The sequence below is a fragment of the Streptococcus sp. HMSC057G03 genome, assembly GCF_001808745.1.
In the GTDB taxonomy this organism is placed as follows: domain Bacteria; phylum Bacillota; class Bacilli; order Lactobacillales; family Streptococcaceae; genus Streptococcus; species Streptococcus parasanguinis_Z.
In genome coordinates this window covers 152,623-210,293 of the sequence record NZ_KV794434.1, presented here as the reverse complement: position 1 = coordinate 210,293, position 57,671 = coordinate 152,623, and the positions used below count along the sequence as shown (strand labels likewise).

48 protein-coding genes (1 of these 48 running past the window's edge) are annotated in these 57,671 nt (G+C 41.5%); 8 read left to right on the top strand and 40 right to left on the bottom strand.

The window, feature by feature from the left end; genetic code table 11:
* The 5 genes from glgD to HMPREF2686_RS09380 form a co-directional block, all read right to left on the bottom strand.
* Positions 1–518: the start of a glucose-1-phosphate adenylyltransferase subunit GlgD gene (glgD, locus tag HMPREF2686_RS09400; RefSeq protein WP_070450484.1), read on the bottom strand. It extends 619 nt beyond the left edge of the window; 518 of the gene's 1,137 nt are visible here — the first part of the coding sequence; its start codon is at positions 516–518; its stop codon lies beyond the left edge, outside the window.
* Positions 508–1,650, bottom strand: a complete 1,143-nt coding sequence (locus HMPREF2686_RS09395; protein WP_070450480.1) for a glucose-1-phosphate adenylyltransferase — start codon at positions 1,648–1,650, stop codon at positions 508–510. The genes glgD and HMPREF2686_RS09395 overlap by 11 nt, the downstream gene beginning before the upstream one ends.
* 50 nt (positions 1,651–1,700) lie before the next feature.
* A complete protein-coding gene (glgB, locus tag HMPREF2686_RS09390) occupies positions 1,701–3,608 on the bottom strand; it encodes a 1,4-alpha-glucan branching protein GlgB (RefSeq protein WP_070450477.1) in 1,908 nt (635 codons plus the stop codon).
* Positions 3,609–3,935: 327 nt separating this feature from the next.
* Positions 3,936–5,669 carry a phosphoenolpyruvate--protein phosphotransferase gene (gene ptsP, locus HMPREF2686_RS09385; RefSeq protein WP_049474827.1) on the bottom strand — a complete coding sequence of 578 codons (1,734 nt, stop codon included), beginning with the start codon at positions 5,667–5,669 and terminating at the stop codon, positions 3,936–3,938.
* A 4-nt stretch (positions 5,670–5,673) separates the two neighbouring features.
* Entirely contained in the window at positions 5,674–5,937 is a 264-nt protein-coding gene (locus HMPREF2686_RS09380) for a phosphocarrier protein HPr (RefSeq protein WP_003006411.1), read from the bottom strand.
* Positions 5,938–6,413: 476 nt separating this feature from the next.
* Here HMPREF2686_RS09380 and nrdH point away from each other — a divergent pair, with 476 nt between their 5' ends.
* From nrdH to nrdF, 3 genes are all read left to right on the top strand, one after another.
* Entirely contained in the window at positions 6,414–6,632 is a 219-nt protein-coding gene (nrdH, locus tag HMPREF2686_RS09375; protein WP_003006408.1) for a glutaredoxin-like protein NrdH, read from the top strand.
* A 114-nt stretch (positions 6,633–6,746) separates the two neighbouring features.
* Positions 6,747–8,906: a class 1b ribonucleoside-diphosphate reductase subunit alpha gene (gene nrdE / locus HMPREF2686_RS09370; RefSeq protein WP_070450474.1), complete on the top strand. Its 2,160-nt coding sequence runs from the start codon at positions 6,747–6,749 to the stop codon at positions 8,904–8,906.
* A gap of 113 nt (positions 8,907–9,019) precedes the next feature.
* On the top strand, positions 9,020–9,979 hold the full coding sequence (nrdF, locus tag HMPREF2686_RS09365) for a class 1b ribonucleoside-diphosphate reductase subunit beta (protein ID WP_031573445.1): 960 nt from the start codon (positions 9,020–9,022) through the stop codon (positions 9,977–9,979).
* 372 nt (positions 9,980–10,351) lie between these two features.
* Here the strand turns inward: nrdF and alaS are convergent, their stop codons facing one another.
* From alaS to HMPREF2686_RS09315, 10 genes are all read right to left on the bottom strand, one after another.
* Positions 10,352–12,970, bottom strand: coding sequence for an alanine--tRNA ligase (gene alaS, locus HMPREF2686_RS09360; protein WP_049474308.1), 2,619 nt, complete (start codon positions 12,968–12,970; stop codon positions 10,352–10,354).
* A gap of 24 nt (positions 12,971–12,994) precedes the next feature.
* Positions 12,995–13,480 (bottom strand): LURP-one-related/scramblase family protein, encoded by a 486-nt coding sequence (locus tag HMPREF2686_RS09355; RefSeq protein WP_049506131.1) that lies wholly within the window; start codon positions 13,478–13,480, stop codon positions 12,995–12,997.
* Positions 13,481–13,733: 253 nt separating this feature from the next.
* On the bottom strand, positions 13,734–14,678 hold the full coding sequence (gene prsA / locus HMPREF2686_RS09350; protein WP_049490523.1) for a peptidylprolyl isomerase PrsA: 945 nt from the start codon (positions 14,676–14,678) through the stop codon (positions 13,734–13,736).
* Between the two features lie 72 nt (positions 14,679–14,750).
* Positions 14,751–15,470, bottom strand: a complete 720-nt coding sequence (locus tag HMPREF2686_RS09345; RefSeq protein ID WP_045759248.1) for an O-methyltransferase — start codon at positions 15,468–15,470, stop codon at positions 14,751–14,753.
* 1 nt (position 15,471) lies between these two features.
* On the bottom strand, positions 15,472–17,274 hold the full coding sequence (gene pepF, locus HMPREF2686_RS09340; protein WP_031573459.1) for an oligoendopeptidase F: 1,803 nt from the start codon (positions 17,272–17,274) through the stop codon (positions 15,472–15,474).
* A 72-nt stretch (positions 17,275–17,346) separates the two neighbouring features.
* Positions 17,347–18,297, bottom strand: a complete 951-nt coding sequence (locus tag HMPREF2686_RS09335; protein WP_049506133.1) for a competence protein CoiA — start codon at positions 18,295–18,297, stop codon at positions 17,347–17,349.
* A 73-nt stretch (positions 18,298–18,370) separates the two neighbouring features.
* Positions 18,371–18,952 carry an LptM family lipoprotein gene (locus HMPREF2686_RS09330; RefSeq protein ID WP_049474304.1) on the bottom strand — a complete coding sequence of 194 codons (582 nt, stop codon included), beginning with the start codon at positions 18,950–18,952 and terminating at the stop codon, positions 18,371–18,373.
* A gap of 167 nt (positions 18,953–19,119) precedes the next feature.
* Positions 19,120–20,292 (bottom strand): MFS transporter, encoded by a 1,173-nt coding sequence (locus tag HMPREF2686_RS09325; RefSeq protein ID WP_049506135.1) that lies wholly within the window; start codon positions 20,290–20,292, stop codon positions 19,120–19,122.
* A gap of 70 nt (positions 20,293–20,362) precedes the next feature.
* The gene (locus tag HMPREF2686_RS09320; protein WP_049506137.1) at positions 20,363–21,709 is read right to left on the bottom strand and encodes a DUF1958 domain-containing protein; all 1,347 of its coding nucleotides are present in this window, start codon (positions 21,707–21,709) and stop codon (positions 20,363–20,365) included.
* 188 nt (positions 21,710–21,897) lie between these two features.
* Positions 21,898–22,605, bottom strand: a complete 708-nt coding sequence (locus HMPREF2686_RS09315) for a glucosamine-6-phosphate deaminase (RefSeq protein WP_049506139.1) — start codon at positions 22,603–22,605, stop codon at positions 21,898–21,900.
* Between the two features lie 307 nt (positions 22,606–22,912).
* On the opposite strand from HMPREF2686_RS09315, the gene queA reads away from it, so the two are divergent.
* Both queA and HMPREF2686_RS09300 read left to right on the top strand, forming a co-directional pair.
* Positions 22,913–23,941 (top strand): tRNA preQ1(34) S-adenosylmethionine ribosyltransferase-isomerase QueA, encoded by a 1,029-nt coding sequence (gene queA / locus HMPREF2686_RS09305; protein ID WP_024055484.1) that lies wholly within the window; start codon positions 22,913–22,915, stop codon positions 23,939–23,941.
* Between the two features lie 11 nt (positions 23,942–23,952).
* On the top strand, positions 23,953–24,423 hold the full coding sequence (locus tag HMPREF2686_RS09300) for an arginine repressor (RefSeq protein ID WP_003006364.1): 471 nt from the start codon (positions 23,953–23,955) through the stop codon (positions 24,421–24,423).
* 29 nt (positions 24,424–24,452) lie between these two features.
* Here HMPREF2686_RS09300 and HMPREF2686_RS09295 read toward each other — a convergent pair whose 3' ends face one another.
* The 14 genes from HMPREF2686_RS09295 to HMPREF2686_RS09230 all read right to left on the bottom strand — a co-directional run bounded on the left by HMPREF2686_RS09295 (position 24,453) and on the right by HMPREF2686_RS09230 (position 40,874).
* A complete protein-coding gene (locus HMPREF2686_RS09295; protein ID WP_070450471.1) occupies positions 24,453–25,787 on the bottom strand; it encodes a dipeptidase in 1,335 nt (444 codons plus the stop codon).
* Positions 25,788–25,804: 17 nt separating this feature from the next.
* Positions 25,805–27,316, bottom strand: a complete 1,512-nt coding sequence (locus HMPREF2686_RS09290) for a YfcC family protein (RefSeq protein WP_024055215.1) — start codon at positions 27,314–27,316, stop codon at positions 25,805–25,807.
* Between the two features lie 124 nt (positions 27,317–27,440).
* The gene (gene arcC, locus HMPREF2686_RS09285; protein WP_024055214.1) at positions 27,441–28,385 is read right to left on the bottom strand and encodes a carbamate kinase; all 945 of its coding nucleotides are present in this window, start codon (positions 28,383–28,385) and stop codon (positions 27,441–27,443) included.
* A gap of 85 nt (positions 28,386–28,470) precedes the next feature.
* Complete coding sequence (gene argF, locus HMPREF2686_RS09280) at positions 28,471–29,487, bottom strand: ornithine carbamoyltransferase (RefSeq protein WP_003006350.1); 1,017 nt, start codon at positions 29,485–29,487, stop codon at positions 28,471–28,473.
* 84 nt (positions 29,488–29,571) lie between these two features.
* Positions 29,572–30,801, bottom strand: a complete 1,230-nt coding sequence (gene arcA, locus HMPREF2686_RS09275; protein ID WP_049483674.1) for an arginine deiminase — start codon at positions 30,799–30,801, stop codon at positions 29,572–29,574.
* A gap of 236 nt (positions 30,802–31,037) precedes the next feature.
* Entirely contained in the window at positions 31,038–31,727 is a 690-nt protein-coding gene (locus HMPREF2686_RS09270) for a Crp/Fnr family transcriptional regulator (protein WP_024056304.1), read from the bottom strand.
* Between the two features lie 159 nt (positions 31,728–31,886).
* Positions 31,887–32,954, bottom strand: coding sequence for a serine hydrolase (locus tag HMPREF2686_RS09265; RefSeq protein WP_042760211.1), 1,068 nt, complete (start codon positions 32,952–32,954; stop codon positions 31,887–31,889).
* Between the two features lie 98 nt (positions 32,955–33,052).
* Positions 33,053–34,525, bottom strand: coding sequence for a helicase HerA-like domain-containing protein (locus HMPREF2686_RS09260; protein WP_049506143.1), 1,473 nt, complete (start codon positions 34,523–34,525; stop codon positions 33,053–33,055).
* 210 nt (positions 34,526–34,735) lie between these two features.
* Positions 34,736–35,341 (bottom strand): superoxide dismutase SodA, encoded by a 606-nt coding sequence (sodA, locus tag HMPREF2686_RS09255; protein ID WP_003006336.1) that lies wholly within the window; start codon positions 35,339–35,341, stop codon positions 34,736–34,738.
* A gap of 88 nt (positions 35,342–35,429) precedes the next feature.
* Positions 35,430–36,464: a DNA polymerase III subunit delta gene (gene holA / locus HMPREF2686_RS09250; RefSeq protein WP_049474295.1), complete on the bottom strand. Its 1,035-nt coding sequence runs from the start codon at positions 36,462–36,464 to the stop codon at positions 35,430–35,432.
* 23 nt (positions 36,465–36,487) lie between these two features.
* Entirely contained in the window at positions 36,488–37,090 is a 603-nt protein-coding gene (locus HMPREF2686_RS09245; protein ID WP_003006331.1) for a DUF805 domain-containing protein, read from the bottom strand.
* A 75-nt stretch (positions 37,091–37,165) separates the two neighbouring features.
* Positions 37,166–39,412: a DNA internalization-related competence protein ComEC/Rec2 gene (locus tag HMPREF2686_RS09240; protein ID WP_049506145.1), complete on the bottom strand. Its 2,247-nt coding sequence runs from the start codon at positions 39,410–39,412 to the stop codon at positions 37,166–37,168.
* Entirely contained in the window at positions 39,393–40,061 is a 669-nt protein-coding gene (locus HMPREF2686_RS09235; protein ID WP_031573507.1) for a helix-hairpin-helix domain-containing protein, read from the bottom strand. The genes HMPREF2686_RS09240 and HMPREF2686_RS09235 overlap by 20 nt, the downstream gene beginning before the upstream one ends.
* 66 nt (positions 40,062–40,127) lie before the next feature.
* Positions 40,128–40,874: a lysophospholipid acyltransferase family protein gene (locus HMPREF2686_RS09230; protein WP_003006324.1), complete on the bottom strand. Its 747-nt coding sequence runs from the start codon at positions 40,872–40,874 to the stop codon at positions 40,128–40,130.
* A 175-nt stretch (positions 40,875–41,049) separates the two neighbouring features.
* Between HMPREF2686_RS09230 and HMPREF2686_RS09225 the strand changes: the two genes are divergently transcribed.
* Positions 41,050–43,389 carry a cation-translocating P-type ATPase gene (locus HMPREF2686_RS09225; RefSeq protein WP_070450468.1) on the top strand — a complete coding sequence of 780 codons (2,340 nt, stop codon included), beginning with the start codon at positions 41,050–41,052 and terminating at the stop codon, positions 43,387–43,389.
* 184 nt (positions 43,390–43,573) lie between these two features.
* Here HMPREF2686_RS09225 and HMPREF2686_RS09220 read toward each other — a convergent pair whose 3' ends face one another.
* A complete protein-coding gene (locus tag HMPREF2686_RS09220; protein ID WP_049506640.1) occupies positions 43,574–44,104 on the bottom strand; it encodes a DUF4352 domain-containing protein in 531 nt (176 codons plus the stop codon).
* 137 nt (positions 44,105–44,241) lie between these two features.
* Between HMPREF2686_RS09220 and HMPREF2686_RS09215 the strand changes: the two genes are divergently transcribed.
* Positions 44,242–44,988, top strand: coding sequence for a tRNA1(Val) (adenine(37)-N6)-methyltransferase (locus HMPREF2686_RS09215; RefSeq protein WP_049506639.1), 747 nt, complete (start codon positions 44,242–44,244; stop codon positions 44,986–44,988).
* Complete coding sequence (locus tag HMPREF2686_RS09210; protein ID WP_049472126.1) at positions 44,978–45,241, top strand: GIY-YIG nuclease family protein; 264 nt, start codon at positions 44,978–44,980, stop codon at positions 45,239–45,241. Before HMPREF2686_RS09215 ends, HMPREF2686_RS09210 begins: the two co-directional genes overlap by 11 nt.
* A gap of 16 nt (positions 45,242–45,257) precedes the next feature.
* Here the strand turns inward: HMPREF2686_RS09210 and HMPREF2686_RS09205 are convergent, their stop codons facing one another.
* The 10 genes from HMPREF2686_RS09205 to murF all read right to left on the bottom strand — a co-directional run bounded on the left by HMPREF2686_RS09205 (position 45,258) and on the right by murF (position 57,515).
* A complete protein-coding gene (locus HMPREF2686_RS09205) occupies positions 45,258–46,151 on the bottom strand; it encodes an aldose 1-epimerase family protein (protein WP_049506638.1) in 894 nt (297 codons plus the stop codon).
* 349 nt (positions 46,152–46,500) lie between these two features.
* Positions 46,501–48,072, bottom strand: coding sequence for a degradosome RNA helicase CshA (locus HMPREF2686_RS09200; RefSeq protein WP_070450465.1), 1,572 nt, complete (start codon positions 48,070–48,072; stop codon positions 46,501–46,503).
* A gap of 788 nt (positions 48,073–48,860) precedes the next feature.
* On the bottom strand, positions 48,861–49,769 hold the full coding sequence (locus HMPREF2686_RS09195) for a magnesium transporter CorA family protein (protein WP_003006305.1): 909 nt from the start codon (positions 49,767–49,769) through the stop codon (positions 48,861–48,863).
* Between the two features lie 41 nt (positions 49,770–49,810).
* Positions 49,811–50,191: a PH domain-containing protein gene (locus HMPREF2686_RS09190; protein ID WP_004219989.1), complete on the bottom strand. Its 381-nt coding sequence runs from the start codon at positions 50,189–50,191 to the stop codon at positions 49,811–49,813.
* Positions 50,192–50,268: 77 nt separating this feature from the next.
* On the bottom strand, positions 50,269–51,816 hold the full coding sequence (locus HMPREF2686_RS09185; protein ID WP_070450462.1) for a peptide chain release factor 3: 1,548 nt from the start codon (positions 51,814–51,816) through the stop codon (positions 50,269–50,271).
* A 185-nt stretch (positions 51,817–52,001) separates the two neighbouring features.
* Complete coding sequence (locus tag HMPREF2686_RS09180) at positions 52,002–53,927, bottom strand: DUF2207 domain-containing protein (protein WP_070450460.1); 1,926 nt, start codon at positions 53,925–53,927, stop codon at positions 52,002–52,004.
* A gap of 58 nt (positions 53,928–53,985) precedes the next feature.
* Positions 53,986–54,666: a YwaF family protein gene (locus HMPREF2686_RS09175; protein ID WP_070450457.1), complete on the bottom strand. Its 681-nt coding sequence runs from the start codon at positions 54,664–54,666 to the stop codon at positions 53,986–53,988.
* Between the two features lie 14 nt (positions 54,667–54,680).
* Positions 54,681–55,367, bottom strand: a complete 687-nt coding sequence (locus HMPREF2686_RS09170) for a YwaF family protein (RefSeq protein ID WP_045759224.1) — start codon at positions 55,365–55,367, stop codon at positions 54,681–54,683.
* Between the two features lie 28 nt (positions 55,368–55,395).
* Entirely contained in the window at positions 55,396–56,091 is a 696-nt protein-coding gene (locus HMPREF2686_RS09165) for a YwaF family protein (RefSeq protein ID WP_045759223.1), read from the bottom strand.
* A 56-nt stretch (positions 56,092–56,147) separates the two neighbouring features.
* On the bottom strand, positions 56,148–57,515 hold the full coding sequence (gene murF, locus HMPREF2686_RS09160) for a UDP-N-acetylmuramoyl-tripeptide--D-alanyl-D-alanine ligase (RefSeq protein WP_045759222.1): 1,368 nt from the start codon (positions 57,513–57,515) through the stop codon (positions 56,148–56,150).
* Positions 57,516–57,671: the final 156 nt, after the last annotated feature.

The following is a 57,671-nucleotide window of genomic DNA, read 5'->3' as shown; positions in this document are numbered from 1 at the left end:
TGGTCTGATTCATCAATTTCCAAGACAGCATTGACTTCAGAGATATTTTGAAGATGCAACTTTTTGTAAACAACTGTAATCGGACGGTCAACGCTATTATGCAAGTGGAAAACTTGATTGAGGTCAATATTCATCAAAACATCACAGTTTAAAGCAACTGTTTGGTTGGAACCAGACCGTTTCAAATAGGTCAATAATTGTTGGTAGTATTCTGGCCCTACCGTTGTATTTTCAACTGGAGTATTATAGATTCCGAGGTAATAGTGGCTCAATAAAGTAGACAAGCCCCACTCACGACCTGAACGAATATGGTCAAAGACCGAACTAATATTTTCTTGTTGGAAAATCCCAAAAACACTACGAATACCAGCATTCGCAAGACTAGACAACGGGAAGTCAATCAAGCGGTATTTCCCATCAAACGGTAGGGAGGCTACCGGACGATGGCTGGTCAAAGTGGACATATCATGATACCCAACTGTATTTCCTAAAATGGCTGAATATTTATCAATCTTCATCTGTTGCTACCCCCACTTTTTCATTGTAACCGACAACTTGTACTTCCTCTGTTCCATCAATCACGACACCGTCTGCAATGACTGCACCTTCTCCGATAATCGCGCGTTTCACGACAGCTCCTTTACCGATAACGGCATTGCTCATCACGACAGCATCTTCAACAACTGCTCCTTCACGAACTTGAGCTTCTGTTGATAAGATGGAGTGTTTGACTGTACCGTCTACCGAACAACCATCGACGACAAGAGAATCTTCGATGTGGCCATGTTCCCCAAAGAAGTTCGGTGGAGAAATGAGGTTGCGTGAATAGATTTTCCAGTGACGATCGCGACTATCCAAGGCATTATTTGGATCGATATATTCCATATTGGCTTCCCAAAGAGACTCAATTGTACCAACGTCTTTCCAATAGCCGTTGAATTCATAAGCATAAACACTTTCGCCTGATTCTAGATAAGTTGGAATGACATTTTTACCGAAGTCTGACATATCGATATCACTCTTTTCAGCAGCAACCAACATATTGCGCAGACGAGCCCAGTCAAAGATGTAAATCCCCATTGAAGCCTTAGTTGATTTTGGTTCAGCTGGTTTTTCTTCAAATTCGACAATCCGATTATTGGCATCTGTATTCATGATTCCAAAACGGCTTGCTTCCTTCAAAGGTACATCTAGGACTGCAACAGTCAAGCTTGCGTTATTATCCTTGTGTGCTTGAAGCATGTCATCGTAATCCATCTTGTAGATATGATCCCCAGATAGAATCAAGACATATTCCGGATTGATGCTGTCGATATAGTCGATGTTTTGGAGAATCGCATGACTAGTTCCTTCGAACCACCGATTTCCTTCACTAGCTGAATAAGGTTGGAGAATAGACACACCCGTATTGATTCCATCCAAGCCCCAGCTGGAACCATTCCCAATATGGCTGTTAAGGGCAAGTGGTTGATACTGTGTAATCACACCAACATTGTGAATTCCTGAGTTGGCACAGTTTGAGAGAGCAAAATCGATAATCCGATAGCGCCCACCAAATTGAACCGCAGGTTTCGCGATGTTTTTGGTTAATTTTCCAAGACGTGTTCCTTGCCCTCCGGCAAGAATTAAAGCGAGCATTTCATTCTTCATTGACTACTTCCTCTTTTTAAAGCTTGGACTCCCTTAGAGTCAACCGATCATCATTTTTTATCTGATGTTTTAGATTTCGTTTTGCGAACCTTCCGTTTCACCTTCCAAATGCTAGCTCCTAAAGCCGGCAAAGTAAAGGTCAAAGTTTGTTCATAATCCTTCCACAGTCCATCTTGAGACTGAACTGTCGGATTGTGCTCTTTCCAGACACCTCCCCATTCTTCTAATTCTGTATTCCAAATTTCTTCATAGACCGCTGATATAGGCACACCAATCGTAAAGTCCTTGCGTTCTACTGGTGCCATATTAAAGACGCACACCAAAAGATCGCCTTTACGATTTTTCCGGATCATAGACAAGACGCCCTGATCCCGGTTATCTGCATCAATAATCTCTAAGCCATCAAAGCTATCATCAATCTCCCACAATTCCTTGTGTTCTTTGTAGAAATGATTGAGCTGAGAAGTGAAACGACGCATCTTCGCATTCATTTCATCCTCTAGATTGCCCCATTCCAGTTGCTCTTCTGACTTCCATTCCAAAAATTGACCAAATTCTGAACCCATAAAGAGTAATTTCTTACCTGGATGGCAAATCTGATAGGTCAAGAGGTTACGGAGTCCAGCAAATTGATTGTAACGATCTCCCCACATCTTATGCATCAAACTCTTCTTACCATGCACCACTTCATCATGTGAAAATGGTAGTAAGAAGTTTTCAGAAAATGCATACATGAAACTAAAGGTTACCAGGTTAAAGTCAAATTTCCGGTAGATGGGATCTTCTTCGTAGAATCGAAGGATATCATTCATCCACCCCATATTCCATTTATAGTCAAAGCCTAGACCACCTTCTTCTTCAGGACCCGTGATCTTTTGACCAGCAGAACTTTCTTCTGCAATCATCATGACATCTGGGTGTTCGTTCTTGATAATCGCATTCAAACGTCTAAGGAAATGAACGCCTTCGTAGTTGAGGTTTCCACCATCAATATTTGGTGTCCATGGACCACTATCGTAGTCAAGATAGAGCATATTGCTCACAGCATCGACCCGAATCCCATCTAAATGATAGGTATCAATCCAAAACTTCAAACTAGAAATCAAGAATGACTGGACTTGATTCTTCCCTAAATCGAAGTTCAAGGCTCCCCATCCGTAGTTATGCGCACGATGTTCATCCTGGTATTCAAAGGTTGGTGTTCCATCATAATAAGCCAAGGCATCATCATTGATAATGAAATGTCCGGGTACCCAATCTACGATCACTCCGATATTGTTGAGGTGGCATTCTTCCACGAAGTCTTGAAACTCTTCTGGGCTACCATAAGTCTGCTCGAGTGCAAAATATCCCATGAGCTGATAGCCCCAACTCAAGCCCAATGGATGAGCCATCACTGGCATAAATTCCACGTGGGTGTAGTTCATCTCCACCAAATATGGAATCAATTCTTCCTTTAGTTGTTTGAAGGTATAGGAACTGTGATCCTCATTACGTTTCCACGATCCTGCGTGAACCTCATAAATATTAACAGGTCGTTCCTTAAAACCAAGTTTTTTGCGGCGTGCTCTCCAGAGACCATCTTTCCAGTTTTTCTCTGGAATGGTCTTAATAATAGATCCTGTATTGGGTCTCTTTTCCATCCATAACGCTAGAGGATCGATTTTTTGCACCTGATGACCATTTTGTCGAGTCACCAAATACTTGTATATATCTCCCTCTTTTGCATCGGAACAGAAGACTTCCCAGACGCCTCCTTCATTACGAACCATTGGAATTTTACGGTCTTCCCAATCAGTGAAATCACCAATCAGATCCACCGCCTGAGCATTGGGAGCCCAAACACGGAAGGTAAAGCCTTCTTGTTCCCCCCTTGTTTCCTTGTGAGCTCCTAAGTACTCTTGAAGATGGAAATTATCCCCTCTTCCAAATGTCCATAAGTCTGTGCTTCTATCCATATACTCACCTCTTTGCTTTTGAAAGCGTTTTCTATTTGTTTTTATTTTACTATAAAATCACTTAATTTTCAAGTTGATTCCTGTAAAATCATGTAAAATTATCAGGAAAAGTTTTTCCATTTTCTTTCCCGAACCTTTTCTATCCTTCCTTGGTCATCCTCCTTATCTTACTTACGATTATACTATATATACGAGGAAAATCAAACAAAAACCGAACATTTAAATCACTATTTTTATTACTAACTAGTTTATTACGAATAAAATGAACATTTTTATGAACAATGTAAAAAAAGACTAAGACAGATTTGTCTTAGTCTTGTTGAATTCTTAGTCTACGTTCACGTATTCTTTTGAAAGTTCAAGAACTTCTTCCATTGTTGAACATTCAGTAAGAGCACGGTTAGCGTATTCTTGCATTTTAGCTGTGTCGAGTTTCTTCATCAAGCTACGTGTACGAAGGACAGATGTCGCTGACATAGAGAACTCATCCAAGCCCATTCCGACAAGAAGTGGAACGGCAGTTTGGTCACCGGCCATTTCACCACACATACCAGCCCATTTGCCTTCAGCGTGAGCCGCTTTGATCACGTTGTTGATCAAACGAAGGATAGATGGGTTATATGGCTGGTAAAGGTATGAAACTTGTTCGTTCATACGGTCAGCAGCCATTGTGTATTGGATCAAGTCGTTTGTACCGATTGAGAAGAAATCAACTTCTTTAGCAAATTGGTCCGCAAGCATCGCAGCAGCTGGGATTTCAATCATGATACCTACTTGGATATCATCTGCCACAGCAACACCTTCAGCAAGCAATTTCGCTTTTTCTTCTTCAAGAATACCTTTAGCTGTACGGAACTCAGTCAACAAAGCAACCATTGGGAACATGATCCGCAATTTACCGTGGACAGATGCCCGAAGCAAGGCACGCAATTGTGTACGGAACATTTGATTACCAGTTTCAGAGATAGAAATACGCAAAGCACGGTAACCCAAGAATGGGTTCATTTCTTTAGGAAGATCGAAGTAAGGAAGTTCTTTATCCCCACCAATATCCATTGTACGAACGACAACAGGTTTACCGTTCATACCTTCAAGAACAGCTTTGTAGGCTTCGTATTGGTCATCTTCTGTTGGGAAGTCTTGAGAATCCATGTACAAGAATTCTGTACGATAGAGACCAACTGCCTCTGCACCATTATCGTTTACACCTTCAACGTCTTTAGGGGTACCGATGTTGGCAGCCAACTCGAAGTGTTTTCCATCAGCAGTCACTGTTTGAGCATCTTTAAGGAGAGCCCATTCAGCTTTTTGTTTGGCATAAGCTTCACCAGCTGCTTTGAAGGCTGCGATTTGTTCTTCAGTAGGGTTGATCACCACTTCACCAGTGATCCCTGAAACAGCCAAAACATCACCATCTTTGACAAGTTCTGTAATGTTATTTGTACCCAAAACAGCTGCGATTTCAAGTGTACGCGCCATGATAGCTGAGTGACTGGTACGTCCACCGATGTTAGTAACAAAGGCTTTTACGTACTTTTTGTTCAACTGAGCTGTATCAGATGGTGTCAAGTCATGCGCTACCACGATTGCTTCTTCATTGATAGAAGCAGGGTTTGGCAATTTCTTACCAAGCAAGTTGGCAAGGACACGTTTGGTAACGTCGCGAATGTCTGCTGCACGTTCTTGCATGTAAGGATTGTCTTCCATTCCTTCAAAGATTGCAATGAACATGTCAGTGACTTCTTTCAAGCCAGCCTCTGCATTGATTTTTTTCGTACGAATCGTTTCTTTGATCTGACCAATCATTTCAGGGTCAGCGAGAACCATCATATGCGCATCAAAAACTTGCGCTGCTTCTTCACCAAGGCTTGCTACTGCATTCTCCCGAATAAGAGAAAGCTCGTTTTGTGAAGCTTCAAGAGCTGCATCCAAACGAGCTTCTTCTGCACTTGTATCTTCGACTGAAACAGTCTCAAATGATAAGTCTGGTTGAATGAGCAAATATGCCTTAGCAACGGCAACACCGTCAGATGCTGCAATTCCTTTTAGCATTTTTGTCATATTTTTAAGCCAATCCTTCTTTAGTCATTGTTTCTGAAATAGCTGCGATTGCATCATCAGCGTCAGCACCTTCAGCAGAAATTACAACGTCAGCACCTTGACCAACACCAAGGCTCATAACACCCATGATTGATTTCAAGTTAACTGATTTACCTTTGTATTCAAGAGTGATGTCTGATGCAAATTTGCTAGCAGTTTGAACCAACAAAGTTGCTGGACGTGCGTGGATACCTGTTTCTGCCACGATGTGGAAATCTTTAGAAGCCATAATTGGACTCTCCTTTTAAAAAATAGTTTTTGAGTTACCTTTTGATAACCCTTACAATTTGGTATTATATCATCTTTTGAAATTTTTTTCAAGATTTTTATCACTGACTTACAGAAAAAGACTGCGAAAAATCCCAATTTAGATACATTCTAAGAAGTACCTGAAGAATGGAGAACAAATCTTTTCAATTTTCTACTATATTATAAGTAACATTTTCCTCCGCTTTCAAATAAAAAGAAGCAAGTGTACCACAGGATATTGATTCACAAAAAAATTATAACTAATTAAAGATGCTTTAAAGCCTATTCCTATCCCATTTCTTGGAATTTCTCAATTTCCGTTCACCACAATATATTGTGTTTTAAAAACCCCATTTCATATCTTTGCACAATATTTAGTTTTATTTTGTTGACAAGTTGCTGGATTTTGTTTATACTGTTTACAGATTTATATTTCGATAGGAGAACGAAAAAGAAATGGTAACCATTTATTCAAAAAATAATTGTGTTCAATGCAAAATGACCAAGCGATTCCTCGATAGCAATCATGTGGAATACCGCGAAATTAACTTAGATGAACAGCCAGAATTTGTAGAGCATGTTAAGAACCTTGGCTTCAATGCTGCTCCAGTTATTCAAACACCGGATGAAGTATTTTCTGGTTTTCAACCAGCTAAGTTGAAGAAACTTTCTTAATAAACACAGTATTTTGCTTAAATAGGGTCTAGCGTTAGCAACCTAACACTAGACTTTTTACTTGGAAAGAGAGGACTTCTCCTCTTCATTTTTTTGAACTAGAAAAGGATTATTATGGGATTAAAATCTCTTGAAGATGTGACGTATTTTCGTCTTAACAATGAAATCAACCGTCCAGTAAACGGCCAAATCATGCTTCATAAAGATAAAGAAGCTTTGGATGCGTTCTTTAAAGAAAATGTTGTACCAAATACTAAAACCTTTGACTCGATTACAGACAAGATTCAGTACCTTCTCGAGCACAATTACATTGAGAGAGCTTTTATCGAGAAATACCGTCCTGAATTTTTAGAGGAATTGGCCCAATTTATCAAAGATCAAAACTTCCAATTCAAGTCCTTCATGGCGGCCTACAAATTCTATAACCAATACGCTTTGAAAACAAATGATGGAGAATACTATCTTGAAAGCATGGAAGACCGTGTCTTTTTCAATGCTCTCTATTTTGCTGATGGAAATGAAGCTATCGCGCGAGACATCGCAAACGAAATTATCCACCAACGCTACCAACCAGCTACTCCTTCTTTCTTAAACGCTGGACGTGCCCGCCGTGGGGAATTGGTATCATGTTTCTTGATCCAAGTAACCGATGATATGAATGCGATCGGACGTTCCATCAACTCTGCCCTTCAACTGTCTCGTATCGGTGGTGGGGTTGGGATTTCTCTCAGCAACCTTCGTGAAGCTGGAGCACCAATCAAAGGGTATGAAGGAGCCGCTTCTGGAGTGGTTCCAGTTATGAAACTCTTCGAAGATAGCTTCTCTTACTCTAACCAATTGGGACAACGCCAAGGGGCTGGGGTGGTTTACCTCAACGTCTTCCACCCAGACATCATCGCCTTCCTTTCAACTAAGAAAGAAAATGCTGATGAAAAAGTTCGGGTGAAGACTCTCTCACTTGGGGTCGTCGTGCCAGACAAGTTCTACGAGTTGGCGCGTAAGAATGAAGAAATGTACCTCTTCAGCCCATACTCTGTGGAACGTGAATACGGAGTACCATTTAACTACATCGACATCACTGAAAAATACGATGAGTTGGTTGCTAATCCAAATATCCGCAAGACTAAAATTAAGGCACGTGATTTGGAAACTGAAATTTCTAAATTGCAACAAGAATCTGGCTATCCATATGTAGTCAACATTGATACTGCTAACCGGGCAAACCCTGTTGATGGAAAAATCATCATGAGTAACTTGTGTTCAGAGATCCTTCAAGTTCAAGAACCAAGCTTGATCAACGATGCCCAAGAATTTGTTCAAATGGGAACAGACGTCTCCTGTAACCTTGGTTCAACCAACGTAGTTAACATGATGACTTCACCTGATTTTGGTCGTTCGATTCGTGCCATGGTTCGTGCTTTGACCTTCGTTACAGATAGCTCTCATATCGTAGCCGTTCCAACTATTGACCACGGAAATAAACTGGCGCATACCTTTGGTCTTGGAGCCATGGGACTTCATAGCTACCTTGCCCAACAATTGATCGAATACGGATCACCGGAGTCTATTGAGTTTACGAGCATCTACTTCATGCTCATGAACTACTGGACTCTCGTAGAATCAAACAACATTGCGTGCGAACGTGGTGTTACCTTCCACAACTTCGAAAAATCTGATTATGCCAATGGTACTTACTTTGATAAGTACACGACTGGAGAATTTGTACCAAAATCTGATCGCGTCAAAGAACTCTTTAAAGATATCTTTATCCCAAGTGCTGAGGATTGGGCAGAACTGCGTGCTAAAGTTCAAGCAGATGGTCTTTACCACCAAAACCGCCTAGCTGTCGCACCAAATGGATCTATCAGCTACATCAATGACGTATCTGCTTCTATCCACCCAATTACACAACGGATTGAAGAACGCCAAGAGAAGAAAATCGGTAAGATCTACTACCCTGCAGCAGGATTGTCAACGGAAACGATTCCTTACTACACTTCTGCCTACGACATGGATATGCGAAAAGTCATCGATGTCTATGCTGCTGCAACTGAGCATGTAGACCAAGGTCTTTCACTGACTCTCTTTATGCGCAGCGATATTCCAAAGGGTCTTTACGAATGGAAAACTGAAAACAAACAAACCACTCGTGACTTGTCTATCCTTCGGAACTACGCCTTTAACAAGGGTATCAAGTCTATCTACTACGTCCGTACCTTTACAGATGATGGTGGAGAAGTTGGCGCCAACCAATGTGAAAGCTGTGTCATCTAATCCGCTATCCTAGATAGCTATCAAAAGTCGGTTCGCCGACTTTTTGTGCGGTATTCTATCAATTTATGGTAGAATAGTAACGATTGAATGAATAGAAAAAGAAAGTGATGCAAATGGAAACATACTACAAAGCCATTAACTGGAATGCGATCGAAGATGTCATCGATAAATCGACCTGGGAAAAACTGACAGAGCAATTCTGGTTGGATACACGTATCCCTTTGTCAAACGACTTGGATGACTGGAGAAAGTTATCTAATAAAGAAAAAGACCTAGTTGGTAAAGTCTTTGGGGGATTAACTCTTCTAGATACCATGCAATCTGAAACAGGTGTTCAAGCCCTTCGTGCGGATATTCGTACTCCCCATGAAGAAGCTGTCTTTAACAACATCCAATTTATGGAATCTGTCCATGCTAAGTCATACTCTTCTATCTTTTCTACTTTGAATACCAAGTCAGAAATCGAAGAGATTTTCGAATGGACCAACACCAATCCTTTCCTTCAAAGGAAGGCAGAAATCATCAACGAAATCTATCTCAATGGGACTCCCCTTGAAAAGAAAGTCGCCAGCGTTTTCCTTGAGACCTTCCTCTTCTACTCTGGTTTCTTCACACCTCTCTACTATCTTGGAAACAACAAATTGGCCAACGTAGCTGAAATCATTAAGTTGATCATTCGGGACGAATCTGTTCACGGAACCTATATCGGCTACAAGTTCCAACTTGGTTTTAACGAATTACCAGAAGAAGAACAAGAAAAACTCAAAGAGTGGATGTATGATCTTCTCTACACCCTCTATGAGAATGAAGAAGGCTACACAGAGAGCCTCTATGATGGTGTTGGCTGGACTGAGGAAGTCAAGACCTTTCTTCGCTACAACGCTAATAAAGCCCTCATGAACTTGGGACAAGATCCGCTCTTCCCAGACTCAGCAGATGACGTTAACCCAATCGTCATGAACGGAATCTCAACCGGTACTTCTAATCACGACTTCTTCTCTCAAGTCGGAAATGGTTACCTTCTCGGTGAAGTAGAAGCCATGCAGGATGACGATTACAACTACGGCCTATAAGACAAAAACCTTTCCAGATGGAAAGGTTTTTAAATATAGACAACCTATTGTTTTACATAAAACAGATAGATGATTTTCAAAAAGTGACTTTTATTTTTTGAAGATTAAAAATTTTCCGCCGTGAGAAAAGTGCTAGAAACAATCATGTTTCTAGCACTCGGGAGTTTTGGAACCTTAGGTCCAAAACTAAGTCATGGAACTTCTTTGAAGTTCGCTGACGTCCGTACTCACCTAAGGAAAGTTTTTTAGAAGACTTTATCTTCAATCTGAAACCTTTCCAGACGGAAAGGTTTTTTTGTTGCAATCTTTTTCTAATTGGATCTGCTTTTTTTTGAAAAAAGAGGTTGGACAAACATCCAACCTCTCCGATTATTACAATTTACCTGATACGGCATCCAACAATTCTTGGATTTTCGCTTGGTTGCTTCCTCCTGCCATGGCCATGTCTGGTTTACCACCACCACGTCCATCGACGATTGGAGCTAATTCTTTGATCACATTACCTGCATGGACCTCTTTTGTCTTGCTGGCTACAAGGACGTTTACCTTGTCACCAATGGCTGCGACAAGAACAAGCACATCAGAGTAGTCTTTTTGTTTCCAGTTATCTACAAAGGTACGAAGAGCACCTGCGTCTGAAACAGAAACTTGGCTGGCAATGTAACGATGGCCGTTTGCTTCTTGAACATTCTTGAAGACATCGCCTGCTGCAGCTGCTGCCGCTTTTTCCTTCAATTCTGCATTTTCTTTTTGCAATTGACGGAGTTGCTCTTGAAGACCTTCCACCTTGTGAGGGACTTCCTTAAGTTGAGGTGCTTTCAAGGTTGCTGCGACTGCTTTCAGAGCATCTTCTTGTTCACGATAAGCTTCAAAGGCTTCCTTACCAGTTACTGCCAAGATACGACGAGTTCCTGATCCGATCCCTTCTTCTTTGACAATCTTGAAGAGACCAATTTCAGAAGTATTGCCTACGTGGGTACCACCACAGAGCTCAACAGAGTAATCACCGATCGTTACAACACGGACTTCTTTACCGTATTTTTCACCAAAGAGGGCCATGGCTCCCATTTCTTTAGCAGTATCGATATCTGTTTCAATCGTTTCGACTGCGATCGCTTCCCAAATCTTTTCATTGACTTGTTGCTCAATAGCACGCAATTCTTCTGGAGTCACAGCTTGGAAGTGGGTAAAGTCAAAGCGAAGGAATTCTACTTCATTGAGAGATCCTGCTTGGGTTGCGTGGTTACCAAGGATATTGTGAAGAGCCGCATGGAGCAAGTGAGTTGCAGTGTGGTTCTTCATGACACGATGACGACGATTGGTATCGATCGCCAAGGTGTATTCTTGGTTCAAAGCAAGAGGAGCAAGAACTTCAACCGTATGGAGTGGTTGTCCATTTGGTGCTTTTTGAACGTCTGTCACAGTCGCTACAACATTTCCTGCAGCATCCAAGATTTGACCATGGTCCGCAACTTGTCCACCCATTTCAGCGTAGAATGGAGTTTCTGCAAAGATCAGTGATGCAGTTCCTTCTGAAACAGCTTCTACTTCTACATTATCCGCTACGATAGCCACCAACTTAGAAGGCAATTGACTAGCATTATAGTTAAATCTACTTTCAACTGTAATGTTTTGAAGGGTTTCATTTTGCATCCCCATAGATCCACCTTTGACAGCAGATGCACGCGCACGTTCTTGTTGTTCCTTCATAGCTGCTTCAAAACCGTCACGATCGACTGTCATTCCAGCTTCTTCAGCGATTTCTTCTGTCAATTCTACTGGGAATCCGTATGTATCATAAAGTTTAAAGACATCTTGTCCAGCAATCACTGTTTGACCTTTGGCTTTCAAGTCTTCAACGATGGTTTGGGCAAAGTGTTGACCAGAGTTCAAGGTACGAGCAAATGACTCTTCTTCACTCTTGATGATTTTTTCAATAAAGTCTTGTTTTTCAAGTACTTCTGGGTAGTAACTTTCCATGATCTTCCCAACGGTTGGAACCAATTTATACAAGAAGGTTCCTTCAATCCCCAATTTTTGACCATGCATGGAAGCACGACGGAGGAGACGACGAAGAACGTAACCGCGTCCTTCATTACCTGGAAGAGCCCCATCTCCAATCGCAAATGAAAGCGAACGGATGTGGTCAGCAATCACCTTGAAGCTCATGTTATCGCCATCTGGATCATAGGTTTTACCAGACATCTTTTCCACTTCACGGATGATTGGCATGAAGAGGTCAGTTTCAAAGTTTGTTTTCGCCCCTTGGATAACGGCTACCAAACGTTCCAAACCTGCACCCGTATCAATGTTCTTGTGTGGCAATTCCTTGTACTCACTACGAGGAACAGCAGGGTCAGCGTTAAATTGTGACAAAACAATGTTCCAGATTTCGATGTAACGGTCGTTTTCGATATCTTCTGCAAGCAGACGAAGACCGATATTTTCAGGGTCAAAGGCTTCTCCACGGTCAAAGAAGATTTCTGTATCTGGTCCAGAAGGCCCCGCACCGATTTCCCAGAAGTTGTCTTCGATTGGAATCAAGTGACTTGGATCCACACCAACAGCGATCCAACGGTTGTATGAATCCTTGTCGTCAGGATAATAGGTCATGTAAAGTTTGTCTTTGGGGAAGTCAAACCATTCCGGACTTGTCAAAAGTTCATAAGCCCAGGTAATGGCTTCATCACGGAAGTAATCTCCGATAGAGAAGTTCCCCAACATTTCAAACATGGTATGGTGACGAGCAGTCTTCCCTACGTTTTCGATATCGTTGGTACGGATGGCTTTTTGAGCATTAGTAATCCGTGGATTTTCAGGTTTGATGGTTCCATCAAAGTATTTCTTAAGAGTGGCAACCCCTGAATTGATCCACAAAAGGGTTGGGTCATTTACAGGAACCAAGCTAACAGATGGTTCTACAGAGTGGCCTTTGCTTGCCCAGAAATCAAGCCACATTTGACGGACTTGTGCACTAGATAATTGTTTCATATTTGTCTCCTAATTTTTTTAAGATTAATTTGCGCTAGCTTCTAACATTTCGACATAATCGATGGCGACACAAAGTGAGATGACTAAATCAGCGTATTCATCCTCATAGACCGATACTTGGTAGGTAGAGGTTAGATGAAAGAGTTCCTTGCTAATCTCAGCGACGATTTGATCCCGATCATCGAACAATTTGAATTCCAGGTCCCAGATATTTCCTTGTACCCGAAGTCCCAAATCTTCGATATCGTATTTATCCCTTAAGAGCGTCAGCTTTTTATGGATAAAAAAGCGGTCCCCATCCTTCAACTCAACCACAAACTTGGGAAGAAAGCTGATTGTTTTTTTAGTAATGTGGCTCACTTCTTGTTCATTCTTATCATAGATGGTAAAAGTCTTTGGAATCTTAAGAAAAGATCCCTCAACCTGGTATTCAACATTTCCCAGCTCATCTTTGATATCGAACCGCTCGCCCCCCAATCGAAATTTTTGTTTCACTTGATAGGTTCGCATCTTTTGATCTCCTTTAAAAAGCTCCAGACAACTGCCCATAAACAAAAGACAAGCCACTAAACGAAGGGCGAAAAACCGCGGTACCACCTTCATTCAATGAGCTTGTCATTCTTCATTTTGTATGCAATTGTCTCAGCCGAGTAGCAAAATCATCTCTCTTCCATGGCTCGCACCCCCGCCACTTCTCTGATTCCGAGTAACAATGATTTATTCTCAACTATTTCATTATACAAGTTCCAAATGGAACCGTCAACTATTTTTTAGATGATGAGCTGCTATCACTTGTTTGAACACCGATATTTTGCAAATATTGGTTAAATGTTGATTTGAAAGCATCATCTTTGACCTTGATATTGGCATTGGTCATCGCTTTTGCAATAATGCTACGGATGTAGTTGGTATCTTGCTTACGACCATCAACAATGATCTCTTTCAAACGTTTTTCGTATTTCTTCCAGTCAGAGCCTTTTTCTGTCTTCTTATTCAATTTGACAATATAGTAGCTAGCAGAATAGTTTTGACCTGCTGAAACTGTGATCACATCTGAAATACCGTTTTCATCCAACTTAAAGGCTGCTTCTTTGACTTGAGATGGAATATCTGCTGTTCCTGAATCGAACTTGACTTCGCCACCTTTGTCTTTTGTAGCAGTATCTGTTGAATTGTCTTTGGCGATTTGGGCAAAGTCTGCACCTTCTGCTTTAGCTGCTTCCAACACTTCTTTTGCTTTATCTTCTGAATCCAACTTGATAATTTGTGCTGTTACTTCTGGTGTGTAAGATTCAAAAGCCGCCTTGTAGTCAGACTCTTTGATATCTTTCTTAGCCGCTTGGTTGACTGCATATTCCAACAACATATTGCTACGGATTTGTTTCTTCGCTGTTTCTTCCGTCAAGCCTTGTTGCGCCAAGTATGCATCGAATTGGTTACCTAATTGTTTCTTTTGTTTAGCCAATTCTTTATCGACTTCTTTATCAGAAACTTTTGATCCATATTCTTTTTCAAAGACTTTATTGATGGTCATTTGGAAAAGAACTTGTTGAGCACCTTGGTTAGTTTTGATTTCATTATAGAAATCAGAAACTGTGATCGTGTCCCCTTTCATGGTCACGATATCTTTGTTTGTACCATTGGCACACGCTGCTAGTGTTACGACTGATAGCAAGGTCACAGCACCCGCTACAAGTTTTTTCTTCATGAAAATTATTCTCCGTTCCTTTTTAAACTTCTTCTATTTTACCACAAATTAGAGAGAATACCTTAAATTTACCTAAAAAGAGCTAGGATCTGGCAAGGTTACCGTCTCTGCATTTTTCCGAATCATCAAAATACCATCTCCAAGTGGCACCAAACTAGCGGTCAAATCTGGATGATTGAGAGTCGCATGAAAGAGGTTCTGAAGCCCCCGGTAAATGGTTCGTTGCCCACGACGCACTTCCATGATATCTTTGGCAACATCTCCTCCTTGGAAAATATCATCCAGTACCACGATTCCCCCAACCTCTAAGAGTTCGAGAATTCGTGGCAGAAAGACGATGTACTTAGACTTAGCAGAGTCCATAAAGACAAAGTCATAGGTCTCTGTTAAATCCTGCAAGACATCTACTGCATCTCCTTCAAGCAAGGTGATTTGTTTTCTCTGATCGTATTTAGCCAGATTTTCCTTAGCAAAGCCAATCATCTCTTCATTCCGATCAATAGTGGTAATTTGTGCATCGGGAGCATTTTCAGCCATTAAGAGCGCTGAAAATCCAATTGCTGTCCCAATTTCAAGGATTTTCTTTGGTTGTAGGGCTTGCAGGAGTAGTCTAAAGTAAGCTACCGTTTCATGCGGAATAATCGGAATATTTTCCTTGCGGGCGAATGCTTCTAACTCCTTCAAGGCACCTGCTACCGGTTTTTGACGCGTTCGCATAAAGTCAACGATCTCGTCTTTAACCACTGGCCGGCGCATATTGTGGTTGGCATTTTTACTATAAGACTCTACCATCTTATGCGAGTCCTAATTTTTCTACTAGGGCTTCAAATTCATTCAACCGACGTTCAAAGACCGCAAAGGCTGCGTCCAAGTAGTCTTCTTTTTCCATATCCACACCTGCTTTACGGATGACGTTGAGTGGATAGTCAGAATTTCCAGCCTTCAAATAGTCGATATATTTATCACGATCTTCTTGTGTTCCATGAACAATTTTTTCAGCTAAGGCTGAAGCTGCTGCAAAACCTGTTGAATATTGGAAGACGTAGTAGTTATAGTAGAAGTGAGGAATCCGAGCCCATTCATATTGGATCTCAGGGTTGTCTTCTTTTGAAAGACCATAGTATTTTTCATTGAGCTCTGCATAGAGGTTGTTCAAGAACTCACTAGTCAATACCGTACCTTCTTGGTCAGCTTTATGGATGGCATGCTCAAATTCAGCAAACTGCGTTTGACGGAAGACGGTTCCACGGAAGCCATCCAAGAAGTGATTCAAAATCGCAAAGCGAGTTGCATCGTCTTCTACTTCTTCTAACAGACGTTCGGTCAGGATATTTTCATTGGTTGTAGAGGCGATTTCAGCAAGGAAGATGGAATAGTCTCCATAGACATAAGGCTGGGTTTCACGGGTATAGCTAGAATGCATACTGTGACCAGTTTCATGCACCAAGGTGAAGAGATTATCCAATGTATCTTGCCAGTTCAACAACATGAAGGCATTGGTATCATAAGAACCACCTGAATAAGCACCTGAGCGTTTCCCTTGGTTAACATGCACATCAATCCACCGTTCGCTGAAGGCACGTTTTACACGAGAAAGGTAGTCCTCACCCAAAACAGCCAAGACTTCTTCTGCTTTGGCCAATGATTCTTCATAAGTAAACTTGTAGTCTGTATCAGATAATGGGGTATACATATCGTACATCTTCAAGTCTGAGATTCCAAGAATTTTTGAGCGCAATTGCACATAACGTTGCAAGAGTGGCAAATGTTTGTTCACCGCTGCTACCAAGCTATCATAAACACTTTCTGGTACAAAGTTTTCAGAAAGGGCCGCTTCACGAGCAGATGAGAATTTGCGAACTTTGGCATTAAAGTTATGAACTTTCACATTGGTTTGCAAGGTTTTAGCATAGGTATGTTGGTACTGTTCATAGACCTTGTAGAGACCTTCGTAAGCTTCTTTACGAACGGCACGATCTTTAGATTCTACCAAAGAAATATAGTTCCCATGGGTTAATTGAACTTCTTCGCCCTTGTCATCATGTACAGTTGGGAAAACAATATCTGCATTGTCCAAGATTTCAAAAGTTTCACCACCTGCCGCAAAGATCTCACCAGCTCCTGCAAGTAATTCCTCTTCTTTTTGAGACAAGACATGTTCTTTTTTCTCTAGCAAACGATCAAAATAATGACCATATTGTTCCAAGGCTGGAACCTCACTCACAAAGGCTTTGTACTGCTCATCGGTAATGGCCATGAATTCAGGCTCATAGAAGGCAAAGGTTTCGCCTAACAAGCTATAAAGAGACATCCCTTTTGATTGGTACTCTTGGTATTTAGCCACTCGTGTGTCTTGGTCATTTTTCATATGAGCATAGACGTAGACCTTTTCCAACCGACGGCTCAATTCCAAATATGCATTGGTTGTATCCAAAAGTGTTTGCGCTGAATCCAACAAATGACCAGCATAGTGGCTTGCTGCTTTAATATCTGCAGCTAAGCTAGCTGCTTCTTCTTCCCAAGCTTGATCTGTCGCAAAAATAGTCGACAAATCCCATTGGTATTTTTCATCAATTTCATTACGTTGTTTTACCATTTCGATTAATCCTCCAATGGTTCTATTTTAGCATAAAAATGAACATTTCGGGAGGATTTCTATCTTAGAAAGTTAGCTTTTCTGCTGAGCATAAAAACGTGGGGGATAGAGGATCTGAACAGGTTGGATCCCTTGCGACTGATAATAGGTCATAAATTGCTGGTAGTAACCTTCTACATCCTCTTTAATTTGGAGCAAGTTCTGTGAAAGGATCGGACGACAAAGAGGATAAAAGAAATCCAGCCCCAGTTCCATCAGATGGTTTCCCTGCAAATAGAGTTCTTCCTGAAGCTTCAGCCACTTTGGGTGACGATAAAAGAGTTGCTGCTGTATATACGTTAAAAATGTACGATCGAGCTCGACTGCCATTTGCTGCATGGGTTGCGAAAGATAAGGGGTCCGTAAGACTTCCAGTAAAGACCTTTGACCAAAAGGGAAAACTTCTGTTTGATAATGCAATCGCCCTCGTAAATCCTCATGGATGAGGTATTGCAGACGTAGCTCTTTCTTTGTCAGATCCAATTCCCAAAGATGGAACCCGCGATTCTGACTAAAATAAAGAAAGCCAGCCTGCAGCTTTGTTAGTCTTTTCTTGAGCCACAACTTTTTACCAAGTAACCAATAGACCTGGTAACCGTGGGATCGATAATCATCGCTTCTCTCCTTCAAGCGTTCTAAAGATAAGGAGCTGCACTGCACTTCCAAAGCTAAGTTCTTGTCTACTACCAAAAGATCGGCAATTTGTTGAAAATCTGCTAAATAACTTTCTACTTCCGTATTAGACTCCTTAGAGGCCCAGTCATAAAGACTGGCTTTCAATTCCAGATGTTCAAAACTCTCCGCTTCGTGATGATAGGGACAATGCTGTAATTCTACATGAGCAAAATGAGCCCTTAGAACCGAGCCATTTTTTAGACGCACTGGACTATGACAAGCCAAGCAATAGAAGGGCCCTTCTGTCACAGCTGGGATCTCTTCCATACAGTTCCACCGCTTTTGATTGTTATCCATGGCAATAAACATAGGCCCACCTCCTCATCTATATCATTCGAAAAAAAATAGGAAAAAGGCTGGAAATTCCAACCTTTTCTTCTTTTTATTCTTCAGAATCTGAATCTGAATCATCACTAGAATCATCAGCAACAGGAGATTTACTCAATTCTTTCTGCATATCTTTCATTTCTTTACGAGTACTTTCCAACTCTTCACGAGCATCTTTCAAGATTTCGATCAAAGCTTCACGGTCTTCTTTAGGAACGACTGTGCTATCTGAACCGATGCTTTCCAAGCCTTCATTAAAGATATCTTTTTGGTTTTCTAATCCTTGCTTTAAGGTACTAATCATTGCATCGTATTGTTCTTTTGCAGAACCTGTCACAGAAGTACCTGCTTCTTCAGTAATAGAAACAGATTGATCCATTAATTTTGCAAACAACTTTTTAAAGTCTCCAACTGTTTTAGCCTTGCTGATTTCAGCGTCTGTTAAGAGGCTAGAAGATGAAGTCTCTTCTGAATCTGTTGAAGTATCCTTACTTTTTGAAGTGTTGGCAGATTTGCTCGTCACTTTAGTCGTTGATTGACTGTTTGAAGTTTCCTTCTTTGTGTCTTGTTTGTTTGAACAAGCAGCTAGGGAAACAATCGTCAAAAGAGCAGCTGTCGATAAGATCATTTTTTTCATAAAATGGTCTCCTTTATATTTATTTTACCTCATTCTACCATCGAATACTTTGACTGTCAAATTAATCACTAGTTCTTAATAATAGCAAAAAAGTTGGACAAAACACTGTGAAATCAGTTTTTCTGTCCAACTCCTCGATGATTAGTCATACAATTTTAACAATTTCATTAGTCTACTTTGCCACCAAAAAGTCCGTGAGCTTTCCCTTGGGGCATTTTTAAGGCAAAGCTCAGCAAAAAGACGATCCCTACAACCCCTGCTAAAAAGAAACTCATGACTTGGTAACCACCTCTTTCAATACAGAGGGCTGCGAGGGGTTGTAAAAGAATGGTTCCTAAATAACGAGCTCCTTGGACAATGGCCATGGCAAGAACCAAGTCTTTACCATTCACCTGTTGGGCAATAAACCGTAAGGAGACCATAATCAAAACCATCCCGGTTGTATGCTTGGCTAAAAGAGTCAAAAGCACTTTTAAGAAGACAGGACTTGGAAGAGCGTAGACGGCATATTGAGCAAAAATAATTCCGATTGGAAGAGCGATCAAAACCCGTAAAGGCCAGTGGTCCATGAATCGATCAGAGAAAAAGATCAAGGGAGCTTCCACTACGACTGAGATAGCTACAACCGTAGAGGCAATATGGACTGGTAGACCACTATCCATGAGCAACTCAGGAATATAGGTATGACCAATATTTCCAACCCCTGAAGCCAACCCAATCAACACAATAAAGAAGAGATAAGGTCCATTTTGAAGAAGAGGACGAATAGAGACCGGCTCTTTAACCTTTTCTTCTGTTTTCTCTCTTGTCTTCATCCGAACCGCACTTAGGCAGAAGAGACTCAATACAATGGTGATCAAAACCGTATAATAGACAGCTTGGGGGCTAAACTGATGATAGACCCAGCCGGCTATTTGGACACCGACCGAGTAGCCAATGGTTCCCCAAACGCGAATCTTCCCAAAAGCGTATGGACTTTGTGTTGCAAAAACTTCCATCATGGGAGCTGTCCCATTCAAACAGACTAGAACAATTCCATAAAAAACGGTCAGCCAAAATAGATTGGGGGCCCAAAGAAAACCGAAGACACCACCAATGATCACACTCAGACTGAGGGTCGTCATTTTTACGATTCCAAATCGCTCATTGATATACCCAAAGAAGGGTTGGGCTACCATGGATAAGAAAAAGGCAACCGATACCAAGGTCGACACTTGAGTTGCACTATAGTGCTTTCCTATCAAATAAACGGAAATAAGGGTCGTAAAGAGAGATGTGGACATAAAATAAAAACTATAGAGCAGCATATAAGCCGCATAAGAATTTCGGAATTTTTTCATATGAATCCTTTCTAAAAATATCGGAATGAGACAATGACAAAACCCAACTGACAATCAGTTAGGTTTTATTTTACTCTTTATTATAGCGCTTTTGTGCCTCTTTTTTGCGTCTCTCACGACTTTGTTTTTCAATCGAGAGAATGATGACAAGAATGAGAATTGGAATCAAGATCAGGAAGTGATCCAGCGAAAGCCATTTACTGTGCTTAGCCGTTGTCTTTTTCCCACTTGCTGCTTCTTTGACAAGCTCTGGCTTGGCCCCTTCTTCTACCTTCATATCATCTCGGATACCTTCAGACAAGGTGTAGAGATCATTATCTACTGTCAGATAGCCATCTTTTACCGCAAGGGTCGGTTCTTTAGCACCTCTTTTGACCGTTGCATAGAAGGGTTTTTCAAGTGTATAGGTCTTGCCGTCAATCTTCTGGACACCTGCATCTAGCAATTTTTTATAGCCAAAATCTTTATAGGCTTTTTCGATCAAGGCATTGCCAAACGGGTGACGGTAATATTCCCCATCTTGGTCTGCCCAATCTCCTACGCCCATAATGACAGCAATTAAGCGCTGATTGCCCCGTTTGATGGTCGCGATATAGTTGAAAGCTCCACGAGGGCTTGAACCAGTTTTCAAACCATCCACACCTTTCAAGGCATACTTGGCTCCTGGCAATGAATAATTGTAGGTATCAAAGGTTTCCTCATATGGAGTCCCTTTTTTGACCGTGACTTGTGCTTGATTGGTATAGTTTAAAATATCTGGGTATTGATTGATAAAATGATAAACCAGAATCCCTAAATCACGCGCAGTTGTCTGGTTGGCCGCATCATTTGGATAATTGTTGACCTGATAGTAGCCCTGCAAGGTGGAGATGGCCGCCCCACTCGGGTTATTCCAGACCGTATTGGTCATCCCTAATTCCTTAGCCTTGGCATTCATGCGCTCGATAAAGGCATCTGGATCATTGTTGGACATGAGATTGGCCAACATGAGGGTCGATACATTTGAGGATGGAACCACTGTCATGGTAATCAACTCAGGAATTGTGTAGTCTACCCCAGCAACAATATTATTGTTGGAGATCTCATAGATCTTTCCGATCGCTTGGTCTGAAGCGGTCGCCTTGATCACTGTATCCTTACTGATCTTGCCATTTGCCATATCTTCAAACAAGAGATAGAGCGTCATGAGCTTACTCATGCTGGCAGGATCTCTGACTTCATCGATATTGTCTTTCCAAAGAACATTGCCCGTATTTCCGTCAATAATAAGCGAAGAATGTGGACGGTTAATGGCTTGGACATTGTCATTTGGATACATCTTTTGCGCCATATCCACCAATTCATCCGCACTCGCTAGAATTGGCTGGCATAAGAGACTCATAAGGAGGCAAATATGGATCAAATATTTTTTTATCATAAACTTTTCCTTTATAACAGACTAATCAGCTGGAGGCTAAAATAAGCTTCTAGCCCTCATGCCCTTTCCTCTTGTCTCCCAGTAGATGAAAAGAGCTAATCCCAGCAGATAATTACTTGTATTGTACCATATTTTGAAGCAGAAAAAAACCTATCTGGCCCGAATAAATCGGCGATAGGTCCTGTTTTTTATCGACTTAACAAGCTCAAGGCTTCCTTATCCGCAATAATGGTCACATTTGGATGTCCTTGAAGGGCACTAGCTGGCACTTTTTCTGTCCTTTCACCCTCTACTGTACCTTTGATTGCTTGGGCTTTTGATTCCCCATAAGCAAACAAGACAATTGATTTCGCAGCTAAGATATTGGCAATCCCCATCGAAATGGCTTGGGTTGGTACATCTTCGATCTTATCAAAGAAACGAGAATTGGCCTCAATGGTAGAGTCATCCAACTGAACTAAGTGGGTCTGACTATCAAAGGATGTCCCTGGCTCATTAAAACCGATATGCCCATTGCGTCCGATTCCCAAGATTTGGAGGTCCACTGGATGCTCTTCGAGTATTTTGTTATAACGGATCACTTCTTGATCGGCAGATTCTTCTACACCTGATGGGAGATAGCTTTCTTTGAATGGTTTGGCATCAAAGAGATTTTTCTCCATGAAATACCGATAAGATTGAGGATCATCTCCCGTCAATCCTACGTATTCATCTAAGTTCACACTGATTAGATTAGACAGATCCAGATCACTTTCACGAATTTGTTTATAAAACTCAAGGGGACTGCTTCCAGTCGCAAGACCTAAGGTTTGAGCACCTTCCTTTAAAGTTTCTTTCAATATATCAAAGGCAACTTTTCCACCCTCAATTTGGTCCTTTACTTCAATAATTTTCATTGGATAGACCTCCTATTTCTCTATGCTTTTATTATATGGTATAGACCAATTTTTGTCAAGTGAAACCGCTATCTTTTTCTGGCATTTTTTTCATTTTCAAGTCGATTCGTGATATAATGAAAGGTATGATTGTATCACTATTATTCATCATTTTTTTGATCGGACTCCTTGTCTTTCTCTTATCTTTCTTGATTCATCAAAGAAAGATTCTCAAGGTCCTGATCTTTTTGATGGGAATCTGCCTGATGCTCTTAGCGGTCGGGACTACCATCTATCTACTCACAAATTTAGTATAAAAGGAGCGCAAATGAATACCAACGACTTTGACTTTGATTTGCCTGAAGAACTGATTGCCCAAACCCCTCTTGAAAAACGAGATGCCTCTAAACTCTTGATCCTTAATCGAAAAACAGGGCAATTCCAAGACCGTCATTTTGATGCAATTTTGGATGAATTGGAGCCAGGAGATGCTCTTGTCATGAACAATACGCGCGTTCTCCCTGCCCGTCTTCATGGAGTCAAACCAGAAACAGGTGGTCACGTCGAATTCCTTCTCCTTAAAAATACGCAAGATGACTGTTGGGAAGTCTTGGCAAAACCTGCAAAACGCTTAAAGGTAGGGGCTACAGTCATCTTCGGAGATGGTCGTTTGACCGCAACTGTCGAGGAAGAATTGGAACACGGAGGCCGCATCGTTCGCTTCCACTACCAAGGGATCTTTTTAGAAGTTTTGGAAAGCCTTGGTGAAATGCCACTTCCTCCCTATATTCACGAAAAGCTTGCTGACCGCGAACGTTACCAAACCGTTTACGCCAAAGAAAATGGTTCTGCTGCAGCTCCAACGGCAGGTCTTCATTTCACCCAAGAATTGCTCCAAAAGATTGAAGCAAAAGGGGTTCACCTGGTCTATTTGACCCTTCATGTAGGCCTAGGAACCTTCCGTCCAGTATCCGTGGACAATCTTGAAGACCATGAGATGCACTCTGAATTCTACCAACTTTCTGAAGAAGCTGCTGCGACCCTTCGTCAGGTAAAAGCTGCAGGAAAACGCATCGTGGCCGTCGGAACGACTTCTATTCGAACCCTTGAAACGATTGGCAATAAATTTGATGGAGATATCCAAGCCGATTCAGGTTGGACCAATATCTTTATCAAACCAGGTTATGAATGGAAAGTCGTCGATGCCTTTTCAACCAACTTCCACCTTCCAAAATCAACTCTGGTCATGTTGGTTTCTGCCTTTGCTGGCCGTGAATTAACCCTCGAAGCATACCACCATGCTATTCAAGAACGCTACCGTTTCTTCAGCTTTGGGGATGCCATGTTCATCAAGTAAAGGAGTCTCTCATGAATAAAATTGAAAGTCGCCACCGCTTGATCCGCTCGATCATTTCTGAGCGTAGGATTCATACCCAACAAGAACTCCAAGAAGCCTTAGAAGCCAATGGCGTTCTCGTTACCCAGTCCACCCTTTCACGGGATGTCAAATCCTTGAATCTAGTGAAAATTAACGAGGGGGATAGTTCCTACTATGCCATGAACACCATCGCTCCTTCCCGTTGGGAAAAGCGCCTGCGGATGTATATGGAAGATGCCTTAGTCATGTTACGGCCCGTTCAAAACCAGGTCGTTGTAAAAACTCTTCCAGGTCTTGCCCAATCCTTTGGAGCTATCTTAGATGCATTGGAACTCCAAGAAATTGTAGCCACCATCTGTGGAGATGATGTCTGTTTGGTTATCTGCGAAGACAACCAAGGAGCTTTGGATTGCTTTGAAAAATTAAAAGAATTCACCCCACCCTTCTTCTTTAGTAAATAAAAAGTTTGGAAACCAAGTTTCCAAACTTTTTATGTTGTAGCTAAGCGTTGAATGGCTTCTCGATAGATTTCCATCGCAGCATAGAGATCGTCAATTTTTGCTCGTTCATTGGCTTGGTGCTCGGTCTGTTCTGCACCTGGGAAAAGAGCCCCAAAAGCGACACAATTTCCCATTGTCCGCGCAAATGTCGCACCACCAGAAGACATAGCTGGTGTCTTATCACCAGTTTCTTCCTGATAGACGGCCATCAAAGAGCTGACTAAAGGACTATCCAAAGGAACATATAAAGGAGCCAGATAATCAAACTCTTCATATTCCAACTGATAGCTAGCTGCAATTTCTTGCAAACGAGCTACCAAGGCATCCTTATCTGCTAAGACGGGGATCCGGATATCAATCCCGATTTCCGATTGTTCTTGATCGATCACAAGGGTCGCAAGATTAAAGGAAAGATCGCCACTTGGTTCATCTGAAATAGGGCCAAATAGAGCCTCACCAGTTGCATCCTCACCAACTGCATCTGCGATAAAGAGCAAAGCTGGATGGGGTTGGATGAGGGATAAACTTTCCGCTAAACCGACAATAGCATTCACTCCTTCAGCTGCATCTTTAGAGTGCTTGGAAACACCCAAAACAGTTACAGAATCTTCTGTTTGGCTATACTGAACCTCACTTTGATCCAAAACAGGAAGCAACTCTTCCAAACGATGACAAGCATAGGTCGCCTTGTCTGGAACAACATTGAGGGCCTGACCAGCCTGTAAGGGAAGATCATCCCAACCTGGACCATGCAATTTCACTTGTAATAAGCCTTTTTCAGCATAGGTTAATGGGAAAGAAGAATCCGGTGCAAATCCAAGATCTGCTTGCTCTTCGATTTGGTTGTAGCGGTTCATACAGCGCCACAAGGTTTCTTCATCCGTCCCAAAAATAAAGCGGATTCGTTTGGTAAACTGGATGCCATCATCCAGTAAACTCTTAACTGCATAGAGGGCAGCGAGTGACGGCCCCTTATCATCCTGCACACCACGACCTACTAGATAGTCACCGACAATGGTCGCTTCAAAAGGTGGCGTTTGCCAATCTTTTAGATCACCGGCTGGAACAACATCCAAGTGACAAAGAACGGCCAGGAGTTCTTCCCCCTGACCGATCTCTGCATATCCATAGTATCCTTCAGGATCTATATATGTTTGAAAACCTAATTCTCGAGCAAGCTCTAAGGTTTTTTCTAGGACATCTTGGATAGCTTGTCCAAACGGTGTTCCATTTTCCCCTTCGTTTAATACTGAGGGGTAAGAAATGATGGTTTGAAGCGAGTTTAAATACTGCTCTTTTACATCGTTCTTTATTCTATTTTTCATGAAACACCTACTTTATTCTATTGCAAGAATGGAACCACAGTTCCTAGTAGAAGAAGGGCAATGGTGATCACAACAATCGCTACGACCAATTTACCCATGAATTTCCACCATGCACTCAAGTCAACACGTCCAAGAGCAAGAGCTCCCATTACGATACCTGAAGTTGGTGCGATCAAGTTCAAGACACCAGATGCAGATTGGTAAGCTGTGACAATCAAGCTACCTGGTACATTGACGAATTTACCAAGAGGTGCCATGATACCCATTGTTGCACTGGCAAGACCAGATGATGATGGGATCAAGAATGACATTGGCAAGTAGAAAATGTAAGTCAAGACAATGAACAATTGAGATGAAAGACCTTTCAGTCCTTCTTCACCCCAGTGAAGAATTGTCGCAGTGATCATACCGTCGTTCATGATGACTTGGATACCACGTGCTACCGCTACGATAAGAGCAACACTCAAGAGGTCAGCTGCACCATTCATGAAAGATGAAATGATTTTATCTTCTTTCAAGCCATAAATGATACCAACAAGGATTCCCATGAAGGCAAAGAGCATAGCTGTTTGTGGGAAGTACCATGTACCAAGAGCATCTGTGTTACCGACCAATTGACCAAGTACTGGAATTTTATGGAGAGATTCGTTGAAGGTTTCAAAGAATTTAATACCCAAATCTTTGAATGGGATAAATCCAGCAACCATGATAACGAATGTTGAGATGAAGACGACCAAGACACGTTTTTGTTTCTTGTTCATTTGTGAAGGAATTTCTTCGCCACTATCAACATTGAAGTGTTTCAAATCTTCTTCACGAGTTGCATAGGTGAGAGATTTGGTTGGGTCTTTTTGAACCTTATCTGCATAACGGTATACATAGTATGTGCTAAGTCCTGTCAATACGATCCAGAAGATCACACGAAGTAAGAGACCTGAAGCACTTGAGATACCTGCAGTATCAGATGCGATAACTGTCGCAAATGGGTTCAATGTTGACGCCAAACATCCGATTTGTGATCCTAAAAGGATAATGGCTACCCCTGTCAAGCTGTCAAAACCAACGGACATCATAACAGGTACAAGAAGTGGATAGAAGGCCATGGTTTCTTCACCCATACCATAAGTTGTACCACCAAGGGCAAACAATGGCATCAAGATCAAAATCAACATTTTTTCGCGGCCTTTGTATTTACGAACGATAGAAGCAATCCCTACATCAAGGGTACCTGTTTCGTTCACAACTCCAAGGAAACCACCGACCATCAAGATAAAGAAAGCTACGTCAATCGCTGCACTAGTTGGTGCTTTACCAAGCATGGCATTGATTGGGGCCATCAAAACATCCCAAATTCCTTGAGGATGTGCTTTTACAGATTCATAACTACCTGCAATGATAGCACCTGCATCGTCAACCTTGTATTGACCAGCTGGAATAATCCAAGTTAACACTGCCATAATAGCAATGATAATCAACAATACGGAAAAAGATGAAGGCATCTTAAATCCTTTTTTCGTTTTTTCACTCATTTGTCTTCCTCCTAACGCAACAAAGTGTGAGTGATGTTTTACAAGAGACTCTTGTAAAACGCTTACCTATAGATTTATTCTATCACAATAAGCTTTAAAATACTAGTTTTTTCCTAATTTTTCATTAGTCTTTTTGGATGATTGTTCCACTTTCAGACTCAATCAAAGCTCCCAGGTTTTCAAGTGATGTAATAACTGCTTTTCCTTCTGGGCGACCATTGACAAAGGCAATGGCAGCTTCCACTTTAGGAAGCATGCTTCCTGGTGCAAATTGGTCTTGTTTGATGTATTCTTCCAATTGAGCCACATTAACATGTTCCAATTTTGCTTGGTCTGGTTTGTTATAGTTCACAAAGACATAATCGACACCAGTCAAAACGATGAAGAGGTCTGCTTCTACTAATTCAGCCAAACGTTGAGAGGCGAAGTCTTTATCGATAACCGCTTCAACACCAGATAGGCTACCATCTGCTTCTTTCACAACTGGGATACCACCACCACCGGCAGCTACAACGACTTGACCGTCGTTCAACAAAGTACGGATGGTATTGATTTCTTTGATATCCACTGGTTTTGGTGAAGCCACGACTTTACGCCAGCCACGACCAGCATCTTCTTTGAAAGTTGCTCCTGATTTTTCAGCTTCTGCTTTTGCTTCTTCTTCTGAGTAGAATGGACCGATTGGTTTGCTGAGGTTGACAAAAGCTGGGTCGTTCTTATCAACAATGACTTGTGTCACAACAGAAGCCACATCTTTTTCGATTCCTTCTTCATGAAGAGCATTTTGAAGAGCATTTTGAAGCCAGTAGCCAATGCTTCCTTCGGTCATAGCAACTAATGAATCAAGTGGGAAAGCAGGGTTCTTTTCAGAGTTTGCTGCCAAGTGTTGGAGCAAGAGGTTCCCTACTTGAGGACCATTTCCGTGAGTGATGATCAAGTCATCCCCGTTTTTGATTAATTTGACTAAGTGTTTTGCTGTTTCTACAAGTGCTTCTTGTTGAGCTTGAGCAGAAGGATCAGATGAGAGTATAGCATTTCCTCCCAAAGCAACGACGATTTTTCTTGACATAAGTTTTCCCTTTCTATAAAAAATAGGGGCAGGACTAAAGCTAGCAGTCCAGCCCCTATAGCTGTTGGTATACGGTTATAAAGTCTTAAACTTTTGGAATATACAAGTTACCAAGAGTAGCTGCCATAACCGCTTTGATAGTGTGCATACGGTTTTCAGCTTGGTCAAAGTGACGAGCATATTTGCTGCGGAACACTTCGTCAGTAACTTCCATTTCTTCTACGCCGAATTTTTCAGCAACATCTTTACCGTAAACAGTATTTGTATCGTGGAAGGCTGGCAAGCAGTGCAAGAAGATCAAGTCTTCGTTATCAGCTTTCTTAATCAAATCCATATTTACTTGGTAAGGTTTCAAAAGGGCAACACGTTCTGCAAATTTGTCTTCTTCACCCATTGATACCCAAACGTCAGTGTAAAGTACATCTGCACCTTTCACTGCTTCGTCAGCATCTTCAGTGATCAAGATATGAGCGCCACTTTCTTTTGCAAATCCTTCTGCCAATTCAACGATTTCTTTTTCTGGGAAGAGTTCTTTTGGTGAGAAGATGTGTACGTTCACACCAAGGATAGCACCTGTTACAAGAAGGCTGTTCGCAACGTTGTTACGTCCATCACCACAGTATACAAGTGTCAAACCTTCCAAACGTCCAAAGTTTTCTTGAACTGTCAAGTAGTCTGCAAGCATTTGAGTTGGGTGCCATTCGTCAGTCAAACCATTCCATACTGGAACACCTGAGAATTCAGCCAATTCTTCAACCATACGTTGGCTGAAACCACGGAATTCAATACCGTCAAACATACGTCCAAGAACTTTAGCAGTATCTTCTGTAGATTCTTTTTTACCAAGTTGGATGTCGTTTGCACCTAAGTATTCTGGGTGAGCACCAAGGTCGATAGCTGCTGTTGTGAAGGCAGCACGAGTACGAGTTGAAGTTTTTTCAAACAAAAGCGCAATGTTTTTACCAGCAAGATAGTGGTGTTCAATGTTGCGTTTTTTAAGGTCTTTCAAGTGAGCTGAAAGTCCGATAAGGTATTCTAACTCTGCACGTGTAAAGTCTTTTTCTGCCAAGAAGCTACGTCCTTGGAACACTGAATTTGTCATTCTATTTGTCTCCTATTTTCTTTCTAGTATTGATCAGTAAGAAGAAAGAGCTGATCCCCAAAGACCAGCTCTCAGTCTTCTCTATTAGATTTCTTCACGTTCAAATGGCATTGACATACAACGAGGTCCACCACGACCGCGAACCAATTCACTTCCGCGGATCTTAATCAAACGAAGTCCGTATTCTTCTAATTTCTTGTTGGTAACAGTGTTACGGTCGTATACTACTACCACACCTGGTGCGATTGTAAGAGTATTTGATCCGTCGTTCCATTGTTCACGTGCAGCAGCAACGACGTTGCCACCTCCACATGGAATCAATGTAACTTTTTCAACACCAAGGTTTTCAGCAAGCAATTCAGCCAAATCACCTTTTTCTTCAACGATCTTCAATTGTTCGTTTTCATAAGTTACAGAGAAGACGCGAAGGTTGCCTTGGATTTCTGGGTGGATTGTGAATTTATCGTAGTCCACCATTGTGAATACTGTATCCAAGTGCATGAATTTACGGTTGTTCGCAAATTCGAAGGCCAATACTTTCTTGAAGCCAACGTTCTTCTTGAAGATGTTTACCAACAATTTTTCGATTGATGCAGCATCAGTACGTTGTGAGATACCAACTGCCAATACATCTTTAGAAAGTACCAACTCATCTCCACCTTCGATACGAGTATCTTCTTCACGGTTATAGACAAGTTCAACTTTTCCACCGTAAACTGGGTGGTATTTGAAGATGTATTTACCATACAAAGTTTCACGGTTACGTGTATCTGCGTACATGTGGTTCAATGATACTGCATTACCAATTGTTGCAAATGGGTCACGTGTGAAGTACAAGTTTGTCATTGGGTCGATAGCAAATGGATAGTCAGATTCAACAAGGTCTGTCAATCCTTTTGCTTCTTCAGGAATTTCTGGAAGTTCAGCTTTTTGAACCCCTTCCATTGTTTTTTCAACCAATTCTTGGTTGTCTTCAATGCTGTGAAGCAATTCACGGATCGCAATTTTTGTTTGGCGTCCACGAATGTTCGCTTCTTCAAGGTATTCTTCGATGAACTGATCGCGAATTTCTGGAGAAGTCAATGACTCAGCAGCCAACTGTTCAAGATAAAGTACTTCGATTCCTTCGTTACGAAGTGCTTGAGCGAAATTGTCGTGTTCTTTTTGAGCATCTTCCAAGAATGGAATATCATCAAAAAGAAGACGTTCAAGATAGTCAGGCATCAAGTTTTCCAACTCTTTACCTGGACGGTGCAAACAAACTTTTTTCAGTTTTCCAATTTCTGAGAAAACATGAATTGGGTGTGTAGACATCTATAGTCCTCCTTTTTTCTTTGAGCTTGTTCACAAGCTTATTACAATTGTTATTATATTCTTTATTGGTACCGCTTTCACAAAGGATTCTACTTTTTGAATGCAAAGAATTTGGCTTTTTTTTGAATCCTTCCTATTTTTTAGTTAATATGAAGCGTTTTCTTTGCATATTTTGCCTTTTATATTATTTTTATGAATATATATTTTTTTGTAAAAAATAAAAAAAGATCAACGAATTAGTTGATCTCTTCAAAACTTTTTAAAAAGTAGGCTGTATCTAGAAAAGTTAGTTGTTTTCTCTCATACTGGATCTTATGAGAATCGATGAGTTTCTTTAAAACTTGATTGACGGTTTCTCTAGTTGTGGCTGCTAATTTGGCCATTTCCTTCATACTAATTGGAAATGGAAGCTGATTTCCTAGACCTTCATAGTCCTTGCACAGAATGGCTAAGGATTGAATCACGCGCTCACTGGCACTAGCTGTCACGACATTGCGCAAGCGCAACTCTTGAAATTCTAGGATGGAGGAGAGCTTTCTCATAATAAAGAGCAACTGCTCCTTACTCTCTTGGGCATATAATTCATAGAGGTTGACGGGAATCACGAAACAACGCAAATCCGTCACCGCACTAGCTGTATAGTGGTAACGCTCATCCTGGAACATCCCACCATAAGGGAACAGAGCCCCCTTCTTAATATAATCCATATAGGAGAATTGGTCAGACGAATCAAATTGCTCAATACGAGCAAAGCCTTTTGTCAGAAGAAAAATGCGCTCCCGCCTATCTCCTGCATAAAATAAAATTTGTCCTTTAGGGATATCCCTGGCATGAATTTCAACAGCTAATTTATCAAATAGCTCCACTGGTAGCGCAGAAAAGGCTGGATGCGAGCGGAGCAACTGGTAATCTTCCTTTGTAATCATGTCTATACTTCCTCTTATTACTATTAGTAGTATAACATACTTTTTATAGAAAAGGGAAAGAAGTCTCTTTAGAACAGAAAAGTAATTCGAAACACCAAGTGAATTTCATCCTACTTTGATAGAATAAAAGGCCTGAGCAACCCTCAGACCTTTTGTCGATTATTCATTCATATTGACACGATGCCATTCATTGATAACATAAGCCAGTTGCCCTAATTGATAAAGACCAACGCCACTGATTTCAGAACTTTCTGGAGTCGTCCCTCCAAGTCCTGCAGTGTAGATGGCAACCAAATAAGGAGTCGATTCATGGACAATCGCATCCACATTAAGTGCTTCAGCAACATACCCTGGTTTTTGTTGAATCACCAAATCTGGCAAGAATTTTTTATAGTACTCACCTGGGAAAGACTCCCCGATCAGTTCTAGTAAATCTGCATATTTTTCTTGATGATTCCAAAGATATTCTAAGACATGGATGTAATAATCCGTTGTCGTTTTATTATCTTCGCTAAAGGTTTTGACTTCTGGTGAACGGGATTGACCATAGCGACTGAATAACTTGCGTGCTTGCTCCATCCCCCCTAAACGATCTGCCAAGGCATAGGCTGGGGTATTTTCAGAGTAAACCAATGAATAGCGCTGCATATCAGGAATAGACATGGCTCCATCAAAGGCAGCAACGTAATTGTCATGCTCTCCTACATATTCATAGTAAGTATTGGTAATGTCAAACCGGTCTGTTAAATTGAGTTTGCCCTTTGCGACTTCATCCACCACCAACATGTTCAAGGGTAGCTTATAGGTACTACCTGCCGTCATTGGTTGAAGATCATTCATGGCAAATTGCTCTCCTGTAATGGCATTGCGATACGTGAAGGCAACTTGTGACGGATCAATTCCACTTTCTGCTAGGAAATCCTGGACAACCTCTACCAAGCCTTTATTAGCATAATCATAGACAAGGCCATAAGCACTCATCGTTTCCATGTCTGCATCTACTACTGCTTGCTTAGCTTCAGGAGATTTGACACGCGGTTTTTTCGTCTCAGGGGTAGACTTTTCGATATCTTGTTCTTTTGCTTCTTTTGTTTTCTTTGCTTTTTTTTCAATTGCTGATGCTGTTGGTTGCGTAACATGCAAGTAGCCCAGTGCGCTTGTTCCCACTAAGCACAATAAAATACTGACCGCAATCATGATCGAGCGTAGATTAAAATATTTTTTCATACGAGATTAATTATAAAAGATTCTACTGAAAATAACAAGAATTATCAGAAAGAGAAAACGGTTTCTTTTTAAAAAGTTTTTTTCTTTTCATAAAAGGGTTATTTCCGTTTAAAAGAGCCCATAATTAGCTTAGCGATCTCACGCGCAATCGTCCGGAATAAGGAACTCAAGAAGGAATCTTTTGCCTTTTCAAGACTAGATTTTCTTGGACGACCTGGACTACGTTTTTGAGCTGCCTTATCTGCTGCAGCCTCTTCCTTTTCTGCTTCTTTTTGCTCTTCTTCTTGTGCTTCCTTGCTTGCTTTAGCTGCTAATTTTTCATAGGCAGATTCTCGATCAATCGTCGTCGCATACTTTTGATGGAAAGGCGATGTCGTGATCAAGGCCAATTGTTCACTCTCATTTAAGAGGTCAAAACTCGATTGAGGAGAGAGAATATAAGCACGCTCAACTACACTAGGCTGTCCCTTTTCATTGAGGAAAGAAACCAAGGCTTCCCCTGTCCCTAACTCTGTGATCACTGTTTCTGTATCAAAATCTGGATTTGGACGAAAACTTTGGGCAGCCACCTTGATGGCCTTCATTTCTTTGGGTGTATAAGCTCGAAGTGCATGCTGAACACGATTTCCAAGCTGTGCCAAAACAGATTCTGGAAGATCTTGAGGATTCTGGGTAATAAAGTAAATCCCTACACCCTTCGAACGAATCAGGCGTACCACTTGCTCGACCTTCTCAAGAAAGAGCTTGCTTGCATCCTTAAAGAGGAGATGCGCTTCATCAAAGAAGAAGACCAGTTTTGGCTTTTCAGGATCCCCAACCTCTGGAAGTGTTTCAAAGAGACGAGACAGCATCCAAATCAAAAAGGTTGAGTACAATTTTGGTGAATGAAAGAGCTTTGTAGCCGAAAGAATATTGATATAACCACGACCAGATGCATCAAGTTGCATGAAGTCATTTAAATCAAGTGCGGGCTCTCCGAAAAACTGGTCTGCTCCTTCTTCTTCGAGAACCAAGAGACTTCTTTGGATGGCTCCGACAGATTGTTTGGTGATATTGCCATATTGGGCCGAATAGTCTGAACTGTGTTCATAGACTTCCTTTAAAAGGCTTTGCAGGTCCTTCAAATCAATCAAGGGCCAATCTTTCTCTTGGGCCACTTTAAAGACAATTGCGAGAATTCCTGATTGGGTTTCATTCAAATCAAGCAGACGAGAAAGAAGCAATGACCCCATCCCTTCGACAGTCGCCCGAACAGGATGACCAGCTTGGCCAAAGACGTCCCACAATCGAACAGGGAAAGCTTGTGGCTCAAACGGATCTGTGATCCCAAGAAGCTTGTAGCGTTCTTCCAGTTTTGGCGTCCATTGCCCGGCTTTGGCTAAGCCAGATAAATCTCCCTTGATATCAGCTAGAAAGACCGGAATACCTTCTTTGCTTAATTTTTCTGTTAGGACCTTGAGAGTAACCGTTTTTCCTGTTCCTGTTGCACCTGCAATCAAACCATGACGATTCAACATCCGCAAATAGATAGGCGTCTCAACGGCTCCTTTAGTAATGGTAATACTAGTCATTTCATTTCTCCCTGAATGTTTCAGTTTTCATTTTAAGGTTTATCTTTTCCTTGACTAGGCCCTTCAAACCAGGCTTCAGACAAGTAAGACACGCTCCTACTAGTGTATCATTTTCCTGACCAAACGCAAGAAATTATACTCCGATTTTTCGGATGCAAATAAAAAAATCTATAAGAGCCAATACTTGCTCTTATAGATTCCTTCATTTTATTATTTTGCTGCTGCAAACAATTCATTCACTTTATTCCAGTTAATCACTGAGAAGAAAGCTTTGATGTAGTCAGGACGTACGTTACGGTATTTCACGTAGTAGGCATGTTCCCAAACATCCAAACCAAGGATTGGTGTTTTACCTTCAGAGATTGGTGTATCTTGGTTTGCTGTTGAAGTCACTTCGAGTTTGCCTTCTTTGTTGACAACCAACCATGCCCAGCCAGAACCAAAACGTGTCGTTGCTGCTGCTGTGAAGGCTGCTTTGAAGTCTTCAAATGAACCAAATGTAGCATCAATCGCTGCAGCAAGTTCTGCTGAAGGAGCTGTTTGTTCTGGAGTCATCAATTCCCAGAAAAGAGCGTGGTTCAAATGACCACCACCATTGTTGATCACAGCTTGGCGAATGTCAGCTGGAATGGATTCAACATCAGCTAACAAGCTTTCAAGGTCTTCTCCAATTTCAGGATGTTTTTCAAGAGCTGCATTCACATTGTTTACATATGTTTGATGGTGTTTATCATGGTGCAAATGCATGGTCTCTTCATCGATATAAGGTTCCAATGCATCATAAGCATATGGTAATTCTGGTAAAATGATAGCCATTTTATGGTCCTCTTTTCTTTATTACTGACTTGATGATAACGTAAACAGCTAAATTATTCAACTAATCTGCTTGCGATTTCATTCATCGTTAGACGTTATTCGCTACTTTCAACAGGGCCAAATCAAATAAGTAGTCTTTTTCATATGTTCCACTTTTAATCGCATAATCCGTCTCGATGAAGGTTATCATAGCTTGCTTCAAAAAGGACAAGGAAAGCCTGCGGCTATCCCGTAAGGCAAACTTCACCTGATAAGGATTGACCTTGCGTCCTGACAACTCCGACAAGCTCGCTACAATTTGGCTTTCGGATTGGCCTTCTTCTGAGAAAATTTTAACTTGAGAAAACATTCGGAATTGTCCCAACAAAATAGCGATCAATTTTATTTCATCTTCTCCTTGTAAGCGGAGATCCTTAACCAAATTCCGGGCTTGATCGATTTGGCGTTTGAGAATCATCTGTGTCAGATCAAAAATATTATCTTGCAAGGACTTTGGAACAACCTCCTTGATATCTTGGAGGGTAATCTGACCATCTTCTTTATAAGCCTGCAACAGAGCGAGATTCTTCTGTAACTCTCCAAAATCATAGCCAGATTTTAAGAGCAACTGGTCCAAGGAATCGCCCACAAACTGCAAGCCCAATTCTTGGGCCTGACTTGCAAAATAACGCTTTAAATCTTGCTCTTTAGGTGTTGTTGCTTCAATGATCTGGGCATCCCGTTTTAGGAGTTTGACTAAGCGACGCTTACTATCTAATTTTCCTTCTGCAAATATCACCAAACGGGTTGATTCAGAAGGATTTTCCAGATAATTTTCAAATTGCTTCAGATCTTCATCGGTTAAATTGCGTTTTTTGGCAGTGGTCAAATCCAATAAGTGATCCAAAATCACGATTTTTTCATCTGCAAAAAAGGGAAGACTGACCAAATCCAGCTCGACTTCAGCATAGGAGGCTTCCTTCATATCAAAATAAGAATAATTCAAATCTGAGGGATCATAGCCTATTTTTTTTAAAATGTCTTTTTTTAACCATTCAAATTGACCTACATCCTCACCCGTCAAGACAAGAATAGGAGGCAGAGTTTGAACCGTCAGATGTTTAATGTCGGTAATTGCTTGCATGAAACTCTCTTATCTTTATCACTTTAGTGGATTTCGTGTTCAGCAGCCATTCTTTGTTCCAATGGTGGTTTTTCATCAGACAAATCAGGTGCTGCTACAAAATTAGGGATTTGCTCAAACGAGTTGCCTCCAAAGCTCCCCCCTGTCGCTGTGACCTGTGGTTCAGAAGCCACTCCCATAGGAGTTTCTACTGGTTGTGGGAAGGTGTTTTTCCCTGGAAGCATCATGAGAATCAAGAGAGAAATAACTGTAATCCCCCAAAGAAATAGGAAAATATCTAGCCCCGTCAACAAATAGAGCAGAACCGGACCAAGGTTCAAAAAGATCCAAGACCAATGGATTCCCGCATCCCGCAAGCGACGTACACAAATGGCTTGACTGGGTACCAAAATGAGGAAGTAAAAGAATGCTAAGAAAGCGAGCGCCCATAAACCTGTCTTAGAATGAACAGTTGAAAAATTGAGCGTTTCTTGAGCATTTTGATGGGATAAAGAGGTCACGATGTAAAAAACCCAAAGAGGCAAAGAAATCAGGGAATTCCAGAAAAAAGCTAGCCAAAAATGGGCCCGACTGGTCTTACTTGAAAAATCTGCATACTGTATCCAAAATTGCTTAAATGCGTTCATACGATTTTACCTTTACATTGATTTCACTTTCTATAATAGCAATTTTCAGCATAGAAAGCAAACCTCTCCTCGTCTCTAGCGGACCGTTTCTACCCTCCAATGGTCCCACCCAATCAAGCGAATTGCTCCCCTTTCATCGGTACGAAGATAAGAAATAGAGCGTTCCTCTAGACGATCGAGCAATTCTTTATGGGGATGTTGGTAGCGATTTTTCTTTCCAACAGAGATCAAGGCCAACTGAGGATGTAACTGATCTAAAAACATATCACTAGAGGAACCTTTAGAACCGTGGTGGCCTACTTTCAAGACATCTACTTGTAATTGTGGATCGTTTTTCAATAGTTTTTTCTCTCCAGCTTCTTCCAAATCACCCGTGAACAAAAATCGTTTCTGATAGAACTGCCCATAGAGGACAATCGAATCATCATTTTTACCATCCCCCACTTCATCAGGGGATAAGACTTCTAGATGATGATCAAAAATAGGTAGTTGATCTCCTCTCTGGACTACTTTAATCGGACTATGAAGCTGTTTCAATTTCTCTCGAAATTGAGAATTAGTTAGACTACCTGGACTGACATACACTTTTTTAACTGGGATTTGTTTGGCAACCTCCACCATATCGCCCATATGGTCCTGGTCTGTATGAGTCAAGACCAGCGCATCGAGTTTTCCAACACCTCGACTCTTGAGATAAGGAATCAAGGTTTGATCCGCATTGGCAGATTGACTGCGCTCTTGCCACTTTTCTCCACTTTTAAAAGTGACACGTCCTCCGACATCAATCAATATGGTTCTTCCTTTCCAATCGCGTAAAAAGATACTGTCTCCTTGACCGATATCCACCATGGTAATCTCATTTTCTAAAGGATGCTTGGTCCAACAAAAGATGAGTAGAATCATACCTATTAACAGGAAACGACGTTTTTTTTGCTTTCGAAGATCATACAAGATCCCTAAAAGAAGGAAGAGAGCAATCAGAGCTGGTCCCGTCGGCTGACCAAATACCAAAGGTAGCGACGTGAGCTTTGCAATCCAACGAATACACTCCTCTATGAGAAGAAAGAAACTGTTAAAAATTGTAAGGGGCTTTAGAATCGATAAGATAAATAGCACCGTTAAACCCGGAAGAAGGACAAGGTCAAATAAGAAAGAAAAGAGGAAGGTTAAAGGGAGTGACCAGGGTTGAAAGACACTAAAGTAATAGGTCAAAAGAGGCAAAATCCCCAGGCTAATCCAGAAACTTTCCACTAGTATCTTTTTAAGTCCTGAATAAGAACTGGTATCTACCAAGGTCAAAATAAAGGCATAGGCACAACTCAAAACTCCTCCAGCTGTCAGGAGAAACTTGGGCATGAGAAACATTAAAAGCAGCAAGGTCATCGCCATATTCTCCATCCCTCGGATCCCTTTTTGAGAGAGGATCTTTTGCAAGAGACTGCGAACCACTGAAACTGAAAAACCTGTCAAGCCAGCATAGACCAAAGAAATTGGAACCATCCAGATATCAACTGTTTCTTGCAAGATTCCTAGACGTAAGAGAGCTTTCCGGATCCCATTGATGAAAAAGCCAACCTGCATCCCAGATAAGGCGAATAAATGGATGATTCCTAAACTCGTGTAAAGCTGGTCCATCTCTTCAAAATCCGTATCTAAATAGCCAAAAAGAAGGCCGGTCATATACTGGTTCATCGGTTGCGGAAAGTGCTCCTTGCTCCAAACAATAGCTTGGCGCCTCCATTGAGATAGCCAGTCAAAAACATTCCAAGTCTGTATAGGAAGCGCGGATTGGATCGCTTCAATTTTTATTTGATAGTGAATCCCCTGTGTTTGCAAATAAGACCGGTAGTCAAATCCTCTAAAATTTCGCTGCCCTTCTGGTTCTTCTATAACACCTTTATATGTCAACTCCAGCAAGTGGGTTTGACTTTGCCACTGCTGTTTTTCTTTTTCTGATTTTAAAGTGTAGAAGACTTGGTAGGTCCTTCCCTGATTTTTAGCACGAAAAGACAGGGCGTCCCCATTGATCTTGATGGTATCTGGAATCAGGCGTAAGTGGGATGGGGGCTGACTTTCTGCTTGTACTGGATGATCCTGTAGTCGCTGAAAGACAAAGAAGGCCGCAAAACAAAGGGTTGCTAAAGCAAGCCCTAGCAAACTTGAGCGCTTCCCTTTATAGTGATGAACCGCTAAAACTCCCACTACTACTAGACCGCTGATCGAAAGCCAAGATGGTTGATAGATACTAAAATACAGCCATAGGAGCACAAAGGCGAGATGGACAAGCGAAAAAGGAAGGTCTTTAATCCACCGTGAAAGCATCTCTTAGTTTCTCCAGTGTTTTCTCTCCGATTCCTGAAACATTCTTCAGATCATCCACTGATCGAAAAGGACCATTTGCTTCGCGATAGGCGATAATGTCCTGGGCACGTTTCTGGCCAATGCCTGATACTGTCTGGAGATCTGATTCGGTTGCTCGATTTAAATGGACCTTGCCTGTTTTTTCTGCTGGTGCTGACGAAGTTGCAGGACTTTCTGAACTTCCAAGTGCTGGAACATCCTCTCCTTCTTTAGCAACATAGATCACTGCTTCATCGGAGAGTTTTTGCGCCAAGTTGACCGATTGACTATTGGCATCTGCTGTCATCCCGCCTGCCTTATAAATAGCATCGTGGACTCTGCTATTGGAGCGCAACTCATAGACACCTGGTTGTTTGACGGCTCCTTTGACATCGACCGTAATGATCTCGGGTGCATCAGACACAGAAGTCGCCGTCTTTTCTTCTTTGGAACTAGTGGTCTGCACCTTTTCTTTGCTCGAAGTTGAACTAGAAGCCTGATAAAGATCCGGTATGGTGGATGCACTTGACTGAGGTCGATGAAAAAGAAAATACCCTCCAAGTAAGAGTCCGATAGCAGTAAGAGCTAAAAATAGCTTATATTCTTTGATTTTTTCGATGATATCCTCCATAAGAAACCTCCTCTCACTTTTATTATTCGTAAAAATAAAAAAAACTGAGAAAAACTCTCAGTTTTTTTACTTGTTTTTCCGATGTTTGTCTGGATCCCATACAAAGCTTGCTAGGTAACTAAAGAGCAAGGTCAAGATGCCAACGACTAAGACAAGGGGAATCAAAAGGATTTTTAACAAACGAATCAAGATAAAAGGTTTTGTTGGGGTGTTGATCGCTTGCGCTTCCGCATCCAAACGGTCAAACTCCTCTTGGATACGGCGGGCAACTTCTGCCACTCCTTCGTCATTCATCTTTTTAATATCCGAAATATCAATGGGATGTCCAAAGTTCATATCAATGCGTTCACCCGTTGCCAACCCTTTCAAGTCTCTTGGACCAGTATAAGTCACTGGCATGATACGGACCTTCGCCATTTTGGCAATGATGGCAACACCGCCTTTTACGTCTTGAGAATGACGGCTTCCACTTGGAAACATAATCAAGGAACGGTTGCTCTTTTTCAGCATATTGACAGGATACTTAATGGCTTCTGCTCCCGGATTTTCACGGTCGATCGGAAATGCCCCACACATGCGAATCCACCAGCCAAAAATACGATTGGTGAAGAGTTCTTTTTTCGCCATAAAGATAAACTGCTTTGGCTTGGTTGCAAAGGCCATATAGACCGGATCCCACCAAGTCCGGTGAGGGGATACCAAGATGTAGTTCTCTTCCCGATCTGGAATATTGTCCTTATGATGGTAATGGGCATTCCCATTTAAAACCCACAGAATAAAGGCAACAAGGCCACGTAAATAGGTATAAAACATAGTTGTTCCTCAAATCCATTTCATTCGTCTCTCTACAAGATATTCCATCCTGTAAAAGGTTCTTTCTTATTATACCGTATCCTGATTTTGACCGCAAACCTTTTTTAGATAAAAATTGTCTCAGCGGACCGATTCTAGATAGTCTTTTTCTCAAAAAAATGATATCATATTGTCTATGGAAACTATTGATTTAAAGGGCTTGTCCCTCAGTGAAGTCCGCAAGAAAATGGATCGCGGACAAACCAATGATTTTACAACGAATACCAGTACCAGCACCTGGCAAATTATCAAGCGCAACGTCTTCACCTTGTTTAATACCTTAAACTTTGTGATTGCTGTGGCCTTGGCTGCTGTACAGGCTTGGAGCAATATGATCTTTTTCGCAGTCATCTGCTTCAATGCCATTACAGGGATCATGACTGAGATGCGGGCCAAGCGGATGATTGATAAGCTCAACCTCATGAGTCGTGAGCTAGTGACTGTCATTCGTGACGGGGAAAAAGATGCGATTCCACCAGAAAAGCTTGTTCTAGGTGATTTAATGCTTTTATCTTCGGGTGAGCAGATCCCTAGTGATGCCGAAGTCATGTCTGGTATCGCTGAAGCCAATGAAGCTATGCTGACTGGTGAGAGTGATCTGGTCTTAAAAGAAGTTGGTGATGAACTGCTTTCTGGTAGTTATATTGCCAGTGGTCAAGTCTATGCCCGTGTCAAGCGAGTTGGAGCAAACAACTATGCCAACAAACTGATGATGGAAGCTAAAACCTTGAAGCCTATCAATTCGCGTATTCTTTATAACTTAGCGAAAATTTCTAGCTTCACTGGTAAAATTATCATCCCATTTGGCCTTGCCCTCTTCTTTGAAGCATTGTTGATCAAGATGCTGCCAATCAAGGATTCTGTCGTGAATTCTTCCACAGCTCTCCTGGGAATGTTGCCAAAAGGAATTGCCTTACTGACAGTTACGTCTCTTTTGACAGCGGTTATTAAGCTCGGTATGCGCAAGGTTCTTGTCCAAGAAATGTACTCAGTAGAAACCCTGGCGCGTGTGGATACCTTGTGTCTAGATAAGACCGGTACCATCACCCAAGGGAAGATGACAGTTGAAGCTCTCCATAGCTTATCTGATCATTTTTCTGAGGAAACCATCAAAGTTATCCTTTCAGCTTACATGCAATATAGCGAGGACACCAATCCTACTGCTCAAGCTATTCGCAAGGCTTATGGAGAGTTGGAGCATGCTTATACTGCGGAAAACATCATTCCTTTCTCAAGTGATCGGAAATGGGGAGCCATGCACCTATCCAACCTTGGAACCGTCTTTCTCGGTGCTCCTGAAATGCTCCTTAAAGAAAATCCCGCTGCTGTCGTCGAAGCACAAGCTCGTGGATCGCGCGTGCTCGTCTTGGCCCACAGTTCAGAACTGATCAGCATGCAGGAATTGAAACTGCCTGAAAATCTTGAAGGGATTGCGGTTATTGAGATTACAGACCCCATTCGTGAAGGGGCTTCAGATACTCTTGAGTATTTGCGCTCTCAAGGAGTGGATCTCAAAATCATCTCTGGTGACAACCCTGTGACGGTCTCTTATATCGCTCAACAAGCTGGCTTCAAAAATTATGAGAACTACGTCGATTGTTCAAAAATTTCTGATGATCAATTAGTGGATCAAGCAGAAGAAACAGCTATCTTTGGACGCGTGTCTCCTCACCAGAAAAAACTACTTATCCAAACCTTGAAAGCTGCTGGTCGGATAACTGCTATGACAGGAGATGGGGTCAATGATATCCTTGCTCTTCGCGAAGCAGACTGCTCCATCGTGATGGCTGAGGGAGATCCCGCAACTCGTCAAATTGCCAATATTGTTCTTTTAAACTCTGACTTTAATGACGTTCCAGAAATTCTTTTTGAAGGCCGTCGTGTGGTGAATAACATTGGACGAATCGCTCCAATCTTCTTTATCAAAACGATCTATTCCTTCCTCTTGGCTATCATCTGTATTGCCAGTGCTCTCTTCTTTAACGTCAACTATTTGCTGATTTTCCCTTTCATTCCTATTCAAATCACCCTGATCGACCAATTCGTCGAAGGATTCCCACCATTTGTGTTGACCTTTGAACGCAATATCAAACCGGTTGAAAAACACTTCTTAAGACGTTCCCTTCTGTTAGCCTTACCAAGCGCCTTGATGGTCGTCTTTAGTGTCTTGTTCATTCGCCTTTGGGGAGCAAGCCATGGTTGGTCTGCAGCCGATATGTCTACTGTATCCTATTACTTACTTGGATCCATCGGTTTCCTATCCGTCATCCGTGCCTGCCTTCCACTAAATATCTGGCGAGCCCTCCTCATTCTCTTCTCTGTTGTAGGATTCTACGCATCTGCGGTCGTATTGAAAAACTTGATCGAGATTTCACTCCTTACAGCCACTACTTTCCCAGTTTATCTGGCATTGATGGCCATCTTTACAGGAGTCTTTATCCTCACAACGATTCTACAAAAATATGAATTTGATTAAAAAAGAGAGTGGGACAGAAATCGGTAATTCGTTAGAATTCGATTTCGTCGCCCCACCTCCGCACAGTTTAGTAGGGCTGTAAAAGCTGATGAAATCAGCGTAGTAGAGCCCACTCAACCACTGCGTCTTGCTCTACAATCCAAAAATAATTGAGAGGCTAGGACTTTTGTCCCAGCCTCTTTTTTTACGGTGCATCAAAAGCAACAATCGCAGGTTTTTCATTAAATGCAGTAAATGGTTTTATTTCAAGTTCTAATTTGCCATCCCCTTTTACACCAAAATGTTGTACCGCACCTTCCATTGATCGACCTGGCGAAATGGACCCCATTGTATTCGTATTAGGATAAGATTCCATTTTATTTCCGCCTACAAAAAGATTGATATCAACACCTACAGCTAAATCCTTATCGGAAAGATTTTTAACATTATAAGTTACTTTCAACACTTTATCAGGATTTGATTGGTCAAAATCATTGCGTTCATCAGACCATTCAACTTTTGTAATTGTATACTCAGCTTGTTTATCAAAGACAATTTTATCACCAATAGCATATGCTGATTTTTTCTCACTACTTTTTTCAGTTGTTGCGATTTTCTCTGTCTTAGTTTCTTTTGAAGAATTATTTGACTGAGAATTTGAGCTTCCACAAGCTACGAGTACACTAACTGAAAGTACGGATAAACCTAAACCTAACCATTTTTTCGTTTTGTTCATTTACAAAACCTCCCACTTTTTTAATATATAGTAACATATTTAAATAAGAAAAGAAAGCGTTTTTACAAAAAATATTATTTTAATATATCAAAAATTATCATCTTTCCCCGAGCCTCTTTTCATGCTATAATAGAGCCATGACAGATATCGAATTAAAAGACGGCGAGCGCGTCAACCAACTCTTTTCAAGTGATGTAAAAATCATACAAAATCGGGAAGTTTTTAGTTACTCCGTGGATAGCGTCCTGCTCTCACGTTTTCCAAAATTGCCCAAGCGAGGATTGATCGTGGATCTCTGCGCTGGAAATGGAGCTGTGGGACTATTTGCAAGTACCCGAACAGAGGCTCAGATCATTGGTGTCGAAATTCAGGAACGTTTAGCAGATATGGCTACCCGCTCGATTGCCCTCAATAGCTTGAACCAGCAAATGTCCATGATCACCGATGACCTCAAGCATTTGCCTCAACATATCAAGGGCAGTAAGGTGGATATTATCCTCTGCAATCCTCCTTATTTCAAGGTGGATGAGCATTCCAATCTCAATGAGAGTGAACACTACCTCTTAGCCCGACATGAAATTACCACCAATTTAGATGAGATTTGCCATGTGGCCCAGCAGGTTCTCAAATCAAATGGTCGCTTAGCGATGGTCCATCGTCCAGATCGCTTTTTAGATATCATCGAAACCATGAAGCGTTACAATCTTGCACCTAAGCGGATCCAGTTTGTCTATCCAAAAGTGACCAAAGAGGCGAATATGTTATTGATTGAGGCGATCAAGGATGGCTCACTGGATGGTTTAAAAATTCTTCCTCCTCTCTTTATTCACAATGAAGATGGCAGCTATACAGACGAGATTCATGAGATCTACTATGGAAACTAAGGCTTACATGTATGTTTTAGAGTGTGCGGATGGCTCTCTCTACACTGGCTATACCACGGATGTCGAAAAACGCCTGAAGACTCACAATGCTGGAAAAGGGGCCAAATACACACGGGCTCGCCTCCCCGTTAAACTTCTTTACAAAGAATCCTATCCAGATAAACCCTCTGCGATGTCTGCCGAAGCTCTCTTTAAAAAGAAATCGCGCCAGGCAAAACTAAACTATATCAAAAAGAACCGTCGGACTCCATAGTCCAACGGTTTTTCATTTACAAAATGGTGATACGGTACTGATGACTCCGTGTCTCTTGAGGGTCCAACTGGATCACACCTTTTTTGTCTTCGAAGAAATCGCCCTCTTCTGCAGATGTGGAAATACCTGTCCAAGGCTCTAAGGCAATGAAGGGGCCCTTGTTATTGGTAGACCAAAGGACCAGATTTTCAAAATCTGCAAAATCAAATTCCAAACCTTTACCTGATTTTTTCGAGATAAGCTTCACAGATTTAGAGGTTAACTGATCTAAAATAATGGCATCTTTTTCAAATAGTTCATGTCGCAAAGGTAGGCTACGCTTATGATCGAAAAATGGCGTCCGCTGCAGGCGATCGACCAATCCAGTTTCTGTGAACAAGAGAGGGACGCTGCAGGTTTCTTCTTTTTCAAAAATCAACTCGTAGTCTTCATAGTCTTCATCTGCTAAAAGGGGACAATGAAAAGCTGGATGCCCTCCAATGAAATAAGGCATGACTTGATCAGACTCTAGATTTTGTACACGATAGGTGATGGTGATTTCTTTCCCTTGTAGTTCATAAACGATTTCAACTCGAAAATGGTAGGGATAATTTTGCAGGCTCTCTTCGTTAGAGGTGATTTCAAAGACAAGACGATGGTCTGTTTGTTCTTTAAGTTCAAACTCTCTCTTGCGAATGAGGCCGTGTCTTGGTAGCTGACCTGTCTTCACTCCATCTTTTAGATGATACTGTACTTGGCCATTACGAACGCTCCCGCAAATCGGAAACAGAACCGGCGCCTGTCCTGACCAATACTCTGGATCCCCTTGCCAGAGATATTCTATGCCTTCTTTACTTCGAATGGAGCTCAATTCCCCTCCAAATGTCTTAAAGTGTACTTCTAGATCATCATTTTTTAATGCAATCACCATGGACGCCACCTCTTTATAGTTGTTATAGTCACTATATTCATTATAAACTTTTAGCAAAGATTGTCAATTTTTATTTTTGGTGAATTTTTTTAAAAAAATAAGAAAAAATTCTTGACAAAGCTTAGAAATAATTGTAGACTTAATATGTTAACAGAAACATTCCGTTTTAGGAATCCGTTCTTTCTGTTTTCTGACTTTTTTAGGATGCTCCTTATCATGATACATTTTTTCTAAAAGAGTCAGTTATCATTTAGGTCTCCTTATAAATATACAAGGGTTAACAGCTAGTTAACCCTTGTATTTTTGATTTTCATTAAAAAACAGCCTATTGCTAGACCGTCTTTAGAATTTATTTATCCCCTTTATTGCGGATGACAAAGCCATTTTTCTTTTCATTGGAAGTGCGATGAGGACGTTTATTACCTTTGCCCTCAAAGTCTCGGCTATTTTTATTGGACTTGCGTTTGAAATCACGGCGTCCACCTTCACGGTCATCTCTGCGATTCCGATCTCGCCGTTGGTCTCCACGACGACCATTTCCACGGCCCCCTTTGCCTTTCCCACCAAAGCTACCACCGGATGGTTTAAATGGCAGTGGTTTTTCACGCGCAATTTCAACTTCTGGAAGGCTGTCTGGATCTTGAACGGTCAAGCTCAAAATATACATAGCCAATTCTTCAGGAGTGAATTCTGCAGCCAATTTGCGAGCATCCTTGCCAAACTTCTCAAAGTTGGTCCGGATTTTTTCATCTTCAAAGTCTCGCTCAATTTTCTTCAGCGCTACTTGTTTTTTCGCTTGGAAGGCTTCTTCTGCTGTTGCAGGTTTCATTCCCTTCATCCGCTTTTTAGTCAAGTTCTCAATGATTTGCAAATAGCCCATTTCATTTGGCGATACAAAGGTAATGGATTGCCCTGTTTTCCCAGCACGACCTGTCCGTCCGATCCGGTGAACATAGCTTTCTGGATCTTGTGGAATATCGTAGTTGTAGACATGAGTCACACCTGAAATATCCAAACCACGTGCCGCAACGTCCGTTGCCACCAAGACGTCCAAGTTCCCATTTTTAAAGTCACGAAGTACACGAAGACGTTTGTTTTGATCCAAATCTCCGTGAATCCCTTCTGCTCGGAAACCACGGATCTTCAAGCCACGCGTCAATTCATCGACCCGGCGTTTAGTCCGACCAAAGACAATGGCAAGCTCCGGTTGCTCGACATCCATCAATCGAGTCATGGTATCAAACTTTTCGCCTTCTTTGACACGAATATAGTATTGATCGACCAAGTCAGTTGTCAATTCTTTGGCTGCGATCTTAACGTGTTCTGGCTCTTTCATAAACTGAACACCAATGCGTTTGATGGCTTCTGGCATCGTTGCTGAAAAGAGCAAAGTTTGACGTGTTTCTGGAACACGGCTAATGATAGCTTCGATATCTTCCAAAAAGCCCATATTGAGCATTTCATCTGCTTCATCCAAGATCAAGGTTTCAATATGATCGAGTTTCAAGGCCTTGCGCTTGATCAAATCTAGCAAGCGTCCAGGGGTTCCCACAACGATATGAGCACCTGACTTCAAGGCTTTGATTTGCTTTTCGATGCTTGATCCACCATAGACAGAGCGGACTTTGACACCCTTGCTGCGTCCAAAACGGAAGAGTTCTTCCTGACTTTGAACCGCCAACTCACGTGTCGGGGCAATAACAAGGGCTTGGATTACTGTGTTATCAACATCAATCTTCTCCAAAGTTGGAAGACCAAAAGCAGCCGTTTTACCGGTCCCTGTTTGTGCCTGACCAATGACATCTTTTCCTTCAAGGGCCAAAGGAATGGTTTGTTCCTGGATGGGGCTCGCTTCTACAAAGCCAGCTTTTTCAATTTCTGCTAATAATTCAGCAGATAAGTTAAATTCATTGAATTTCAATTCTTTCTTCTTTCTAAAAAGTGGTGCGAAGCCACTTTATCACACTTCTTTTCAATGCGAAAACGCACTGATTGCATAGGAAGTCTCCTTCCCGGTTACCTGTCGCAAGACTCATCTAAAGGAAAACCCAATCGTTTTTTTATGGAATTCCCTTCTGCGAAAAATGTTTTCGCACTAGCGGATTTGGTTGATTAAAGTCGTTTTCCAAACGAAAAGACACCAAGATCCTCCTTGTGGGAGATTGACCAACATTCCTTTTCTAATTGTTCCATCTCACCAGCATTTCTCTCATACAAGTTTGCAACTTATCTAGTATAACACAATGGACGACCAAATGATAGTCAAAGGAGAATAATTTTATTTTTTAGGAAAAATTTTTAAAAACTTGAAAATAGTCAAGAGGGCAGTTTCCCCTAGATTTAGCTGACTTTCTTCTGACACCGTTCAAGAATCCCTTTAAATAGGAGTATAAAAACTTCGGAAAAACTTTTTTTGGTAGTTCTTGCGTTTTTACAAATAAATATGTATAATACAGTTAGTATCTAAAATATTTCTGTATAAAGAAATAGGATCATTTTATCTGATTCAACGATTTATTCTAAGTTCTGATTTATTTAGAACCACTCAGTACTATTAAATCTACTCCTACTATTTCCAAGAAGATTTTGTACAGTCAATGAACTATTCACACTGCCCCTTCTTTGGAGAGGAGGGCAGGTGTCTAGATGGTTCCTATTTCTCAGATTATTCTAGATACGAAGAGGCTCGGATTTCTCCAAGCCTCTTTTTTATCTTTGTTTCACAATCCACCGCATAACCTTTCCCAAAATGAGCCATAATATAAAGCTACATACGGATACATAAATCCAAGCATTGGGATCCTTTGTCATCGGAAGAGGGATATTCATTCCAAAGAAACCGGTGATAACGGCTAAAACCGCCAACAAGGCTTCAAAGATGGTTAGGGTTGTCAAGTTGTCATTCAAGTTGTTGTTTAGGATATTGTTGTAAGATCCTGACAACTGTTGCAAGACATTGGAAATCAACTCAGTCATCGAAGCCAACTGACGCGCTTCGATCATGGCATCATCAAACTGCTCTTTTTCAACATCATTCATCCTGCGATAAATGGCATGCGCTTTAATATGTTCTAGCAACATCCGATTCTGCTTGGCTGCTGCGACCAGATACACCATACCGGTCTCAAGGTCAGACAGGGCATAAAGATTCTTGGTCGTCGTTGTCTTTCGAAGCAAACGATTGAGTTCATCCTTGTGCTTATCTAAGCGATCAATAATCGGATAATAAGCATTACTGATCATTTCAAGACCTGCAAAAAGCAACTTATAGATCGACAACTCCCCATGGCTTTCCAAATAGCGAACCATTTGTTCAATGATATAGGCATTGTCCTGGTTACTGATGGTCACGAGTCGCGTATCTTGAACGATAAAGGTCATAGGGATGGTTTCGTAGTATTCCTTGTCCTTTTCTAAATCCAATACATTGTAGATAAATGTGATCGTACCGTTTTCTCGATTATAATCCATATGGGCACGTTCGTTCTTATCCATCGCGTACTCAATGGTTTCTTTGTCAATCTCGTATTTTTTATAAAGATATGAGTTTTCAGCAATCATATCCGAGTCGATATTGATCCATTTCCGATCTTGACCCAATTGTTTTTCGATAAACATTCCGTCTCCTTTCTCAACTGTTCTCTATCAAAATGATATTTTTATTTAAAAACTGCACTGGCTAATGCTTGCTGGATTTCAATGACGCTGCTGTCACTCTTGAATTGTAAAACTTCTGAAGGCTCGACTGCAGAAGAGACCCAGATTTTTAATTCGGCATCCAAATCAAAATGACCAGAAGTTTCCACTGAAAAACGAGAGATCGAGCGATAAGGTAAGGACTTATAGGACGTTTTCTTTCCTGTTACTCCTTGCTTATCCACCAAGATCAAACGAAACTCTGTAAAGACGATTAAATCACGAATCAAGCTAAAAGCAAGTGTCACTTGCTCTCCCGGCACCAAGATATCTTCCAGATCTCTTTCTACTTTATCGACATTTTTTTGAGAGGCATTGCCCATCAAACCACTTAATAATCCCATCATTTCTCCTTTAAAAGCGAAAACGGACCTTATCCGTTTTCTTATTCTATTGTTATGGATCGGTTTTGAATCGTTCCTTACCCCATCTTTTCTTCCAGCTCAACGTCTGGATACTTATCTGCAAACCAACGGAGGGCAAAGTCATTTTCAAAGAGGAAGACTGGTTGGTCAAAGCGGTCCTTCGCCAAGATGTTTCGGCTTGAAGACATGCGCTCATCTAAGTCTTCTGGTTTGATCCAGCGAACGGTCTTTTTACCCATTGGGCTCATGACCACTTCGGCATTGTATTCATTTTCCATCCGGTGCTTAAAGACTTCAAACTGAAGTTGACCAACAGCACCTAACATGTATTCACCTGTTTGGTAGTTGGTGTAGAGCTGAATAGCTCCTTCTTGCACCAATTGCTCAATCCCTTTGTGGAAGGATTTTTGCTTCATGACGTTCTTAGCTGACACTTTCATGAAGATTTCAGGCGTAAAGGTTGGCAGTGGTTCAAATTCAAACTTGTTTTTGCCCACTGTCAAAGTATCTCCAACCTGATAAGTACCGGTATCGTAAACCCCGATGATGTCTCCTGCTACAGCATTGCTGACATTTTCACGGCTTTCGGCCATAAATTGAGTCACGTTAGATAACTTAGCACCCTTACCAGTACGAGGCAGGTTGACGCTCATCCCACGCTCAAATTCGCCAGATACGATCCGCACAAAGGCGATCCGGTCGCGGTGACGAGGGTCCATATTGGCTTGGATTTTAAAGACAAAGCCTGAGAAATCCTTATCATAAGGATCGACAAGTTCGCCATCTGTCTTCTTGTGGCCGTGTGGCTCCGGAGCAAACTTGAGGAAGGTTTCCAAGAAAGTCTGTACTCCAAAATTGGTTAAGGCTGAGCCGAAGAAGACGGGAGTCAATTCACCCGCAAGGATGGCTTCTTCTGAAAAGTCATTTCCTGCTTCTTGCAAGAGTTCGATATCGTCTTTTACTTGCTCGTAGAAAGGGTTGTTGGCAAAAAGCTTGTCTCCGTCTTCTAGACTAGCAAAACGCTCGTCTCCTTTATAGAGTTCCAAACGTTGGTTATAAAGGTCATAGAGTCCCTCAAAGGCTTTCCCCATCCCAATCGGCCAGTTCATTGGGTAACTGGCGATTCCCAAGACTTCTTCTAATTCTTGTAAGAGGTCCAGTGGCTCACGACCGTCACGGTCCAGCTTATTCATAAAAGTGAAGACGGGAATGCCACGGTGTTTCACAACCTCAAACAATTTCTTGGTTTGAGCTTCAATCCCTTTGGCAGAGTCTACCACCATGACGGCAGCGTCCACCGCCATCAAGGTCCGATAAGTATCTTCTGAGAAGTCCTCGTGCCCTGGCGTATCAAGGATATTGACCCGTTTGCCATCATAGTCGAACTGCATAACAGATGAGGTTACCGAAATCCCACGTTGCTTCTCGATATCCATCCAGTCAGATTTAGCAAAGTTTCCTGTTTTCTTCCCTTTGACAGTACCGGCTTCCCGAATCTCTCCCCCAAAGTAGAGCAACTGCTCTGTAATCGTCGTTTTACCAGCATCCGGGTGGGAGATAATGGCAAAGGTACGGCGTTTTTTAATTTCTTCTTGTACGTTCATGTTCCTAATTCTTTCTCTTTTTATTTTCTGATAAATTTACAAATCCATCTCTACATCGGATTTCTCCTCAATTTCTCTATCTGTCCTATTATAGCGAAAATAGGCACTTTTTTCAACGATGATTCTTCTTTGAGAGCAAAAAGAAAGACCAAAATCCGTAGATTCTAGTCTTCTTTTCACGGCAATCAAAAGGCACCAAATCCTCCGCCACCGCCACCATCAGAGAAGCCACCGCCGTCAAAGCCGCCACTGCCATCTGAAGAGTTAATAGAGAAGCTTGAAACACTATAGGAATCATCTGCATAGTTCATCAAGGTAGAGCCGTCTAGGAAGGTATTTGGGGAGGTTGTTAGCCAAAGAACAGTATCCCAGTCTTCATATGGTAAGGAAATCTGATGATTTTGGAGTACCTGGCTCACTTTTTTTGCTTGGCCATACATGGTTGCATAGACTAAGATGCGATTCCATAGGATGACACTCTCAAGTTCTGCTTGGTTGAAATTTGGAATACTTTCGATCATATTTCGAAAGGCCATCCATTGGAATTGTGAATCCAAGTTCTCTAAGGATTGTAGATGATCTTCACGGATTTTCACAACAATATAAAATGGAATGAATAACAAAACCAAAAGTAAAATAATCCAAAAATAGAAGGAAGATAGGTGTGATCCAAATCCAAGAGATAAGAAACACATGCTCACAAATAAGATCAGTAAGAGCCAAAAATGTAAGGCGCAGCCTGTTTTAGAAAAAGCTTCTTCTTTTTCAGATAAGTCTCTAAAATAAGAAGGCAATCCTAATTTTGCAATTTCCTTTTCTACCCCTTTTGACAATTGCTGGGCATCCTTTTTTAAAAGCGATTGAACGGCACTTCCGACTTTTCGAATACGGTCTCGTTGTGTGTCTGATTTAGCAGCTCGAAAATCTTTTTTTAAGGCTGCTTTGTCGATTTTATACCTTGAAAATACTTCACTGATATTGATTTCAGATTCTTGATCAAAGATCATTTCAATAAACTTCAATTCAAAATCAGCCAAACCTTCATAATGGAGACAGGTCAAGGTTTCCCCATTTTCATCCCTAGTCAAACGAAGATTTCCCCGGTCAATGAGATCTAAAATGCTTGCTTGAATGAGATGATTAAATGTTAATGGTCCTTTCTCTCTAGATATCACCATCCGTTCAAAATCAAGTTGATACAGTGCCTTAGCTAGGACAAGAGGAGGTAAATTCTGTGGTGGTTCGTATAATCGTACTCCTTTTGCAATCCGACGAGTTCTGGTACTGATAAAATACCGGATCCATGGAATGAAAGCGAGGATAAATAAAAGAATCGATACAATTGGTACAACCTTAAGTAGAAGGGTCCGATAGAGGAACGTTTTTTGTTCAATGGATTTCTCTTTTTTGAGAAATTTCTCTTTTCCATTTCCCTTGTTAATCTCATTTGCTTGGTCTTGACGCAGGGCTTCTGTCATTGGCCAATAGGCATGCAGTTCGAGCTTTCCATTTTTTGGAAAATCCTTTGTCCAAATATGATAACCAGTTTCAGTCCGTTCGACTTGGGCTGGTGGATTAAAGTAACCAGTATGGGCATACAGTTTTCCCTGCTTAGCATCCAAGCCATCCACATAAAAGTCTAATTTCGCGACTTTCTCATCTCCATCTGAAATAGGAAACCAGTTCAATTCTGCACTATCCTTGTAGAAAGTCAAGAGATGATCAATCTTCCATTTCACTTTGATCTTGACCGTGCCACCGACGATACGGGCATTGTATATTTTTAATTTACGGCCATCTTCCAGGTCTGTTTCCTCTACACGAATCTCTCGTTTTTCCCCATCCACATAGGCTTCCACCTCAGGATTACGATGAATCTTAAACCCTTTTGGAAGAGGATCTGCGCTTCCTAGAGTCACATATTGACCATGATAGCCTGTCTGAAACTGATAGGTGATCTCTTGTGTAAATGTTGCCTGGCTATCTTCCTGCAATTGGAGGTGTCCTACATAGGATTCAATCGAATAGCGAACTTCTTCATCCGCATGTGCTGTCGTTATTGTACAAAACAAACTCCAAACGAGGGAGATCATTAGCAAGAAACGCTTCATATATTCTCCTTTGATATAAAACAGGGTTGAGACAGAGATGCCCCAACCTTTATACTGGTTATTTTCTCACTTTTACCCGCTCACTTCTACGATTGAAGATCTGATTAAAGAGTAATAAAGCAAGGGCTAAAATACTAGATACAACCAGGTAGTTGAGCCAGACTTTATCCCCTCTCATAATCGGAGGGCGGGCCATCAAACCATAATTACCTCCCGTCAATTGATTGACTCCAACCAGAAATAAATCTAAAACAAAGGTATAGAGAACAATCTGACTATTTTTTAAGAGGTTTCGATCATACCATCTCAAGAGATAAATCAAGGAATTGATCAGGAGACAGTAATGTCCGAGGAGGAAAGAAAAGCTCGTAATATGAGGGAAAGTGTAGGGGTCAAAGACTGGATAGCCCAAAGCAAAGATGGCTCCACTCACTCCCATCAAGGCAAAGAACTGTTTGCTTTTCCATCTGTCTGGCAAAAACAAGACCGCAAACATGGCCAAGCGGCAATGATAAAATGGTAAACTGTTGGACCAAGGAATGTGGTAGGCAAAATACCAAAGATACAAGCAAATTAACTGGAAGCCTTGTAAGTATTGAAAGCATTTGCGAAATTGCTCATTCTGATAATAGCGAAGTGACATCATGATCGCTGTCACAATTAACAAGACCATCACACTATACCAAAGTGCTGAGATTGCTGGTGGTTCTGTTGATTCTGTAGTGAAAAATTGATGCATAAAACCCTCCTTATTTAAACAGATTCAGGTATTCTTCTTTTCTTACTGTACTGAACGATAGTATTGATGAGGATCAGTGTCCCCGTCATTAGGACTGTCACGATGAAATAGTTGAGAACAAGGCCATGGTCTCCTAGCACAGGTGGTCGACGCAGAAAGCCATAGTTTCCGCCCGTTACAAGGTTGGCTAGAACAATAATGGCATTGACCCCAAACGTCATCTGACAGATCTTCCAAACGGCCCCTTCTTCCACCTGGTAGGATTGAACCAGATAGATTAGGCAGTTGGCCAAGAGGGCCCAGTGACCAAAGACATTGTTGATCGAGGAAACGTGAGGAAAAGGGTAGGGATAAAAAACAGGATGAACCAAGGCCATAATGGAGCCAAAGACTCCCACGAGGGCAAAATATTGCTTGAAGCTTCCCTTGGGGGCCAAAAGAATAATCCACATGGCCATCCGGCTATGATAGAAGGGAAGACTCTCTGAAAAAGGCAAGCGAGCTGCTAAATACCAAGAGTTGATGATGAGCAACTGGATCAACTGTCCCCAATACCAAAAGGTTTGGTAGCTTTTGGAGTGAGCAAATCGAACGGACAGAACTCCCACCACTACCAAAGAAGTCGGCAATAAGAAATACCAGACCCCCAATCGAGGAGGGGATGTTGGTTGACTGGTAAAAAATAAGTCCCAAAGTGCCATGATTTCTTTCCCTCATCTACTCTTTTTTCTATTCCGAACGCGAAACAATACTCTCTTCAACCATCTTGTATTTGTAGCGCTGGTTGACCAAGCAAATACCAGCCACCATCACGATGCTGACCAAGAGGTAGTTCAAAAGAGCACCGTGGTCTCCAATGATTGGTGGACGTCGTAAGAAGCCGTAATCTCCTCTGGTCAAAAGATTGACCAAAAAGATGACTGCATTCATACCAAAGGTGATCTTAACAATCCGTAAGTTGTCCTGTTTTTCCGACTGATAAAAATCCTGTAGGTAAATCAAACTATTGGCAAACAAGGCCCAGTGACTAAAAATCAGATTGAGTACAGTAATATGAGGGAATGGGAAGGGATCAAAGGCCGGATAAACCAAAGCCGCAATGGATCCTAGAACTCCCAACAAGGCAAAGTATTGCTTGATATAGGTCCCTCTAGGTGCAAAGAGGATCGCAAGCATAGCCAAGCGACAATGATAAAAGGGCAAATTGTCTGTCAAAGGCATGTGGGCGAGAATATACCAAGCATTGATGGTCAAAACTTGAATCAATTGTGCCCAATACCAAAAGCGTTGGTAGCTTTTAGACTGTGCATATTTGATAGAAAAGTAGCCAACCACCAACAAGGAAGCTGGTAGGAAAACATACCAGAGCCCAAACTCAGGCGGGGCTGATTTTTGGTTCGTAATCAATAAATCCCAAAATGTCATTTTTTTATTCCTTTAGTTTATAGTAGCCTATTTTTGTATAACTTCCTTCACATTTGCTAGGCTTTTTCCAATTCCTCTACCAATTTGGCTAAATGCATGGAATTGCTTCCCTTGATGAGGATTTGGTCCTGCTCTTTTAAGCTTTCCTTGACTTGTTTGACCATGTCCTCAAACTGGTCTTCCTCAGCTGTTTTTTTGAAATAATAGACATGTCCAAGTGGGAACATCTGACTCGCTAATTGAGCCAAGCCCGCAATGTCTTGCCCATAGAAAATAACGGTATCCAAGACATCCGGTGAGAGGCTGAGGATCATTTGGTTGTGCAGATCTACCGATTGCTCCCCTAGTTCTTTCATATCTGCAAGGACGGCTAATTTTCGGCCATTTGGATTGGCAGGAATAGTCGAGAAGGTTTCTAAAATCAAGCGCATAGCCGTCGGATTAGCATTGTAGACATCGGATAAAATATCTGCTCCGTTACTGGCCTTTTTCCATTCCGTGCGGTTACGCGTCAATTGCAAGGTAGCAAAACTATCACGAATCGCCGCTTCGCTCACTCCTTCTTGCAGGGCAACATAAGCTGCAATCATGGCATTGGTCGCATTGTATTTGCCTGTTACTGGCAGGTCAATCGCTTCTTCTAAGAAATTAGCACGGAAAGTTAAGCTATCCTTTCGCTCTACCAACTCGGTAATAAAAATCTCCTCGTCTGGACCAAAGCGGACCACTTTTTGTTTTTCAGGGAGGTAGGCATTCACGATCGGATCAGCTGGAACCACCAGAAGGCCACCTTCTGGCATGCCATCCGCAATTTGGAGTTTTCCTTTTGCGATCTCGCTTCGATCTTTGAAAAATTCCAAATGGGCTTCCCCAATTAAGGTAACAATAGCAACCTTGGGATGCGCCAGTTCTGACAAGAGATGGATATCTCCTAGATGGTCTTGCCCCATTTCAAGGACGAGTTTGTCTGTCCCTTCTGGCATATGGAGAACCGTATAAGGAAGACCAATTTCATTATTATAGTTTCCCTGTGTTTTATAGGTCAGGTAGGTAGTGGACAAAAGCTGTGCCAACATATCTTTTGTGGTTGTTTTACCATTTGACCCTGTCACAGCCAAAACATCCACTTTTGTCTTTTGAAGATAGGCTGCAGCCAATGTTTGAAAAGCACTCAAAACATCTTCCACCAAAATATAAGGGTGGCCTTCAATCACTTTCTCTGAAAAAGTGGCTACGGCTCCATTTTCAAAAGCGGTCTCGATGAAATCATGACCATCACGCGCTCCCTTTAACGGAACAAAAAGGTCTCCCGGCCCAATCAAACGGCTGTCAAATTCAGGCTTGACGAGGGCCACATCTTCAAATTGGCTGATATCATTTTTTGCATGTACTAGATGAGCAACTTCATGTAATGTGAGATTCATATCCGACTCCTCAGTTCTCCGTAGCGTCGTCCCCAAAAGTCTAGACGCTCGTTTCAAATTCTTCTCATTATACCATATTCTAGACCACAAAAAAAGTGGCTGGGACAGAAGTCCTAGCCTCTTGATTGTTTTTGGATTGTCGAGCAAGACGCAGTA

What these genes read in the sequence shown, in the direction of transcription:
- HMPREF2686_RS09395 (WP_070450480.1), bottom strand. Translation starts at nt 1,650, where the DNA reads ATGAAGAATGAAATGCTCGCTTTAATTCTTGCCGGAGGGCAAGGAACA.
- glgB (WP_070450477.1), bottom strand. Translation starts at nt 3,608, where the DNA reads ATGGATAGAAGCACAGACTTATGGACATTTGGAAGAGGGGATAATTTC.
- ptsP (WP_049474827.1), bottom strand. Translation starts at nt 5,669, where the DNA reads ATGACAAAAATGCTAAAAGGAATTGCAGCATCTGACGGTGTTGCCGTT.
- HMPREF2686_RS09380 (WP_003006411.1), bottom strand. Translation starts at nt 5,937, where the DNA reads ATGGCTTCTAAAGATTTCCACATCGTGGCAGAAACAGGTATCCACGCA.
- nrdH (WP_003006408.1), top strand. Translation starts at nt 6,414, where the DNA reads ATGGTAACCATTTATTCAAAAAATAATTGTGTTCAATGCAAAATGACC.
- nrdE (WP_070450474.1), top strand. Translation starts at nt 6,747, where the DNA reads ATGGGATTAAAATCTCTTGAAGATGTGACGTATTTTCGTCTTAACAAT.
- nrdF (WP_031573445.1), top strand. Translation starts at nt 9,020, where the DNA reads ATGGAAACATACTACAAAGCCATTAACTGGAATGCGATCGAAGATGTC.
- alaS (WP_049474308.1), bottom strand. Translation starts at nt 12,970, where the DNA reads ATGAAACAATTATCTAGTGCACAAGTCCGTCAAATGTGGCTTGATTTC.
- HMPREF2686_RS09355 (WP_049506131.1), bottom strand. Translation starts at nt 13,480, where the DNA reads ATGCGAACCTATCAAGTGAAACAAAAATTTCGATTGGGGGGCGAGCGG.
- prsA (WP_049490523.1), bottom strand. Translation starts at nt 14,678, where the DNA reads ATGAAGAAAAAACTTGTAGCGGGTGCTGTGACCTTGCTATCAGTCGTA.
- HMPREF2686_RS09345 (WP_045759248.1), bottom strand. Translation starts at nt 15,470, where the DNA reads ATGGTAGAGTCTTATAGTAAAAATGCCAACCACAATATGCGCCGGCCA.
- pepF (WP_031573459.1), bottom strand. Translation starts at nt 17,274, where the DNA reads ATGGTAAAACAACGTAATGAAATTGATGAAAAATACCAATGGGATTTG.
- HMPREF2686_RS09335 (WP_049506133.1), bottom strand. Translation starts at nt 18,297, where the DNA reads ATGTTTATTGCCATGGATAACAATCAAAAGCGGTGGAACTGTATGGAA.
- HMPREF2686_RS09330 (WP_049474304.1), bottom strand. Translation starts at nt 18,952, where the DNA reads ATGAAAAAAATGATCTTATCGACAGCTGCTCTTTTGACGATTGTTTCC.
- HMPREF2686_RS09325 (WP_049506135.1), bottom strand. Translation starts at nt 20,292, where the DNA reads ATGAAAAAATTCCGAAATTCTTATGCGGCTTATATGCTGCTCTATAGT.
- HMPREF2686_RS09320 (WP_049506137.1), bottom strand. Translation starts at nt 21,709, where the DNA reads ATGATAAAAAAATATTTGATCCATATTTGCCTCCTTATGAGTCTCTTA.
- HMPREF2686_RS09315 (WP_049506139.1), bottom strand. Translation starts at nt 22,605, where the DNA reads ATGAAAATTATTGAAGTAAAGGACCAAATTGAGGGTGGAAAAGTTGCC.
- queA (WP_024055484.1), top strand. Translation starts at nt 22,913, where the DNA reads ATGAATACCAACGACTTTGACTTTGATTTGCCTGAAGAACTGATTGCC.
- HMPREF2686_RS09300 (WP_003006364.1), top strand. Translation starts at nt 23,953, where the DNA reads ATGAATAAAATTGAAAGTCGCCACCGCTTGATCCGCTCGATCATTTCT.
- HMPREF2686_RS09295 (WP_070450471.1), bottom strand. Translation starts at nt 25,787, where the DNA reads ATGAAAAATAGAATAAAGAACGATGTAAAAGAGCAGTATTTAAACTCG.
- HMPREF2686_RS09290 (WP_024055215.1), bottom strand. Translation starts at nt 27,316, where the DNA reads ATGAGTGAAAAAACGAAAAAAGGATTTAAGATGCCTTCATCTTTTTCC.
- arcC (WP_024055214.1), bottom strand. Translation starts at nt 28,385, where the DNA reads ATGTCAAGAAAAATCGTCGTTGCTTTGGGAGGAAATGCTATACTCTCA.
- argF (WP_003006350.1), bottom strand. Translation starts at nt 29,487, where the DNA reads ATGACAAATTCAGTGTTCCAAGGACGTAGCTTCTTGGCAGAAAAAGAC.
- arcA (WP_049483674.1), bottom strand. Translation starts at nt 30,801, where the DNA reads ATGTCTACACACCCAATTCATGTTTTCTCAGAAATTGGAAAACTGAAA.
- HMPREF2686_RS09270 (WP_024056304.1), bottom strand. Translation starts at nt 31,727, where the DNA reads ATGATTACAAAGGAAGATTACCAGTTGCTCCGCTCGCATCCAGCCTTT.
- HMPREF2686_RS09265 (WP_042760211.1), bottom strand. Translation starts at nt 32,954, where the DNA reads ATGAAAAAATATTTTAATCTACGCTCGATCATGATTGCGGTCAGTATT.
- HMPREF2686_RS09260 (WP_049506143.1), bottom strand. Translation starts at nt 34,525, where the DNA reads ATGACTAGTATTACCATTACTAAAGGAGCCGTTGAGACGCCTATCTAT.
- sodA (WP_003006336.1), bottom strand. Translation starts at nt 35,341, where the DNA reads ATGGCTATCATTTTACCAGAATTACCATATGCTTATGATGCATTGGAA.
- holA (WP_049474295.1), bottom strand. Translation starts at nt 36,464, where the DNA reads ATGCAAGCAATTACCGACATTAAACATCTGACGGTTCAAACTCTGCCT.
- HMPREF2686_RS09245 (WP_003006331.1), bottom strand. Translation starts at nt 37,090, where the DNA reads ATGAACGCATTTAAGCAATTTTGGATACAGTATGCAGATTTTTCAAGT.
- HMPREF2686_RS09240 (WP_049506145.1), bottom strand. Translation starts at nt 39,412, where the DNA reads ATGCTTTCACGGTGGATTAAAGACCTTCCTTTTTCGCTTGTCCATCTC.
- HMPREF2686_RS09235 (WP_031573507.1), bottom strand. Translation starts at nt 40,061, where the DNA reads ATGGAGGATATCATCGAAAAAATCAAAGAATATAAGCTATTTTTAGCT.
- HMPREF2686_RS09230 (WP_003006324.1), bottom strand. Translation starts at nt 40,874, where the DNA reads ATGTTTTATACCTATTTACGTGGCCTTGTTGCCTTTATTCTGTGGGTT.
- HMPREF2686_RS09225 (WP_070450468.1), top strand. Translation starts at nt 41,050, where the DNA reads ATGGAAACTATTGATTTAAAGGGCTTGTCCCTCAGTGAAGTCCGCAAG.
- HMPREF2686_RS09220 (WP_049506640.1), bottom strand. Translation starts at nt 44,104, where the DNA reads ATGAACAAAACGAAAAAATGGTTAGGTTTAGGTTTATCCGTACTTTCA.
- HMPREF2686_RS09215 (WP_049506639.1), top strand. Translation starts at nt 44,242, where the DNA reads ATGACAGATATCGAATTAAAAGACGGCGAGCGCGTCAACCAACTCTTT.
- HMPREF2686_RS09210 (WP_049472126.1), top strand. Translation starts at nt 44,978, where the DNA reads ATGGAAACTAAGGCTTACATGTATGTTTTAGAGTGTGCGGATGGCTCT.
- HMPREF2686_RS09205 (WP_049506638.1), bottom strand. Translation starts at nt 46,151, where the DNA reads ATGGTGATTGCATTAAAAAATGATGATCTAGAAGTACACTTTAAGACA.
- HMPREF2686_RS09195 (WP_003006305.1), bottom strand. Translation starts at nt 49,769, where the DNA reads ATGTTTATCGAAAAACAATTGGGTCAAGATCGGAAATGGATCAATATC.
- HMPREF2686_RS09190 (WP_004219989.1), bottom strand. Translation starts at nt 50,191, where the DNA reads ATGGGATTATTAAGTGGTTTGATGGGCAATGCCTCTCAAAAAAATGTC.
- HMPREF2686_RS09185 (WP_070450462.1), bottom strand. Translation starts at nt 51,816, where the DNA reads ATGAACGTACAAGAAGAAATTAAAAAACGCCGTACCTTTGCCATTATC.
- HMPREF2686_RS09180 (WP_070450460.1), bottom strand. Translation starts at nt 53,927, where the DNA reads ATGAAGCGTTTCTTGCTAATGATCTCCCTCGTTTGGAGTTTGTTTTGT.
- HMPREF2686_RS09175 (WP_070450457.1), bottom strand. Translation starts at nt 54,666, where the DNA reads ATGCATCAATTTTTCACTACAGAATCAACAGAACCACCAGCAATCTCA.
- HMPREF2686_RS09170 (WP_045759224.1), bottom strand. Translation starts at nt 55,367, where the DNA reads ATGGCACTTTGGGACTTATTTTTTACCAGTCAACCAACATCCCCTCCT.
- HMPREF2686_RS09165 (WP_045759223.1), bottom strand. Translation starts at nt 56,091, where the DNA reads ATGACATTTTGGGATTTATTGATTACGAACCAAAAATCAGCCCCGCCT.
- murF (WP_045759222.1), bottom strand. Translation starts at nt 57,515, where the DNA reads ATGAATCTCACATTACATGAAGTTGCTCATCTAGTACATGCAAAAAAT.